The sequence below is a fragment of the Streptomyces griseochromogenes genome (assembly GCF_001542625.1).
GTDB classification, from domain to species: Bacteria; Actinomycetota; Actinomycetes; order Streptomycetales; family Streptomycetaceae; genus Streptomyces; species Streptomyces griseochromogenes.
The window spans coordinates 7712672-7770342 of the sequence record NZ_CP016279.1; the positions used below are offsets into that span (position 1 = coordinate 7712672).

General features: G+C 69.9%; 40 protein-coding genes, 3 rRNA genes and 1 riboswitch (2 of these 44 running past the window's edge). Of the genes, 16 read left to right on the forward strand and 27 right to left on the reverse strand.

What is annotated here, in order from left to right; all coding sequences use genetic code 11:
* A protein-coding gene (locus AVL59_RS33275) for a TOBE domain-containing protein (RefSeq protein ID WP_067312133.1) crosses the window boundary here: on the forward strand, positions 1-88 show its end. It extends 332 nt beyond the left edge of the window; the window shows 88 of its 420 coding nt (coding positions 333-420); its start codon lies off the left edge, out of view; the stop codon is at positions 86-88.
* A 52-nt stretch (positions 89-140) separates the two neighbouring features.
* On the opposite strand, the gene gcvP is transcribed toward AVL59_RS33275, so the two are convergent.
* Complete coding sequence (gene gcvP, locus AVL59_RS33280; protein ID WP_067312135.1) at positions 141-3026, reverse strand: aminomethyl-transferring glycine dehydrogenase; 2886 nt, start codon at positions 3024-3026, stop codon at positions 141-143.
* A gap of 174 nt (positions 3027-3200) precedes the next feature.
* A riboswitch (glycine riboswitch) is annotated at positions 3201-3295 on the reverse strand.
* A gap of 119 nt (positions 3296-3414) precedes the next feature.
* On the opposite strand from gcvP, the gene AVL59_RS33285 reads away from it, so the two are divergent.
* On the forward strand, positions 3415-3783 hold the full coding sequence (locus AVL59_RS33285) for a PRC-barrel domain-containing protein (RefSeq protein WP_067312138.1): 369 nt from the start codon (positions 3415-3417) through the stop codon (positions 3781-3783).
* Between the two features lie 119 nt (positions 3784-3902).
* Here AVL59_RS33285 and AVL59_RS33290 read toward each other — a convergent pair whose 3' ends face one another.
* The 13 genes from AVL59_RS33290 to AVL59_RS33350 all read right to left on the reverse strand — a co-directional run bounded on the left by AVL59_RS33290 (position 3903) and on the right by AVL59_RS33350 (position 19361).
* Complete coding sequence (locus AVL59_RS33290; protein ID WP_067312141.1) at positions 3903-5255, reverse strand: DNA polymerase IV; 1353 nt, start codon at positions 5253-5255, stop codon at positions 3903-3905.
* Positions 5256-5379: 124 nt separating this feature from the next.
* The gene (locus tag AVL59_RS33295) at positions 5380-6063 is read right to left on the reverse strand and encodes a MerR family transcriptional regulator (protein WP_208870483.1); all 684 of its coding nucleotides are present in this window, start codon (positions 6061-6063) and stop codon (positions 5380-5382) included.
* A 251-nt stretch (positions 6064-6314) separates the two neighbouring features.
* Positions 6315-6788 (reverse strand): bifunctional nuclease family protein, encoded by a 474-nt coding sequence (locus AVL59_RS33300; RefSeq protein ID WP_026253112.1) that lies wholly within the window; start codon positions 6786-6788, stop codon positions 6315-6317.
* 86 nt (positions 6789-6874) lie between these two features.
* On the reverse strand, positions 6875-7612 hold the full coding sequence (gene ftsR / locus AVL59_RS33305; protein ID WP_067312147.1) for a transcriptional regulator FtsR: 738 nt from the start codon (positions 7610-7612) through the stop codon (positions 6875-6877).
* 38 nt (positions 7613-7650) lie between these two features.
* Positions 7651-8481 (reverse strand): FHA domain-containing protein, encoded by an 831-nt coding sequence (locus AVL59_RS49745; RefSeq protein WP_208870484.1) that lies wholly within the window; start codon positions 8479-8481, stop codon positions 7651-7653.
* 190 nt (positions 8482-8671) lie between these two features.
* A complete protein-coding gene (locus AVL59_RS33315) occupies positions 8672-9511 on the reverse strand; it encodes a DUF881 domain-containing protein (RefSeq protein ID WP_067312152.1) in 840 nt (279 codons plus the stop codon).
* A gap of 5 nt (positions 9512-9516) precedes the next feature.
* Positions 9517-9849 carry a small basic family protein gene (locus tag AVL59_RS33320; RefSeq protein WP_003988855.1) on the reverse strand — a complete coding sequence of 111 codons (333 nt, stop codon included), beginning with the start codon at positions 9847-9849 and terminating at the stop codon, positions 9517-9519.
* The gene (locus AVL59_RS33325) at positions 9846-10754 is read right to left on the reverse strand and encodes a DUF881 domain-containing protein (protein WP_208870485.1); all 909 of its coding nucleotides are present in this window, start codon (positions 10752-10754) and stop codon (positions 9846-9848) included. The genes AVL59_RS33320 and AVL59_RS33325 overlap by 4 nt, the downstream gene beginning before the upstream one ends.
* 129 nt (positions 10755-10883) lie before the next feature.
* The gene (locus tag AVL59_RS33330; RefSeq protein ID WP_067312156.1) at positions 10884-13379 is read right to left on the reverse strand and encodes a mannose-1-phosphate guanyltransferase; all 2496 of its coding nucleotides are present in this window, start codon (positions 13377-13379) and stop codon (positions 10884-10886) included.
* Positions 13380-13493: 114 nt separating this feature from the next.
* On the reverse strand, positions 13494-14102 hold the full coding sequence (locus AVL59_RS33335; RefSeq protein ID WP_067312158.1) for a CDP-alcohol phosphatidyltransferase family protein: 609 nt from the start codon (positions 14100-14102) through the stop codon (positions 13494-13496).
* Positions 14103-14211: 109 nt separating this feature from the next.
* Positions 14212-14328 (reverse strand): 5S ribosomal RNA (gene rrf / locus AVL59_RS33340).
* A gap of 85 nt (positions 14329-14413) precedes the next feature.
* Positions 14414-17533, reverse strand: a 23S ribosomal RNA gene (locus tag AVL59_RS33345).
* Between the two features lie 302 nt (positions 17534-17835).
* Positions 17836-19361: ribosomal RNA gene (locus AVL59_RS33350) — 16S ribosomal RNA — on the reverse strand.
* The 16S, 23S and 5S rRNA genes sit together here, the layout of an rRNA operon.
* Positions 19362-19910: 549 nt before the next feature.
* Here AVL59_RS33350 and AVL59_RS33355 point away from each other — a divergent pair.
* Both AVL59_RS33355 and ptsP read left to right on the forward strand, forming a co-directional pair.
* On the forward strand, positions 19911-20360 hold the full coding sequence (locus AVL59_RS33355; RefSeq protein ID WP_067312160.1) for a PTS sugar transporter subunit IIA: 450 nt from the start codon (positions 19911-19913) through the stop codon (positions 20358-20360).
* Positions 20361-20438: 78 nt separating this feature from the next.
* Positions 20439-22109 (forward strand): phosphoenolpyruvate--protein phosphotransferase, encoded by a 1671-nt coding sequence (ptsP, locus tag AVL59_RS33360; protein WP_067312162.1) that lies wholly within the window; start codon positions 20439-20441, stop codon positions 22107-22109.
* A gap of 70 nt (positions 22110-22179) precedes the next feature.
* On the opposite strand, the gene AVL59_RS33365 is transcribed toward ptsP, so the two are convergent.
* The gene (locus AVL59_RS33365; protein WP_067312164.1) at positions 22180-23073 is read right to left on the reverse strand and encodes a hypothetical protein; all 894 of its coding nucleotides are present in this window, start codon (positions 23071-23073) and stop codon (positions 22180-22182) included.
* 22 nt (positions 23074-23095) lie between these two features.
* Positions 23096-24370 (reverse strand): MFS transporter, encoded by a 1275-nt coding sequence (locus AVL59_RS33370; RefSeq protein ID WP_272481926.1) that lies wholly within the window; start codon positions 24368-24370, stop codon positions 23096-23098.
* Positions 24371-24426: 56 nt separating this feature from the next.
* On the opposite strand from AVL59_RS33370, the gene AVL59_RS33375 reads away from it, so the two are divergent.
* Positions 24427-25746 carry an aminotransferase class I/II-fold pyridoxal phosphate-dependent enzyme gene (locus tag AVL59_RS33375; RefSeq protein ID WP_067312169.1) on the forward strand — a complete coding sequence of 440 codons (1320 nt, stop codon included), beginning with the start codon at positions 24427-24429 and terminating at the stop codon, positions 25744-25746.
* 12 nt (positions 25747-25758) lie between these two features.
* Here the strand turns inward: AVL59_RS33375 and AVL59_RS33380 are convergent, their stop codons facing one another.
* On the reverse strand, positions 25759-27726 hold the full coding sequence (locus AVL59_RS33380) for an acetoacetate--CoA ligase (RefSeq protein ID WP_067312172.1): 1968 nt from the start codon (positions 27724-27726) through the stop codon (positions 25759-25761).
* 214 nt (positions 27727-27940) lie between these two features.
* Between AVL59_RS33380 and AVL59_RS33385 the strand changes: the two genes are divergently transcribed.
* On the forward strand, positions 27941-30304 hold the full coding sequence (locus AVL59_RS33385) for a glycoside hydrolase family 31 protein (RefSeq protein ID WP_079147138.1): 2364 nt from the start codon (positions 27941-27943) through the stop codon (positions 30302-30304).
* A gap of 9 nt (positions 30305-30313) precedes the next feature.
* Here AVL59_RS33385 and AVL59_RS33390 read toward each other — a convergent pair whose 3' ends face one another.
* Positions 30314-30850: an NUDIX domain-containing protein gene (locus AVL59_RS33390; protein ID WP_067312174.1), complete on the reverse strand. Its 537-nt coding sequence runs from the start codon at positions 30848-30850 to the stop codon at positions 30314-30316.
* Between the two features lie 230 nt (positions 30851-31080).
* On the opposite strand from AVL59_RS33390, the gene AVL59_RS33395 reads away from it, so the two are divergent.
* The 5 genes from AVL59_RS33395 (at position 31081) to glpK (ending at position 37164) form a co-directional block, all read left to right on the forward strand.
* Positions 31081-31527: a Zn-ribbon domain-containing OB-fold protein gene (locus AVL59_RS33395; RefSeq protein ID WP_067312176.1), complete on the forward strand. Its 447-nt coding sequence runs from the start codon at positions 31081-31083 to the stop codon at positions 31525-31527.
* Positions 31524-32714, forward strand: coding sequence for a lipid-transfer protein (locus AVL59_RS33400; protein WP_067312179.1), 1191 nt, complete (start codon positions 31524-31526; stop codon positions 32712-32714). Before AVL59_RS33395 ends, AVL59_RS33400 begins: the two co-directional genes overlap by 4 nt.
* A gap of 133 nt (positions 32715-32847) precedes the next feature.
* Positions 32848-34497 carry a GGDEF domain-containing protein gene (locus tag AVL59_RS33405; RefSeq protein WP_067312182.1) on the forward strand — a complete coding sequence of 550 codons (1650 nt, stop codon included), beginning with the start codon at positions 32848-32850 and terminating at the stop codon, positions 34495-34497.
* Positions 34498-34859: 362 nt separating this feature from the next.
* Entirely contained in the window at positions 34860-35609 is a 750-nt protein-coding gene (locus tag AVL59_RS33410) for an MIP/aquaporin family protein (protein WP_067312184.1), read from the forward strand.
* 34 nt (positions 35610-35643) lie between these two features.
* Positions 35644-37164 (forward strand): glycerol kinase GlpK, encoded by a 1521-nt coding sequence (gene glpK / locus AVL59_RS33415; protein ID WP_067312186.1) that lies wholly within the window; start codon positions 35644-35646, stop codon positions 37162-37164.
* Between the two features lie 90 nt (positions 37165-37254).
* Here the strand turns inward: glpK and AVL59_RS33420 are convergent, their stop codons facing one another.
* The 5 genes from AVL59_RS33420 to AVL59_RS33440 are packed head-to-tail and all read right to left on the reverse strand — an operon-like array spanning position 37255 to position 45183.
* Positions 37255-37860, reverse strand: a complete 606-nt coding sequence (locus tag AVL59_RS33420) for a GTP-binding protein (protein WP_067312189.1) — start codon at positions 37858-37860, stop codon at positions 37255-37257.
* The gene (locus tag AVL59_RS33425) at positions 37841-41479 is read right to left on the reverse strand and encodes a hydantoinase B/oxoprolinase family protein (RefSeq protein WP_067312192.1); all 3639 of its coding nucleotides are present in this window, start codon (positions 41477-41479) and stop codon (positions 37841-37843) included. Before AVL59_RS33425 ends, AVL59_RS33420 begins: the two co-directional genes overlap by 20 nt.
* A 24-nt stretch (positions 41480-41503) precedes the next feature.
* Positions 41504-41899, reverse strand: coding sequence for a DUF742 domain-containing protein (locus AVL59_RS33430; protein ID WP_067312194.1), 396 nt, complete (start codon positions 41897-41899; stop codon positions 41504-41506).
* A 9-nt stretch (positions 41900-41908) separates the two neighbouring features.
* Positions 41909-42343 carry a roadblock/LC7 domain-containing protein gene (locus tag AVL59_RS33435; protein WP_067312196.1) on the reverse strand — a complete coding sequence of 145 codons (435 nt, stop codon included), beginning with the start codon at positions 42341-42343 and terminating at the stop codon, positions 41909-41911.
* Positions 42340-45183 (reverse strand): nitrate- and nitrite sensing domain-containing protein, encoded by a 2844-nt coding sequence (locus AVL59_RS33440; protein ID WP_067318063.1) that lies wholly within the window; start codon positions 45181-45183, stop codon positions 42340-42342. The genes AVL59_RS33435 and AVL59_RS33440 overlap by 4 nt, the downstream gene beginning before the upstream one ends.
* Before the next feature lie 420 nt (positions 45184-45603).
* On the opposite strand from AVL59_RS33440, the gene AVL59_RS33445 reads away from it, so the two are divergent.
* Positions 45604-46137, forward strand: a complete 534-nt coding sequence (locus AVL59_RS33445) for a hypothetical protein (RefSeq protein WP_067312198.1) — start codon at positions 45604-45606, stop codon at positions 46135-46137.
* Between the two features lie 82 nt (positions 46138-46219).
* On the opposite strand, the gene AVL59_RS33450 is transcribed toward AVL59_RS33445, so the two are convergent.
* The 4 genes from AVL59_RS33450 to AVL59_RS33465 all read right to left on the reverse strand — a co-directional run bounded on the left by AVL59_RS33450 (position 46220) and on the right by AVL59_RS33465 (position 54371).
* Positions 46220-50923 carry a hypothetical protein gene (locus AVL59_RS33450; protein ID WP_067312200.1) on the reverse strand — a complete coding sequence of 1568 codons (4704 nt, stop codon included), beginning with the start codon at positions 50921-50923 and terminating at the stop codon, positions 46220-46222.
* Positions 50924-50963: 40 nt separating this feature from the next.
* Positions 50964-51854, reverse strand: a complete 891-nt coding sequence (locus AVL59_RS33455) for a hypothetical protein (protein ID WP_067312202.1) — start codon at positions 51852-51854, stop codon at positions 50964-50966.
* 133 nt (positions 51855-51987) lie between these two features.
* Positions 51988-53514, reverse strand: a complete 1527-nt coding sequence (locus AVL59_RS33460) for a hypothetical protein (protein WP_067312205.1) — start codon at positions 53512-53514, stop codon at positions 51988-51990.
* A 155-nt stretch (positions 53515-53669) separates the two neighbouring features.
* A complete protein-coding gene (locus tag AVL59_RS33465; RefSeq protein WP_067312208.1) occupies positions 53670-54371 on the reverse strand; it encodes a GntR family transcriptional regulator in 702 nt (233 codons plus the stop codon).
* A gap of 148 nt (positions 54372-54519) precedes the next feature.
* Here AVL59_RS33465 and AVL59_RS33470 point away from each other — a divergent pair, with 148 nt between their 5' ends.
* The 4 genes in view from AVL59_RS33470 to AVL59_RS33485 are tightly spaced (at most 48 nt apart) and all read left to right on the forward strand, a layout consistent with a single transcriptional unit that may run on beyond the window.
* The gene (locus AVL59_RS33470) at positions 54520-55839 is read left to right on the forward strand and encodes an MFS transporter (protein WP_067312210.1); all 1320 of its coding nucleotides are present in this window, start codon (positions 54520-54522) and stop codon (positions 55837-55839) included.
* A complete protein-coding gene (locus tag AVL59_RS33475) occupies positions 55839-56675 on the forward strand; it encodes a putative hydro-lyase (RefSeq protein ID WP_208870486.1) in 837 nt (278 codons plus the stop codon). Before AVL59_RS33470 ends, AVL59_RS33475 begins: the two co-directional genes overlap by 1 nt.
* A 48-nt stretch (positions 56676-56723) precedes the next feature.
* The gene (locus AVL59_RS33480; protein ID WP_067312213.1) at positions 56724-57482 is read left to right on the forward strand and encodes a LamB/YcsF family protein; all 759 of its coding nucleotides are present in this window, start codon (positions 56724-56726) and stop codon (positions 57480-57482) included.
* Positions 57479-57671, forward strand: the 5' portion of a protein-coding gene (locus AVL59_RS33485) for a 5-oxoprolinase subunit B family protein (protein WP_067312216.1). It continues 425 nt past the right edge of the window; only the first 193 of its 618 coding nucleotides appear in the window; it begins with the start codon at positions 57479-57481; its stop codon lies beyond the right edge, outside the window. The genes AVL59_RS33480 and AVL59_RS33485 overlap by 4 nt, the downstream gene beginning before the upstream one ends.

A 57671-nucleotide genomic window follows, 5' to 3' on the forward strand; every position in this document is an offset into this window, starting at 1 on the left:
GGACGCGGCCGAAGACCTCGGCCTCTTCGTGGGCGGAGACGTGATCGCCCTGATCAAGTCGACCGAGGTGTCGCTGGCGACGGCGTGAAAAAGGCGGAGCCCCGCCCGAACCACGGGCGGGGCTCTCACCAGGAGGGCACTCAGTCCTCGTACGCGTCCAGCGGCGGGCAGGAGCAGACCAGATTACGGTCGCCGAAGGCCTGGTCGATACGGCGTACCGGCGGCCAGTACTTGTCGGCGGCCGAGGCCCCGGCCGGGAAGACGGCCTCCTCACGGCTGTAGGCGTGCGCCCACTCGCCTCCGAGCGCGGCCGCCGTGTGCGGGGCGCCCCGCAGCGGGTTGTCCTCGGCGGGCCACTCGCCGGTGCCGACCTTCTCGATCTCCGCACGGATGGCGATCATCGCGTCGCAGAAACGGTCCAGCTCGGCCAGGTCCTCGGACTCGGTCGGCTCGATCATCAGCGTGCCGGCCACCGGGAAGGACATGGTCGGAGCGTGGAAGCCGTAGTCGATGAGCCGCTTGGCGACATCGTCCACGCTCACGCCGGTCGCCTTGGTCAGCGGGCGCAGGTCGATGATGCACTCGTGCGCGACCAGGTTGCCGGGACCGGTGTAGAGCACCGGGTAGTGCGGCTCCAGGCGCTTGGCGACGTAGTTCGCGGAGAGCACGGCCACCTGCGTGGCGCGCTTGAGGCCCTCGCCGCCCATCAGGCGGACGTACGCCCACGAGATGGGCAGGATGCCCGCGCTGCCCCACGGCGCCGCCGAGATCGGGCCAACGCCCGTCTCCGGACCGGCCGCCGGCTGCAGCGGGTGGTTGGGCAGGTACGGCGCCAGGTGCGCGCGGACCGCGACCGGGCCGACGCCGGGACCGCCGCCGCCGTGCGGGATGCAGAAGGTCTTGTGCAGGTTCAGGTGCGAGACGTCACCGCCGAAGTGGCCGGGCTTGGCGAGGCCCACCAGGGCGTTGAGGTTGGCGCCGTCGACGTACACCTGGCCGCCCGCCTCGTGGACCTGGGCACAGATGTCGGCGACGTGCTCCTCGAAGACGCCGTGCGTCGACGGGTAGGTGATCATCAGCACCGCCAGCTCGTCGCGGTACTGCTCGATCTTGGCCCGCAGGTCCTCGACGTCGATCTCGCCGTCCTCGGCGGTCTTCACGACGACGACCTTCATGCCGGCCATCACGGCGCTGGCGGCGTTGGTTCCGTGCGCGGAGGACGGGATCAGGCACACGGTCCGCTGCTCGTCGCCGTTGCCCCGGTGGTAGCCGCGCACGGCCAGCAGACCGGCCAGCTCGCCCTGCGAACCGGCGTTCGGCTGGAGCGAGACCTTGTCGTAGCCGGTGACCTCGGCGAGACGTTCCTCCAGCTCGTGGATGAGCGTGAGGTAGCCCTCGGCCTGCTCGGCGGGCGCGAACGGGTGGAGCTGGCCGAACTCGGGCCAGGTGACCGGCTCCATCTCCGTGGTCGCGTTGAGCTTCATGGTGCAGGAGCCCAGCGGGATCATGCCCCGGTCGAGCGCGTAGTCGCGGTCGGCCAGCTTGCGCAGGTAGCGCAGCATCGCGGTCTCGGAGCGGTGGTCGTGGAAGACCGGGTGGGTCAGGTAGTCGTCGGTGCGCAGCAGCGCCGCGGGCAGCGCCTCCCCGGCGGCCGCGTCCAGCGCCTCGATGTCGCCGGCGACTCCGAAGGCGGAGAAGACGGCGTCCAGCTGGGCCCGGTTCGTGGTCTCGTCGCAGGCGAGGGAGACGTGGTCGGCGTCGACCCCACGCAGGTTGACTCCGCCCGCCCGGGCTGCGGCGACGACCTCGGCGGCCCTGCCGGGCACGCGGGCGGTGAGGGTGTCGAAGTAGGCGCCGTGGACGATCTCGACACCGCCGGCCTGCAGACCCTCGGCGAGGATCGTGGCGTAGCGGTGGGTGCGGCGGGCGATGGTGCGCAGGCCCTCGGGGCCGTGGTAGACGGCGTACATGCCGGCCATCACGGCGAGCAGCACCTGAGCGGTGCAGATGTTGCTGGTGGCCTTCTCGCGGCGGATGTGCTGCTCACGGGTCTGCAGCGCGAGGCGGTAGGCCTTGTGCCCGTCGGCGTCGACGGACACGCCGACGAGACGGCCGGGCAGGCTGCGCGCGAACTTCTCGTGCACCGCCATGTAGCCCGCGTGCGGCCCGCCGAAGCCCATCGGGACGCCGAAGCGCTGGGTGGTGCCGATGGCGATGTCCGCGCCCAGCTCGCCCGGCGAGGTCAGCAGGGTGAGCGCGAGCAGGTCGGCGGCGACGGTGACGAGGGCGCCCAGCTCGTGCGCCTGCTCGACGACCGGCTTGATGTCGCGTACGGCACCGGAGGCGCCCGGGTACTGGATCAGCACGCCGTTGATCTCGCGCGCGGCGATGTCGGCCGGGATGCCCTCGCTGAGGTCGGCGACGACGACCTCGACGCCGGTCGGCTCCGCACGCGTCTCGATGACGGCGATGGTCTGCGGCAGCACGTCCGCGTCGACCAGGAACAGGCCCTTCTTGTTCTTGCCCATGCGCCGGGACAGCGCCATCGCCTCGGCGGCCGCGGTGCCCTCGTCCAGCAGGGAGGCGCCGGAGGTGGGCAGGCCGGTCAGCTCGGCGACCATGGTCTGGAAGTTCAGCAGGGCCTCCAGGCGGCCCTGCGAGATCTCCGGCTGGTAGGGCGTGTAGGCCGTGTACCAGGCCGGGTTCTCCATGACGTTGCGCAGGACGACCGGCGGGGTGAAGGTGCCGTAGTAGCCGAGGCCGATCATCGAGCCGAGGACCTGGTTGCGGTCCGCGAGCGAGCGCAGCTCGGCGATCACCTCGGCCTCGGTGCGGGCGCCCGGCAGGTCCAGGGCGTCGGCGTTCTTGATCACATCCGGGACCGCGGCGGCGGTCAGCTCGTCGAGGGAGCCGTAGCCGACGTGCGCGAGCATCTTGGCCCGCGCCTCCTGATCGGGCCCGATGTGGCGCTGCTCGAAGGGAATGCCCGCTTCGAGCTCGGAGAGCGGAATGCGATGGGCGGTCATTGCGGAGGCCTCCTGGTCTGACACGACCTTCGAGGGGCACCACGGCGCGGGTACCCCGACGGCCTCCCCCTCTGTCATCTCAACCTGAGAGCTTCACCGGGCACCCGAAGGCCCCGGCTTTCACCGTCGGTGAGAGCGGAAGCCGTCGACATCCGCCCTGCTTTCCAGAGTGACCTCGTCCGTGCGGTACGTGAGCCTGAGAGATTCCGGGGAGGATTTGCTCCTTCGGCGCCTCCGAAGTGGTCGGAGGACTCTCCCGCACGGGGTCAGCAGCCGCTGTCAGCCTACCAGCGAGGTCAACGCCCGAGCCCTCGAGTGGCCGCCTCCTTGATTGTGCTCTTTTGTAGTGCTTACGGATGAGTTGCGACCAAGTGGAGGGAGAGGGGCCGTGCAGACCGACATCGATCCGCGCAACCTGATCGGCCGCAAGGCGTTCGACCGCAATGGCACCAAGATCGGCACGGTCGACGAGGTGTATCTCGACGACGCGACCGGTGTGCCGGAGTGGGCGGCCATACGGACCGGCCTGTTCTCCCGGGACGCCTTCGTCCCCCTGGAGCCGAGCGAACTGATCGAGGGTGCCCTACGGGTCCCCTTCGACCGCGCGCTCATCAAGGACGCCCCCGACTTCGGCGTGGGCCGCCATCTCTCTCCCGAGCAGGAACTCCAGCTCTACCACCACTACGGCCTGGACGTGGCCCCGCCCCCTCCCCCGGACCACGACTTCGGCAAGCTGGCGGGAACGGAGGAGAGCTGAGGAACTCACACCCTGCCCGGTCGACCCCCTGGGGGTGCGGGGACCGCGCGAGAAACCACTCCGGACCCGCGCCCCGCACAGCCGACGGGCAGCGGGTGCCCGTACTCGGCATGCCGTGCCTACACCTCGGTGTCCACCCCGTCCAGCACCAGCGGCAGCGGCTCCGCCGGCTCCAGCGCGGGATCATCGACAAGAAACGTCCGTACGCGTCCCGGAGGGGACTGCGGCGTCTCGAAGCGCACGGTGACTCGCCCGAGGCCGCTGCCCTGCACCCAGCCGTGCCCGTACTCGGCATGCCGTACGTCGTACCCGGCACGCCACTGCCGCTCCGCGGGCTCCGGGCGCTCCACGGCCTCGGGCGCGGTCTCCTCCGGCGCCTCCGCCAAGGCGCCCTGCTCGCCCGCGGCCTGCGCGAACAGGTCTTCCTGGGTGTAGTCGGCGAGCCCGGAGACTCCCACGCCGAGCAGCCGCACCCCGCCCGTGGTGTCCACGGACTCCAGCAGCCGCGCGGCCGCCTCCCGGATCACCGCGGGGTCGTCCGTGGGGCCTCTGAGCGTCTCCGACCGGGTCAGCGTCGAGAAGTCGTATCTTCGCACCTTCAGCACGATGGTCCGCCCGGACAGCCCGGCCTCGCGCAGCCGCCGCACGCACCGGTCCGCGAGCCGCTGGACCTCCAGACCTACCCGGATCCGGTCGTGGATGTCCACGTCGTAGGTGTCCTCGACCGACACCGACTTGGCCTCCCGCTCGGCCACCACGGGCCGGTCGTCACGCGCCAGCGCCATCGCGTACAGCCCGTGCCCGTGCGCCTTGCCCAGCAGCCGTACGAGCTCGTCCTCGCCCGCCTCGGCCAGCTCGTCGACCGTGGTGATCCCGGCGCGCCGCAGATGGTCCCCGGTGGCCGGGCCGATGCCGGGCAGGGTCCGCACCGGCATGGGCCCCAGCAGTCCCCGCTCGGTCCCCGGCTCGATGAGCACGAGTCCGTCGGGCTTGGCCTCCTCCGAGGCGATCTTCGCGAGCATCTTGGAGGCGGCCAGCCCCACCGAGCCCGTGAGTCCCGTGACCGCCCGGATGTCCGCGCGCAGCTTGATTCCCGTCAGCCGCGCCGACTCCTCGTCCCAGGCCGCTCCCCCGGCCTCCAGGTCCACGAACGCCTCGTCCAGGCTCAGCGGCTCCACCAGCGGTGACAGCTCCCGCAGCAGCGCCATCACCTGCTCGCTGACCGACCGGTACAGAGCGAAGCGCGGCACGAGGTACGCGGCGTTCGGCGCCAGCCTGCGCGCCTGTGCCATCGGCATCGCCGAGTGGACCCCGAAGACGCGTGCCTCGTACGACGCGGTGGCCACCACTCCGCGCGGTCCGAGTCCGCCCACGATCACGGCCTTCCCGCGCAGGCTCGGCTTGGATGCCTGCTCCACCGAGGCGTAGAAGGCATCCATGTCGAGATGCAGGATCGTGGGCGCGTTTCTCACATCTCCGATGCTGCACCACGCCACTGACAATGGACCGGCGCGAAAGGGCCCGGTACGGCCCGGAACGCGGCTCCGGTGCTCGGAGGGCCTCCGAGCACCCGGATGCCATGTACCGGACCCGCGCTCAGACCGCCCGGTTGCGGCGGCGTGCCAGTTCGTCCGCGGGGTTGTGCCCGACCAGGGTCTCCCCGGTGTCGATGCGCTCGCCGTGCAGCTGGGAGAGCGCGCTTTCCACATCCCGCCAGACCACCCCGACGGCGATCCCGAAGATGCCCTGACCGCCCTGGAGAAGGGCGTGGACCTCGTCCGGCGAGGTGCACTCGTAGACCGTGGCACCGTCGCTCATGAGGGTCATGCGCTCCAGATCGCGGAAACCGCGTTCTCTGAGGTGCTGGACCGCCGAGCGGATGTTCTGCAGCGAGACCCCTGTGTCCAGGAACCGCTTCACGATCTTCAGGACGACGATGTCCCGGAAGCTGTAGAGACGCTGGGTGCCCGACCCGTAGGCGGGCCGCACGCTCGGCTCGACGAGGCCGGTGCGGGCCCAGTAGTCGAGTTGCCGGTAGGTGATGCCGGCGGCCGCGCAGGCCGTGGGCCCGCGGTAGCCGATCTCCTCGGACGTCATGGACGCCGCCCCTCCGCCGTTCGGCACCGCCGTCGGTCGCTGCTGGGCGTGATCCACCGCGTTGCCGGGATGGGAGTACCCCCTGCCGGAACGCAGCTGAGAGCTTGGGGGAGGGTACGGACCGCTCGCCCCGAGACCGTGTCCGGGGGCACCCCCAACCGTACCGTCGCCGCTCGTTCTCACGCCGACCTCCGTCCTTGACCTGCCTTCTCGACGGTAGGCAGTCACCAGGGGTGCGTCAACGATCGCCACACTCGGCACGCCGAGTGATAATCACCCTAGGAGTGGTTTCCCGTGCCCCACCGCGGGGAAAGGCTAGCCGAATGCTTTCGCGGGAAGCCGTAGGACGCTCTCAATAGCCGCTGGCAATTGCCATGACACCGGGCGCCGACGGGCCGGCCACAGACCCTTCGGGTCACCCGGCCGGGCCCGCCTCACTGACTGCTGGTGCCGAAGTCCTCGGGCGAGATCTGGTCGAGGAACTCGCGGAACTTCTCCACCTCGTCCTCCTGCTCGTCCGGAATCGCGATGCCGGCGTCGTCCAGCACCGTGTCACTGCCGTAGATCGGCGTTCCGGTGCGCAGGGCGAGCGCTATGGCGTCGGAGGGACGGGCACTCACCTCGACCCCGCTGGCGAAGACCAGCTCCGCGTAGAAGACGCCCTCACGCAGATCCGTGATGCGCACTTCGGTCAGCTCCTGGCCGACGGCCTCCAGCACGTCCTTGAACAGGTCGTGGGTCAGCGGCCGCGCGGGGGCCATGCCCTGCTGGGCGAAGGCGATCGCCGTCGCCTCCCCCGGCCCGATCCAGATGGGGAGGTAACGGTCGCCTCCCACTTCGCGCAGGAGCACGATCGGTTGGTTGGAGGGCATTTCGACCCGGACACCTACGACATCGAGCTCGTTCACACAGCAACCCTAGGCCGTGCCCGGGACGTTTGGGTAGTCGGGCCGGGAACAGGTGCCCGATCCGGCCGTAAGGGACACCCCGCCGGTCAGGGCAGCCGCACCCCGAGAGCGGTCTGTACCAGTGCAGCATGCAGCTTTGTCGTGAGCGCCGCCAGCTCCTTCGTACGGGCCTCGGCGTGGGCCCTGGTCTGCGGGTTGCGGTGACGCTTCAAAGGAGCCACCACCTGGTCCACGAGACCCGCCTCACGGTCTGCCGCGGCCTTCATCACCCGCAGGTGGCGCGGCTCGATCCCGAACCGTCCCAGCTCGGCGACGAGCGAGGCCACGGTGACGGCCTCGGCCTCGTACGCCCCGTCCTCCAGAGGAGCGATGAGCCCGTAGGACTCCCACTCCCGGAGTTCACCCTCGTCGATGCCGGCGGCCGCCAGCAGCGCCGCCCGGCCGACCCGGGCGACCGTGGGCCGCTCGACCTGCTCCGGTACGTCCTCCCCGGTGCGCTGGCGCCCCACCACGGGCAGCTGGACGGCCTCGCCCCGCTCCATGGCCTCCAGGTGCTCGCGGATCACCTTGAGCGGCAGATAGTGGTCCCGCTGCATCCTCAGGACGTGAGCCAGGCGCTCGACGTCCCCGGCGCTGAACTTGCGGTACCCCGAGGGGGTCCGCTGCGGCTCGATGAGCCCCTCCGACTCCAGGAAGCGGATCTTGGAGATGGTGACTTCGGGGAACTCGTCGCGCAGCGCGTTCAGCACCGTGCCGATGCTCATCAGCCCACTGTCCGCGGCGGCGGCACCGCTTCGGGCACCGCCGCTCGGTGTTTGAAGCATGGACCTTCCCTGAGGTCCCCCCGGACGGGATCCGGGGGTCAGATACCCTGCCGGCTCGCGTAGAAGACCAACCGGTACTTGCCGATCTGCACCTCGTCACCGTTCGAGAGGGCGACCTGGTCGATCCGCTCGCGGTTGACGTACGTGCCGTTCAGACTGCCCACGTCGGCCACCGAGAACGAGCCGTCCTGCGCGCGCCGGAACTCCACGTGCCGCCGCGAGACCGTGACGTCGTCCAGGAAGATGTCGCTCTGCGGATGACGGCCGGCAGTGGTCAGGTCGCTGTCCAGCAGGAAACGGCTGCCCGAGTTCGGACCCCGGCGCACCACGAGCAGCGCCGAGCCCATCGGCAGCGCGTCGACCGCTGCCTGCGCCTCGGGCGAGAGCATCGGGACCGGCGTCTGACCGGTCACCTCGGCGTCGTAGGCCTCGAGGCCCGAGATGGAGATCGTGGACGTAGTCTCCGAGGCGCGCTCCGGTGCCACACCGGCGCGCAGCGGCGCACCGCAGTTGGAGCAGAACCGGGCGTTCTCCGCATTGCGGTTACCGCACCTCGTACATACCAGGGCCGACATGGACGGATCCTCCTGCCGCGGCTGTCCCGACGGGGCATTGGACGCGTACGGGTCGGAGGTAAACCCTCCACCCGCACTTGAGGTTGACGGTTGCCCGAAACCTATGCCGCCGGACTGCGCAGGGTCAACAGACGCCGCGCCCTGACCTCCGGAAATGTCACCGCCCGGACCAGCGACCTGGTCACGGAACAGTGGGCGCTGACCCTCTGCGTCAGGCTGTGCGCGATGACGAGCGGTCGCGTTGCCGCTGCCCTCTCGCGCGCTCTTGCCGAACAACTTCGCAAACAACTTCACGGGCGATTCCCCTTGACCGAAACAGACCCGCCCGTGGGGCAGGACGAACCCTGATTGCCTACACCGGCCGACCCGGACATCCTCACAACGTCCGTATCCACCAGACAGTTTCCACCACGCACCACCCCTTCAGTGCGCCGACCCCCCGCAACCTCATGCCCCTGCCGGACGTCCCCCATGCACCGCCGGTTCACTGGGAGGACGACCGAGCGTAGTCAGGCTGCTTCGCCTGTCGCAAGGCGTCCACGACGATCTTGCTCGACCGCTCCACGGTCACCGTGGCCTGCTCCTTCTCCAGCGTCTGCACCACGCCTCCCGGGATGTTCAGCGCCGGTTCGAGATCCTGCGGTTTGCCGATGACCTGGAAACGATAGGGAGCATTGATCTTGTTCCCGTCGACGCTCACACCCTTGTCCGAGTCGGTGAAGTAGGTGCTCGCGACCACCCGTACCCCGTTGACTTCGACCGCCTCCGCGCCGGCCGCGCGCAGCTCCTGGATCGCGTCGAGCAGCATGTCCGCTTTGACCGTCCCCTTCGTGTCCTCGATCGTCATCGTGATGCCGGGACCCTGCGCCGCCACGGTGCCCGCCAGAATGCCGAGTTGCCTCTCCTTCTCGGCCGTCTGCTTGCGTGCCTCCGCAGCCTGGTCGGAGCTGCTCTGCAGCTCCGAGCGCTGCTTTTCGAGTCCCTGCTTCTCGTCCTCTAGACGCTGAGTACGCGAATCCAGTTCATCGAGGATGCGAACAAGATCTTCCTGACGTGCGCCGCGCAGCGCGCTGTCGCTGTCGCTGTTCGACGCCACCTGCACGGCCAGACCGAACCCGAGCCCGAACAACAGCAGGGCGACGATGAGTTGGGCCCGCGTGACACGCAGCGGCCACAGGCCCTTGACCAGCCGCTGGCGCCCGGTGAGCGGCGGCTCACCGCTCTCGGCCGGCGCCTGTCCGGGCTGCTCGGCGGCCGCGGCCGGCACCTCGTCGGGCAGTTCCTTGCGCAGCCTGTTCTCCGGCTGCTCCTCCTGGTTGCTCATCGTTCTCACGCCCGGAAGACGTGCCGCCGGATCGCCGCGGCGTTGGAGAAGATCCGGATACCCAGGACCACGACGACACCCGTGGACAGCTGCGCGCCCACACCCAACTTGTCCCCCAGGAACACGATCAGTGCGGCCACGACGACGTTCGACAGGAACGACACCACGAAGACCTTGTCGTCGAAGATCCCGTCGAGCATGGCCCGCAGACCACCGAACACGGCGTCCAGCGCCGCCACGACGGCGATCGGCAGATAAGGCTCGACGACCGCCGGAACCTCAGGCCGGACCAACAGGCCGGCCACGACTCCCACGACGAGGCCCAGTACGGCGATCACGATGTGCCCTTCTCAGTCTTCTCGGCTTTCGGCTGTGCTGTACGTACGATCACACTGGGTGCGGCGGGCAACCGGACGTCAGCCTGCGCGGAGATGGTCGCGCGGATCCCGTAGTCCTGCTCCAGGGCGTGCAGGTACAGCCCGTCGGCACTGTTCTGGAACCCGGTGTTCAGCTGTTTCCCGTCCCCCACCGCCAGCACCGTGTACGGCGGCACCAGCGGTCTGTTGTCGACCAGTATCGCGTCACCCGCGGCTCTGATCGCCGACAGGGCGGTCAGCCGCTGTCCGTTGATGGAGACGGCCTCGGCCCCGGAGGACCACAGTCCGTTGACCACCCGCTGCATGTCGCGGTCGCGCACGCGCCCGGTGTCGGAGAAACCCGAGGTCTCACGGGGATTGCTGCCGTCACCGCCGGTGCTGGCCTCCTTGGCGTCGTTCACGACGAGTTTGACCCCGGGGCCGTGCACCGCGGTGGCGCCCGACAGGACACTCACCAGGTCCGCCTCGGCACTGCCGCCGCTCCGCTTCAGAGCCGCCCGCTGGCGCGCGCTGACGTCGTCACGCAGTGTGTCGACATTGCTCTCCAGCTTGTCCGCGCCCGAGGTCTCCCGGTCGATCCGGTCGATCAGCTCCTGACGCTCCTTGGCCACCACGGGCGCCGCCACACGCGCCTGCGCCGCCCCTACGGTCACAACCAGCGCCGCGAGCACCAGCCCGGCCGCCAGACCCAGCTTCGCCCTGAGAGTCTTCGGCAGCCCGCCCTCCCCCTCGGACTTCCTCCGGGCAGCGGCCTCGGCGTACCCGTCGTCGAGGCTGTGGTCCATGACGTTGGTGATCAACGACATGGAGGCGTCCGGACGCTGCGGCCGCGGGGGGCTGCTCCGAACGGGGGGTTGCTGCGGCATGCCGCACATCGTCGCATGTCGCGAGCAGTACCTCCGAATGGCCCCACCGGCGTGCCGGACAGGCCCCCTTGGGGACACTTGTCCGGCACGCACGCGTGCAGTGGTTTTCGCCCTCCGGGCTGCCCGGTTCTAGCGCCCGGCGCTGTCCACCACGGCCGACCATTCGTCCAGCAGGGCCTGCGCTCCGGCATCGTCGGGCCCCTCGGCCCACAGGTGGGTGACCGCCTCGGCGGGGTCGGGCAGCACCATCACCCAGCGGCCGTCGGTCTCCACGACCCGCACACCGTCGGTCGTGTCGACAAAGCGATCTCCGGCCGCCTCGACGACACGCCGCATCACCAGACCCTTGACAGCCCACGGGGTCGCCAGGTCCCGTTTGAGGACGTGCGCCCGTGGAATCCGTGCGTCGATCTGGCTCAGGGTGAGCTGCGTGCGCGCCACCAGTCCGATCAGCCGTACGAAGGCCGCCGTGCCGTCGTAGACGCTGCTGAACTCGGGGACGATGAAGCCGCCCTTGCCGTCGCCACCGAAGATGGTGCCCTCTTCACGCCCCACGCGCGTGAGGTCGTCGGGAGAGGTGGTGGTCCACTCGACCTGAGTGCCGTGATAGGCGGCCACCTGCTCGGCGATCCTGGTCGTGGTCACCGGCAGCGCCACCCGGCCGCTGCGCCGCTCGGCCGCCACCAGGTCCAGCATCACCAGCAGCGCCCGGTCGTCCTCGATGATCCGGCCCTTCTCGTCCACGAGCGACAGCCGCTCGCCGACGGGGTCGAACCGGACACCGAAGGCGGCCCCGGAGGACGCCACTATCTCGCCGAGGCGGATCAGCCCGTTCCGGCGCATCTCCTCCGTCTCCGTGGGCCTGGACTCGTCCAGGCCGGGATTGATGGTCAGCGAGTCCACACCGAGCTTGCCGAGCAGGCTCGGCAGGACGAGACCGGCACTTCCGTTGGAGGCGTCCACGACGACCTTCAGGCCCGACTCCGCGATCCCGGTGGTGTCGACGTTCCTGAGCAGGGAGCCGGTGTACGAGTCGAAGACGCTCGCCGGGAAGTACAGGTCGCCGATCTCGCCGGGGAACGCCCTGCGGTACTCCTGTCGCGCGAACACCCGGTCGAGCTTGCGCTGACCGCCCTGCGACAGGTCCGCGCCCTGTCCGTCGAAGAACATGATGTCGACGGAGTCGGGCACGCCCGGCGAGGTCCGGATCATGATGCCGCCGGCGCTGCCTCGCGCGGTCTGCTGGCGCGCCACGGGCAGCGGCACGTTCTCCAGGTCTCGTACGTCGATGGCGCTGGCCTGCAGGGCGGAGATCACGGCCCGCTTGAGCGCACGGGCGCCCCGCGAGTGGTCGCGGGCCGTGGTGACCGTGGAGCCCTTCTTCAGCGTGGTCGCATAGGCACCCGCCAGCCGCACGGCCAGTTCGGGAGTGATCTCCACGTTCAGGATTCCGGACACACCACGGGCGCCGAACAGCTGGGCCTGTCCTCTGGACTCCCAGATGACCGAGGTGTTGACGAAGGCACCGGCCTCGATGGTCTTGAACGGATAGACCCTGACATTGCCCTGAACGATCGATTCTTCACCGATCAGGCACTCGTCCCCGATAACCGCCCCGTCCTCGATCCGGGCGGCTCGCATGATGTCGGTGTTCTTGCCGACGACACAGCCACGCAGATTGCTGTGCTGACCCACGTACACATTGTCGTGTACGACGGCCCGGTGCAGGAAGGCACCGCTCTTGACAACGACGTTGGACCCCACCACGGTGTGTTCGCGAATTTCCGCGCCGGCCTCCACCTTGGCGTAGTCGCCGATGTAGAGCGGCCCGCGGAGCACGGCGTCGGGATGCACCTCGGCACCCTCGGCGACCCAGACGCCCGGGGATATCTCGAAGCCGTCGATGTCGACGTTGACCTTGCCCTCCAGGACGTCGGCCTGCGCCTTCACATAGCTCTCGTGGGTGCCGACGTCCTCCCAGTAGCCCTCGGCGACATAGCCGTAGATGGGCTTGCCTTCCTTCATCAACTGCGGGAAGACGTCACCGGACCAGTCGACGGGCACATCGGGCTCGACGTAGTCGAAGACCTCTGGCTCCATGACATAAATGCCCGTGTTGACCGTGTCGGAGAAGACCTGACCCCACGTCGGCTTCTCGAGGAAACGCTCGACCTTGCCTTCCTCGTCGACGATGGTGATCCCGAATTCCAGCGGATTGGGCACCCGGGTCAGACAGACCGTGACCAGCGAGCCCTTCTCCTTGTGGAAATTGATCAGGTCGGTGAGGTCGAAGTCGGTCAGGGCATCACCGGAGATGACGAGGAAAGCATCGTCCTTCAACGCCTCTTCGGCGTTCTTGACGCTTCCGGCGGTACCGAGTGGCTTCTCCTCATTGGCATATGTGAGCTCCATTCCGAGCTCTTCGCCGTCGCCGAAGTAGTTCTTGACGAGCGATGCCAGGAACTGCACGGTGACAACGGTCTCGTTGAGCCCATGCCTTTTGAGCAGCCGTAGCACATGCTCCATGATCGGGCGGTTCACCACAGGCAGGAGCGGCTTGGGCATGCTGGAGGTCATAGGGCGAAGGCGAGTGCCTTCGCCACCGGCCATCACGACGGCCTTCATGTCGGAAGCGTCCTCCTAAAAGAGACGACGGTCTAGCCGACTTCACCCGTCCTGATTGTCCCGCAGATTCGGGCAGCGGGCCATCGGGCCACTATGTCCGGACAATCAACGAGCTCAATCGGCCGTGGCGTCCGCACGCACCAGGCGGCGGACTTGTACCACGTAGAGCACTCCTGCCCACCAATAGAGGGTTGTACCCCACCCTGCGAACGCCCATCCGAAAATGGCAGCGAGTGACGCGATCCATCCGTTTCCGTCGCTGAGAAGCAGGAGCGGGAAGGCGTACATCAGGTTGAAGGTCGCGGCCTTCCCCAGGAAGTTCACCTGTGGCGGCGGATAACCATGACGCCTGAGGATCCCCACCATCACCAGCAGCATCAGCTCTCTCGCCAGCAGAAGGCCGGTCAGCCAGATCGGCAGGATCTCGCGCCAGGTGAGGCCCACGAGCGTGGAGAGAACGTACAGCCGGTCGGCAGCGGGATCGAGGAGCCGGCCGAGGTTGCTGATCTGATTCCAGCGCCTGGCGAGCTTGCCGTCCAGATAGTCACTGATCCCGCTGAAGGCCAGCAAGAGGAGAGCCCAGCGATCGCTGTTGGGACCCCCGAACTCAGGCCTGAGGATCAGCCAGAGGAAGAGGGGTACGCCGACGAGCCGTGCCATGCTGAGGATGTTGGGGATGGTGAGGACCCGGTCTGTCTGGACGCGGGTCTCCTGGACCTCCACCCGGGGGCCTCCTGTGCGAAACGAGCCAACGATGCCCCCTGACCTTACCTCAACGCAAAAAAGCTCCGGCTCCTGGGCGGTGTGCCCAAGAGCCGGAGCTGTAAAAGGAGTTCGGCGGCGTCCTACTCTCCCACAGGGTCCCCCCTGCAGTACCATCGGCGCTGTGAGGCTTAGCTTCCGGGTTCGGAATGTAACCGGGCGTTTCCCTCACGCTATGACCACCGAAACACTATGAAACTGTGAACGCCGCACCGCCTGTCACAGCGGGGCTGTTCGTGGTTTCAGAACCAACACAGTGAACGCGAGCATCAATGGACAAGCCCTCGGCCTATTAGTACCAGTCAACTCCACCCGTTACCGGGCTTCCATATCTGGCCTATCAACCCAGTCGTCTACTGGGAGCCTTACCCTCTCAAGGAGGTGGGAATACTCATCTCGAAGCAGGCTTCCCGCTTAGATGCTTTCAGCGGTTATCCCTCCCGAACGTAGCCAACCAGCCATGCCCTTGGCAGAACAACTGGCACACCAGAGGTTCGTCCGTCCCGGTCCTCTCGTACTAGGGACAGCCCTTCTCAATATTCCTACGCGCACAGCGGATAGGGACCGAACTGTCTCACGACGTTCTAAACCCAGCTCGCGTACCGCTTTAATGGGCGAACAGCCCAACCCTTGGGACCGACTCCAGCCCCAGGATGCGACGAGCCGACATCGAGGTGCCAAACCATCCCGTCGATATGGACTCTTGGGGAAGATCAGCCTGTTATCCCCGGGGTACCTTTTATCCGTTGAGCGACGGCGCTTCCACAAGCCACCGCCGGATCACTAGTCCCGACTTTCGTCCCTGCTCGACCCGTCGGTCTCACAGTCAAGCTCCCTTGTGCACTTACACTCAACACCTGATTGCCAACCAGGCTGAGGGAACCTTTGGGCGCCTCCGTTACCCTTTAGGAGGCAACCGCCCCAGTTAAACTACCCATCAGACACTGTCCCTGATCCGGATCACGGACCCAGGTTAGACATCCAGCACGACCAGACTGGTATTTCAACGACGACTCCACAAACACTGGCGTGCCTGCTTCAAAGTCTCCCAGCTATCCTACACAAGCCGAACCGAACACCAATATCAAACTGTAGTAAAGGTCCCGGGGTCTTTCCGTCCTGCTGCGCGAAACGAGCATCTTTACTCGTAGTGCAATTTCACCGGGCCTATGGTTGAGACAGTCGAGAAGTCGTTACGCCATTCGTGCAGGTCGGAACTTACCCGACAAGGAATTTCGCTACCTTAGGATGGTTATAGTTACCACCGCCGTTTACTGGCGCTTAAGTTCTCAGCTTCGCCCCACCGAAATGGAGCTAACCGGTCCCCTTAACGTTCCAGCACCGGGCAGGCGTCAGTCCGTATACATCGCCTTACGGCTTCGCACGGACCTGTGTTTTTAGTAAACAGTCGCTTCTCGCTGGTCTCTGCGGCCACCCCCAGCTCGAGGAGCAAGTCCCCTCACCAGGAATGGCCCCCCTTCTCCCGAAGTTACGGGGGCATTTTGCCGAGTTCCTTAACCATAGTTCACCCGAACGCCTCGGTATTCTCTACCTGACCACCTGAGTCGGTTTAGGGTACGGGCCGCCATGAAACTCGCTAGAGGCTTTTCTCGACAGCATAGGATCATCCACTTCACCACAATCGGCTCGGCATCAGGTCTCACCCTGCATGAGTGGCGGATTTACCTACCACTCGGGCTACACCCTTACCCCGGGACAACCACCGCCCGGGCTGGACTACCTTCCTGCGTCACCCCATCACTCACCTACTACAAGTCTGGTTCGTCGGCTCCACCACTTTCCTTTCCCCGAAGGGTCCGGAACGGCTTCACGGACTTAGCATCGCCTGATTCAATGTTTGACGCTTCACAGCGGGTACCGGAATATCAACCGGTTATCCATCGACTACGCCTGTCGGCCTCGCCTTAGGTCCCGACTTACCCTGGGCAGATCAGCTTGACCCAGGAACCCTTAGTCAATCGGCGCAAACGTTTCTCACGTTTGTATCGCTACTCATGCCTGCATTCTCACTCGTCAACCGTCCACGACTACCTTCCAGTGCCGCTTCACCCGGCAGACGACGCTCCCCTACCCATCACAGCACCCGTTGGGGCTATACGCTGCAATGACACGACTTCGGCGGTACGCTTGAGCCCCGCTACATTGTCGGCGCGGAATCACTAGACCAGTGAGCTATTACGCACTCTTTCAAGGGTGGCTGCTTCTAAGCCAACCTCCTGGTTGTCTGTGCGACTCCACATCCTTTCCCACTTAGCGTACGCTTAGGGGCCTTAGTCGATGCTCTGGGCTGTTTCCCTCTCGACCATGGAGCTTATCCCCCACAGTCTCACTGCCGCGCTCTCACTTACCGGCATTCGGAGTTTGGCTAAGGTCAGTAACCCGGTAGGGCCCATCGCCTATCCAGTGCTCTACCTCCGGCAAGAAACACACGACGCTGCACCTAAATGCATTTCGGGGAGAACCAGCTATCACGGAGTTTGATTGGCCTTTCACCCCTAACCACAGGTCATCCCCCAGGTTTTCAACCCTGGTGGGTTCGGTCCTCCACGAAGTCTTACCTCCGCTTCAACCTGCCCATGGCTAGATCACTCCGCTTCGGGTCTTGAGCGTGCTACTAAAACGCCCTATTCGGACTCGCTTTCGCTACGGCTTCCCCACCCGGGTTAACCTCGCAACACACCGCAAACTCGCAGGCTCATTCTTCAAAAGGCACGCAGTCACGAGATGCAGCAAGCTGCATCCGACGCTCCCACGGCTTGTAGGCACACGGTTTCAGGTACTATTTCACTCCCCTCCCGGGGTACTTTTCACCATTCCCTCACGGTACTATCCGCTATCGGTCACCAGGGAATATTTAGGCTTAGCGGGTGGTCCCGCCAGATTCACACGGGATTTCTCGGGCCCCGTGCTACTTGGGTGTCTCTCAAACGAGCCGCTGACGTTTCGACTACGGGGGTCTTACCCTCTACGCCGGACCTTTCGCATGTCCTTCGCCTACATCAACGGTTTCTGACTCGTCCTGTTGCCGGCAGACAACAGAAGAGAGATCCCACAACCCCGCATGCGCAACCCCTGCCGGGTCTCACACGCATACGGTTTGGCCTCATCCAGTTTCGCTCGCCACTACTCCCGGAATCACGGTTGTTTTCTCTTCCTGAGGGTACTGAGATGTTTCACTTCCCCTCGTTCCCTCCACACTGCCTATGTGTTCAGCAGCGGGTGACAGCCCATGACGACTGCCGGGTTTCCCCATTCGGAAACCCCCGGATCAAAGCCTGGTTGACGACTCCCCGGGGACTATCGTGGCCTCCCACGTCCTTCATCGGTTCCTGGTGCCAAGGCATCCACCGTGCGCCCTTAAAAACTTGGCCACAGATGCTCGCGTTCACTGTGCAGTTCTCAAACAACGACCAGCCACCCATCACCCCGAACCAATCAGGTCCGAGTTCACTGGGGCCGGCGACTGAGGAAAAATCCATTCCCTCAGACACCCAACAGCGTGCCCGACACCCTCGCCTCTTCCCTCATCCGTTCCACGCCGAAGCAGTACTAGGAGGAGAAGCAATCCGAGAAGCGCCGAATAATCAACGTTCCACCCATGAGCAACCAGCACCGGACATTCGCCGATGTACTGGCCTCTGACCGAGCGAACCCGGTAAGAAGTGCTCCTTAGAAAGGAGGTGATCCAGCCGCACCTTCCGGTACGGCTACCTTGTTACGACTTCGTCCCAATCGCTAGTCCCACCTTCGACAGCTCCCTCCCACAAGGGGTTGGGCCACCGGCTTCGGGTGTTACCAACTTTCGTGACGTGACGGGCGGTGTGTACAAGGCCCGGGAACGTATTCACCGCAGCAATGCTGATCTGCGATTACTAGCAACTCCGACTTCATGGGGTCGAGTTGCAGACCCCAATCCGAACTGAGACCGGCTTTTTGAGATTCGCTCCACCTCACGGTATCGCAGCTCATTGTACCGGCCATTGTAGCACGTGTGCAGCCCAAGACATAAGGGGCATGATGACTTGACGTCGTCCCCACCTTCCTCCGAGTTGACCCCGGCGGTCTCCTGTGAGTCCCCATCACCCCGAAGGGCATGCTGGCAACACAGAACAAGGGTTGCGCTCGTTGCGGGACTTAACCCAACATCTCACGACACGAGCTGACGACAGCCATGCACCACCTGTACACCGACCACAAGGGGGGCACTATCTCTAATGCTTTCCGGTGTATGTCAAGCCTTGGTAAGGTTCTTCGCGTTGCGTCGAATTAAGCCACATGCTCCGCTGCTTGTGCGGGCCCCCGTCAATTCCTTTGAGTTTTAGCCTTGCGGCCGTACTCCCCAGGCGGGGAACTTAATGCGTTAGCTGCGGCACCGACGACGTGGAATGTCGCCAACACCTAGTTCCCACCGTTTACGGCGTGGACTACCAGGGTATCTAATCCTGTTCGCTCCCCACGCTTTCGCTCCTCAGCGTCAGTAATGGCCCAGAGATCCGCCTTCGCCACCGGTGTTCCTCCTGATATCTGCGCATTTCACCGCTACACCAGGAATTCCGATCTCCCCTACCACACTCTAGCTAGCCCGTATCGAATGCAGACCCGGGGTTAAGCCCCGGGCTTTCACACCCGACGTGACAAGCCGCCTACGAGCTCTTTACGCCCAATAATTCCGGACAACGCTTGCGCCCTACGTATTACCGCGGCTGCTGGCACGTAGTTAGCCGGCGCTTCTTCTGCAGGTACCGTCACTTTCGCTTCTTCCCTGCTGAAAGAGGTTTACAACCCGAAGGCCGTCATCCCTCACGCGGCGTCGCTGCATCAGGCTTTCGCCCATTGTGCAATATTCCCCACTGCTGCCTCCCGTAGGAGTCTGGGCCGTGTCTCAGTCCCAGTGTGGCCGGTCGCCCTCTCAGGCCGGCTACCCGTCGTCGCCTTGGTGAGCCATTACCTCACCAACAAGCTGATAGGCCGCGGGCTCATCCTTCACCGCCGGAGCTTTCAACTCTCACAGATGCCTGCGAAAGTGATATCCGGTATTAGACCCCGTTTCCAGGGCTTGTCCCAGAGTGAAGGGCAGATTGCCCACGTGTTACTCACCCGTTCGCCACTAATCCACCCCGAAGGGCTTCATCGTTCGACTTGCATGTGTTAAGCACGCCGCCAGCGTTCGTCCTGAGCCAGGATCAAACTCTCCGTGAATGTTTTCCCGTAATCGGGATGAACACCACGAGAGCGGTGCGAGAGGAGGAATGATCCCCTCGCACACAGCGTCCTCGCTGTGTTATTTCAAAGGAACCTCGTCCCAGCAGATGCTGGAGACGGGGTATCAACTAATCTGGCGTTGATTTTTGGCACGCTGTTGAGTTCTCAAGGAACGGTCGCTTCCTTTGTACTCACCCTCTCGGGCTTTCCTCCGGGCTTCCCTTCGGCGTTCCAAACTCTATCAGGCTTTTTCCGTCTCTCTGACCACCTTCCCGCAGACATGCGGAAGATGATCCCGAGATAGGATCTGACGAATTTGGGTTCTGCTTAATGAGGTACGCGCTTTCGCGTCGCTCCGTCTCAAGCAGGAGTACGACTGTACACGGGGCCCTGAAGCGGTTGCAAATCGACCGGGCTGGTGGTCTAGACCACTACCTGGTAGCTTCTAAACGGAACCGCCACTTCATATGACATACGCTGCTGTTCAGTGCCGTCCGCGACAGGCAGTGACGGCCTGTATGCAGCTCCACTCCTGGGAGGCTTCCCATGACCACCGTGACGTCCCCTCTCGTCGGACGTGCCATCGGACTGGCCGCCGTGCCGGATCCGGTCTTCTCCGGGGCCATGGTCGGCCCAGGTACCGCGATCGACCCCGTGCGTGAGCCCTCCGAGGCCGTTTCGCCCGTCGACGGCGTCATCGTCTCCCTGCACCCGCACGCTTTCGTCGTGGTCGACGAGAGCGGGCACGGCGTGCTCACCCACCTCGGCATCGACACCGTCCAGCTCAACGGCGAGGGCTTCGAGCTGCTCGTCAACAAGGGCGACACCGTGACGCGCGGTCAGAGCATCGTGCGCTGGAACCCCGCTTCGGTCGAGGCCGCCGGCAAGTCGCCCGTGTGTCCCGTCGTGGCGCTGGAGGCCACGACGGAGTCCCTCTCCGACCTCCGTGACAGCGGTGACGTGAAGGCCGGCGACAGCCTCTTCTCCTGGAACTGATCGCAGTGCCGTCGTAAGGCGGCGTACAGGACAACCACCGCGGCGGCGGGACCCGCCGCACTATCGGAGACGGGTGAGATGGAGACAACGCTGCGAGGCGTCGGCGTGAGCCACGGTGTGGCGATCGGCGAGGTTCGGCACATGGGGACGGCGGTGCTCGAGCCGCCGGCCAAGCAGATCCCGGCGGAGGATGCGGAGCGCGAGCAGGGGCGGGCGCGGCAGGCCGTGGACGCCGTGGCGGCCGACCTGATGGCACGCGGCAATCTGGCGGGGGGCGAGGCCCAGGCCGTGCTCGAAGCACAGGCCATGATGGCCCAGGACCCCGAGCTCATGGCGGACGTGGAGCGGCGCATCGTCGTGGGCAGCACTGCAGAACGTGCGGTGTACGACGCGTTCGCGGCCTACCGCGAGTTGCTGGCCAGTGCCGGGGAATACCTCGCCGGGCGCGTGGCCGACCTCGATGACGTGCGTAATCGCATCGTCGCCCGGCTGCTCGGGGTGCCCATGCCGGGTGTCCCGGACAGTGACGAGCCCTATGTACTGGTGGCGCGGGACCTGGCTCCGGCCGACACGGCGCTGCTGGATCCGGCTCTGGTGCTGGGTTTCGTGACCGAGGAGGGCGGGCCGACCAGCCACAGCGCGATCCTTGCGCGGGCGCTGGGGGTTCCGGCCGTCGTGGCCCTGCCGGGTGCCGGTGAGCTGGCGGAGGGCACGGTGATCGCCGTCGACGGCAGCACCGGTGACATCTTCGTGAACCCGAACGAGGCGAAGCAGGCGGAGCTGCGGGCGGCCGCCGCCGAGCGCAAGGCCGCGCTGGCGGCCTCGACCGGGCCGGGTGCGACGGCCGACGGGCACAAGGTGCCGTTGCTCGCCAATGTCGGTGGGCCGTCGGACGTGCCGGCCGCGGTGGAGGCCGGGGCCGAGGGTGTCGGTCTGTTCCGTACCGAGTTCCTGTTCCTGGACGACAGCAAGAACGCGCCGTCCGAGGCGAAGCAGGTCGAGGCCTACCGACAGGTACTGGAGGCGTTCCCCGAGGGCCGTGTGGTCGTGCGGGTCCTGGACGCGGGTGCGGACAAACCGCTGGACTTCCTGACCCCCGCGGACGAGCCGAACCCGGCCCTCGGCGTGCGTGGTCTGCGGACTCTGCTCGATCACCCCGAGATCCTGCGTACGCAGCTGGCCGCGCTGGCGACGGCCGCGGAGGGGCTGCCGGTCTACCTCGAGGTCATGGCGCCGATGGTGGCGGACCGCGCGGACGCCAAGGCCTTCGCGGACGCCTGCCGTGCTGCGGGGCTGCGGGCCAAGTTCGGTGCGATGGTGGAGATCCCGTCGGCCGCGCTGCGGGCCCGTTCCATCCTGCAGGAGGTCGAGTTCCTGTCGCTGGGGACCAACGACCTCGCGCAGTACACCTTCGCCGCGGATCGGCAGGTCGGTGCGGTGTCGCGGCTTCAGGACCCGTGGCAGCCCGCGCTACTCGATCTGGTCGCGCTGTCCGCCGAGGCGGCCATGGCCGAGGGCAAGAGCTGCGGTGTGTGCGGTGAGGCCGCGTCCGATCCGCTGTTGGCCTGTGTGCTGACGGGTCTGGGGGTCACCTCCCTGTCCATGGGTGCGGCGTCGATTCCCTATGTCCGGGCGACGCTGGCGAAGTACACGCTGGCGCAGTGCGAGCGGGCCGCCGCTGCCGCGCGCGCGTCGGACAGCGCCGAGGAGGCGCGCAGCGCGGCTCAGGCGGTGCTGTCCGGCGAGTAGCCGCCTCCGGCGAGTGTTGTTTCCGGTGTTCAGGGGCGTCCCGCCGTCGGGTGGGGCGCCCCTGCCGCGTTCAGTGCCGGTGTCCCGGTGCCATGCCGTCCTCTCCGAGATCGGGCGGCACGCAGTAGTCGACCCCTGACTCGGGTGAGATGAGGTCGCCGGTTTCGACGTCCGTGCAGTAGGCGTCGAAAACTTCTGAGGCCGTCAATGGTTCCAGACCTCCTCCGCGCAGGCGCCAGCCATGGACGCGGTCGGCCCTGTCAGGGACGCTGATGCGCATGACGAGTCCTCCCGGACTGTTGGTGGCGAGGCCCAGGGCCAGGACGCTGGTGAATTCGAGGGCTTCGGCCTCGTCGAGCTCGATGGCGCCTTCGGTGCCGTCGTCGGCGTGCAGGACGGAGACAAGTGTTTCCGGTGGTCCGGAGACGCTGCAGACGAGGTGCCGGTCGCCGGGTGGGGCGGTGTCGAGGATGCGGCTGACGAGATCGGAGGCGCGGGTGAAGGCGGCGCGGCCGATGTCCTCGCCGCAGGTGGGGCACGGTCCCATGCGGGTCAGGAGGGTGGTGGCGTACTCCCAGGTGGCCTGTCGTACGGCCTCGTCGACGAGGGTGGGCAGGAGTGTGGCGAGGGGGCGGCCGTCGTAGGGGATGGTGGGGCCGATGGCCGCCAGTTCCGCGGTGAACCGGGTGCGGCTGGCCGGGGCTTCCGGATCGAGGCCGGTGTCCGCGCAGAATGCGGCGTAGTCCTCGGGGTCGAAGAGGGCCAGGGTGGTGTGGCTGCCTTGGGCCGCGCGGCTCTTGAGGAGGGCTTCCACCTGTTGGAGATAGGTGCTGTGGTCGTCGAAGGCGAAGCTGCGGTAGCGCCGCATGGCGCGGAAGTCGTGCTCGTCGGTGAGCAGGCCGATGGTGCCGGCGATCTCGCGGCGCAGGACGCGTCGCATGGTCTGATGGTCGGTGTGCGCCATGATTCCCCCAATGCACGGTCGATCAATGCTCACTCACAGTAACCGGCGGCACTGACAACGGGCTCCGCTGAAGGGGGTCGCGGACCAGGCGATGCTGGATTGCGCAGGTCAGGGCGATGGTGACGCCGAAGAGCGTCCAGCCGAGGGGTCCGGTGGCGATGGCCGCGGCGACGGCGAGCGGGCCGATGCTGCGCTGGGTGGACTGGGCGAGACCGTGGACCCCGAGGTAGGCGCCGAGGGCGGTGCCGGGGGCGAGGGCCACGGACAGTTCCCAGGAGACGGTGGCGTGGAGCATCTCGGCCAGGGTGAAGGCGACGGCCGAGGCGGTGAGCAGGCAGACGGCCTGGAGGGTGCCGCCGGTGGCGGAGAAGGCCATGGTGATGCCGCCGAGGGCGAAGGCCGCCGACAGCGGGAGGAGAAGGTTCCGGGCGGCCGCGGTGGAGGTGCCGTAGCGGGCGAGCGGTACCTGAAGTGCCACCACCATGAGGCTGTTGAGGACGAGCAGCAGGGGTGCGAGGCCGTGGGGTACGCCCTGGCTGTGTGCGATCCACAGAGGCAGGCCGATCTTGAAGACGGCGTCGTCGAGGCTGAGGACGGTCTCGGTCGCGACGTAGGCGAGATAGGTGCGGTCGCGCCAGGGATTGGCCGGCCTGCCGTCGCGGGGTGCGCCGTCGGAGGTGGCGACGGTACGGGTGAGTGACGGGGGCTCCGCGCAGGTCAGGGTGAGGAGCGCGATGGTGACGAAGGAGAGGCCGTCACCGGCGAGGAGCCAGCGGTAGACCGTGGTGGTGCCGAGGGTGAGTGCGGCCGCCGCGGCGAGGCCGCCCAGGGCCCAGCCGGCGTTGGACGCGGTGCGGTTGACCGCCTGGTAGCGGACTCGGTCGGCTCCGGCGACGCGGGTGGCATAGAGCCTGGTCAGGACGCTGGAGGCACGGTCGCCGAGGCTTCCGACCGCGGAGATCGCGAGCAGCGGGAGGTAGTGGTCGGTGGTGAGCAGGGCGAAGGAGGCGAGGGCGCGCAGGAGTTGGAGCGCGATCAGGACGCGGGTGAGGGGAAATCGGTCGGCGGCGCGGCCGCCGAGAGGGGCGCCCGCGATGCCGATCGCGCCGGAGACCGCGGCGAGCGTGCCGACCTGGGCGATGGACAGGCCTGACACGTAGGTGAAGTAGAGGACGGAGACGGATGCCCACAGGCCGCTGCCGATGCGGTCGAGGAAGGTGATGAGGAGCATCCGGCGTCCGTCGTGGCCTCCGGGTATGCGCGGCGTCCGGTCGGCGGCGTGTGGTTTCGCGTCCACTGATCCCCCTTGCGTGGAGCTTGTGTTGAGTTATGTATCGGTACATAATTTCCAACGTGGCAACACAATATGAGATCAGTGGTACGACGGCCAAGGGAATTGCCGCCTCCGTGGAGCGCGGCGTGGCCGGGGGGGCACTGCCGCCAGGAGCCGCGCTGCCGCCCGTACGGCGGCTCGCGGACGAGCTGGGGGTGAGTCCGGGTACGGTCGCCACGGCCTACAAGGAGCTGCGCCGACGGGGCATCGTCGTCACGCGGGGGCGGGGCGGCACAGTGGTGGCGTCGGCCCCGGCGGTCGCTTCGCGACGGCCGCCCAAGGTGCCGGCAGGGGTGCGGGACCTGGCCGGCGGACATCCCGATCCGGCGCTGCTGCCCGGCCTGGTGCCGCCTTCGCGGCTCTCCCCCGGTGCCCGCGCCCATCGTTCCGCTCCCCGGCTCGCGCGGCTCGAGGAGGCCGTACGCGACTGGCTCGGGGCGGACGGCGTTCCCGTGGAGTACGTGACGTTCGCGCACGGGGCGCTGGATCTGATCGGCCGGGTGCTGTCGGTGGAGTTGCGGCCCGGGGACAGTGTGGCCATGGAGGATCCGGGCTATCACCATCTGCTGGATCTGGTCCCGGCGCTGGGGCTGCGGATGGTCCCGGTGGCGGTGGACGACGAAGGGATGCGTCCGGAGGCCCTGCGCGCGGCGCTGCGGGCCGGAGTACGGGCGGTGGTGTTCAGCCCGAGGGCGCAGAATCCGTACGGCGGCTGTTTCTCCCAGGCACGCCGGGACGCGCTGGTCGCGATGCTGCGGGACGCGTCCGATGTGCTCGTGGTGGAGAACGATCACGCCTCCGAAGTGGCGGACGCCGCGCTGCACACGGTGGCCGGCGCGGGTCTGAGCCGCTGGGTGCATGTGCGCACCGTGAGCAAGTTCCTGGGCACCGATCTGCGGTGGGCGGCAGCGGCCTGTGACCCGGTGACGCTGGCCCGGCACGACGGGCGCCTGCTGCTGACCTCGGGCTGGGTCAGTCACCTGTTGCAGGAGACCGTGCACGGGCTGATGACGGACGAGGACACGCGCGCGTTGGTGGCACGCGCGCGTGAGACGTACGCACTGCGCCGCACCACCCTGGCCGGAGAGCTGGCCGTGCGGGGCATCGCGTCGCACGCCGCGAGCGGGATGAACCTGTGGGTGCCCGTGCGGGACGAGTCGGCGGCGGTGAACGGGCTGCGCTCGTACGGGTGGTGGGTCGCGGCCGGGGCGCGCTTCCGTCTGGCCTCCGCGCCCGGGGTCCGGATCACGGCCGCGGACCTGGAACCGGCCGAGGCCGGGCGGCTGGCCTCGGACTTCGCCACCGTGCTCGGCGAGTCCGAGGCCACCTATGGAGGGTGAGGTGCCGTTGGGTCAGGCGCGCTTGCGGGCCAGTTCCTCGTAGAAGCCCAGCAGGGCGAGGTTGTCGATGGACCCGGGGTTGACGGCCTTCTCCAGGGGCGTGCCCTGGAGAAGGCGCTTGATGGGGACCTCGATGCGCTTGCCGGTGAGGGTGTGCGGGATGCCCGGGACCTCGATGATCTCGTCGGGCACATGACGTGGGGAGAGTTGCTCGCGGATGGTCCGCTTGACGCGGTCCAGGAGCGCTTCGTCGAGGACGGCGCCCGGCGCCAGATGCACGAACAGCGGCATCCAGTAGCCCCCGTCCGACTGCTCGACGCCGATGACGAGGGACTCCTTGATCTCGGGCAGCCGCTCGACGACCTCGTAGATGTCGGCCGAGCCCATGCGCACGCCCTGCCGGTTGAGGGTGGAGTCGGAGCGGCCGTGGATGATCACGGACCCGCGCGAGGTGACGGTGATCCAGTCGCCGTGGCGCCAGACGCCCGGATAGGTGTCGAAGTAGCTGTCGTGGTAGCGGCTGCCGTCGGGGTCGTTCCAGAAGCGGATCGGCATCGAGGGCATGGGGTCGGTGACGACCAGCTCGCCCACCTCGTCGAGGAGGGGCCTGCCGCTCGGGTCCCAGGACTGCAGATCGGTGCCGAGGCCCGGGGCCTGGAGTTCCCCGGTGTACACCGGCAGGGTCGGTACGGCTCCGGCGAAGCAGGAGCAGACGTCCGTGCCGCCGCTGACGGAGGCGATCCACAGGTCGTCGCGGACCTCGTCGTGCAGCCAGCGGAACCCGTCGGGAGGCAAAGGCGAGCCGGTGGTGGCGACGCACCGCACCCGGGAGAGGTCGAAGTCGCGGGAGGGGTGTACGCCCGCCTTGCGGCAGGCCATGACATAGGCGGCCGAGGTGCCGTAGAGGGTCGCTCCGGTGCGTTCGGCGATCCGCCACTGGGCGCCGGTGTCGGGGTAGCCGGGGCTGCCGTCGTACAGGACGATCGTCGTGCCCGTGAGCAGGCCGGAGACGAGGAAGTTCCACATCATCCAGCCGGTCGAGGTGTACCAGAAGAAACGATCCTCGGGGCCGAGGTCGCAGTGCAGGCCGAGCTGCTTGAGATGTTCGACGAGGATGCCGCCCTGGGACTGCACGATGGCCTTGGGCAAGCCGGTGGTCCCGGAGGAGTACAGCACCCACAGCGGGTGGTCGAAGGGGACCTGCTCGAACACGGGCTCGGTGTCGGCCGACGTCAGCGCCGACCACGGGAGGGCGTTCTCGGGCGCTTCCGTGCCGAGGAGCGGAATGTGTACGACGGCACGCAGGGTGGGCAGCTCGCGGCGCAGTTCGGCGACGATCTCGCGGCGGTCGTGCTCCTTGCCGCCGTAGCGGTAGCCGTCGACGGTGAACAGCACGACGGGCTCGACCTGCTGGAAGCGGTCGAGGACGCTGCGGGCGCCGAAGTCGGGCGCGCAGGAGGTCCACACGGCGCCCACGGCGGCGGTGGCGAGGAGGGCGACCACGGCCTCGGGGATGTTCGGGAGGTAGCCGCTGACGCGGTCGCCGGGACGTACGCCGAGGGCGCGGAGTTCGGCGGCGAGGGAGCCCACCTGGCGGCGCAGTTCGGACCAGCTGACCGGGCGCGGTTCATGGGTCTCGTCGACGTACAGGAGCGCGGGTTCGCCCGGGCGGTCGGCCGCGGCGCGCAGGGCGTGCTCGGCGTAGTTGAGGGTGGCTCCCGGGAACCACTGGGCGCCCGGCATCGAGCGGTCACCGAGCACGCGCGCGTAGGGGGTCGAGAACCGTACGTCGAACCACTCCGTGACGGCTTTCCAGAAGGTGTCCAACTGCTCGACGGACCACCGGTGCAACGCCGGGTAGCCTCCCTCGGCCGGGGCACCGTGGCGCTCGGCGGCCCATGCCTGGAACGCGGTGATGCGGGCCTGGGCGATCCGCTCGGGATCGGGCTGCCAGAGCGGCTGTGGGTTCGCGGTCGACATGGGGCGGCTCCCGGACTGTGCGCGTCGTGTGCGTCGGTCCGCGCACGGGCTGGGGTGTGCGCGTGACGCGGCTGACAGGGACGATGCCATGTGATCGACTTCTACACCAGGGTGCGCCCCACATAGTCCGTGTCGTGAAGATGTGGGCTCAGCACGGGTGAACGGAAGTTGAACGGCACGCGCGCGTGAGGCGGTCGGTGGCAGGGTGAGCAGCATGGACGGTCGTGACCTGGTGCGTTCGGTGAGTGTGGTCGGTTCGGGGAGGGCGGCTCAGGGGTTGCGTACCGTGCGGGCCGCCTGGCGCAGGAGGCGTATCGACGCGGCCGGGCTGCCGCCGCGGGGGGCCGAGCGGGCGCGGGTCCCGGGGCAGATGCAGGGCGTGGAGCCGGGCCCGGGGGGCGGTCTGATCCGTTTCAGCCGGTCCGAGCTGCGGATCACCGTCGCGGTGAACGGAGCGGTCTTCTGGGGCTGGGACGGGGCGGGTCCGGAACCGTCGTACGCGCTTTCCGGGGGCTGTCCCGAGCCGGATCCGCGGGCGGTGCTGGAGCCGGACAAGGAGGGTGGCTGGCGGGTCGTCGCCGAGCGGGTCACGGTCGTCGTCTCGCGGCACGGGGCGGTGCAGGTCTGCACGCCCGGCGGGGTGGTGCTGCGGCGGGATCTGCCGCCACGCTGGTGGGAGCCGGTCGGCGGGGGCACGGCGCGGTGGATGCAGCGGTCGCAGGTGGCGGCGGACGCCCGGTTCTTCGGCCTGGGCGGGCGGGCCTCGGGGCCTCGGCTGCGGAACGGCACGTACCGGCTGTGGAACACCGATCCGGGCCGGGCGTTCGGGCCTGGCGACGATCCGCTGTACCTGACCATGCCGGTGCAGTTGGTGGTGGCTGACGCCGCGGCCCATCTGGTGTTCCACGACACCACATGGGACGGCAGGGTGACCCTGCGGGAGGGCGAGGAGGGCGCCGGGTCCGGGCACGACCGTACCGGGCACTGCGAGGTGCGCATGGAGGGCGGCCCCCTACGCTGCTGGGTGATGGTGGGCACCCCCGCGCGCGTGCTGCACGCCTGGGCGTCGCTGACCGGGGCACCCGCGCTGCCGCCGGCCTGGGCGCTCGGCCACCATCACGCGCGGTGGGGATTCGGCAGCGAGCAGGAGGTGCGCCGGATCGTCGCGGGCTACCAGGAGCGTGGTCTGCCGCTGGACGCCGTCCACCTGGACATCGATCACTACGAGGGCCACCAGGTGTTCACGGTGGACCGGGAGCGCTTCCCGAAGCTGCCGGTGCTCGCAGAGGAGCTGCGCCGGGACGGGATCCATCTGGTGTCGATCGTCGACCCGGCGGTGAAGGCCGTCCCGGGCAACACCGTGTACGACACCGGGTCGGCCGTGGACGCTTTCGTACGGGACGCCTCGGGGCGCTCGGTGCGCGGCGAGGTATGGGCCGGGGAGTCGGTGTTCCCGGACTTCACGCACGCGCGCGTGCGCAAGTGGTGGGGCGGGCTCTACGAGGAACGGCTGGAGCAGGGATTCTCGGGGTTCTGGCACGACATGAACGAACCGACGTCGTTCAACGCCTTCGGTGAGGCGACGCTGCCGCGTTCGGCACGGCATGCCCTGGAGGGGCGCGGCGGCGACCACCGGGAGGCTCACAACGCGTACGCGCTCTGCATGGCCAGGGCGGCCTACGAGGGGCTGCGCGAGCTGACCCCGCAGACGCGGCCGTTCCTGTTCTCGCGGTCCGGCTGGGCGGGTATGCAGCGCTACGGCGGCACGTGGTCGGGGGACGTGGCGACGGGCTGGCCGGGCCTGCGCGCTTCCCTGTCGCTGGTGCTGGGCCTGGGGCTGTGCGGGGTGCCGTACTCGGGCCCGGACGTGGGCGGCTTCGACGGGAGTCCGTCGCCGGAGCTGTATCTGCGGTGGTTCCAGCTCGGCGCGTACCTGCCGCTGTTCCGTACGCACGCGAGTCTGCGGGCGGGACGCCGGGAGCCCTGGGAGTTCGGCCCCGAGGTGCTGGAGCACGCGCGCGTGGCGCTGGTCGGACGCCGTCGGCTGCTGCCGTACTTCCTGACGCTGGCGCACCTGGCGCGGCGCACCGGCGCGCCCTATGTGCGGCCGCTGTGGTGGGGGGCGCCGGAGGACCGCGCGCTGCGCGACTGCGAGGACGCGTTCCTGCTCGGCGACGGTCTTCTGGTGGCGCCCGTCCTGGATCCCGGGGCCGACCGGCGTGCGGTCCAGCTGCCGCGCGGCCGTTGGTACGACACGGTGACGGAGCGGGCCTACGAGGGTCCGGGGCAGGTTCTCGTGGACGCTCCGCTGTCACGGATTCCGGTGCTCGCGCGCGCGGGTGCGGTCATCCCCGTACGTGGTGAGGACGGCGGGCTCGAACTGGAGGCATGGGCGCCCGCCCGTGGACGGAGCGGGGGCGGGCTGGTCGTGCGCGATGCCGGCGAGGGGTGGGACGAGCCGGTGATCGAGCGCTATGCCGCGCGCCTGCGGGGCGGACGGGTGGTGGTCACCCGGGCGGAGCGGGAGGACGGCGCGGGTGAGCCGCCCTACCCGGTGCGCATACGGGGACTCGGCTGAGCGGCCGGCTCAGATGTAGCGGCCCTCGAACCATGCCCGAACGGCCAGGGTGTGCAGCGGGAAGGCGAGTTCCTCGGGCCTGCGCAGCAGGTGCCAGCCCTCGGTCTCGTCGGTGGCCTCGGAGTGCGGGAGTCCTTCGGCCGTGCGTTCCGGAAGGAGTCCGAACAGCAGCAGATGTCCGTCGGGGGAACTCATGGCGTCCACGAGCCGCACGTCGCGGGCGGACGCGTCGATGCCCGTCTCCTCCTTGAGCTCGCGGACGACGGCCTGCTTCCAGTCCTCCCGGTCGTCGATGTAGCCGCCGGGCAGTGCCGTGCCTCCGCGCGCGGGGGCGACGGTCCGGGTGATGACCACCAGGGCCGTGCCCTTGGTGTCGTACACGGGCTGGAGCGCGATCGCGACCGGCAGCGGGTTGCGGTAGGCGACGGTCCCGCAGGCGGGACACGTGCGCGGCCAGCCGGAGATGCCCTCTCCGAAGGGCGCTCCGCAGCTCGAACAGTGAGAGCCCGGCACGGAGTTGACATTCGAGTGTTGAATTTCGGACACGCGCGGACTGTATCCGATCAGAGGAAGGACATGTTCCGGCAACGGCGTGCAGTCCGGCGGCAAGGGCGAGGAGGGGCGGCCGGGGCCACCCCCGTCGGCCCCGGCCGCCCCTCGCGATACCACGACGCCGGAACGGGTCGCCCGGTTCGCCGGTGCACCCTGCCCATTTCCGGTTGCCCGTGGCACACTTCTGACGCATCGTCAGATCGCGTCGCCCGCCGGGAGGAACTTTGTCGCGTACACGCACACCCGCGGTCTCCGGCTGGTTCACCGGCGAGGGGGACCGCTTCCGGCTGCTGGGCACCCGCTGCTCGTCCTGCGCCTCCGTCTTCTTCCCACGCGAGGACGGCCATTGCCGTAACCCGCATTGCGCCGGGGGCGCCCTGGAGGAGGTCCCGCTGTCACGCAAGGGCCGGATCTGGTCGTACACCGACAGCCGATACCGCCCTCCGTCACCCTATGTGAGCGATCCGGAACTTCCGTGGGAGCCGTACGCGTTGATCGCCGTGGAGCTGGAGTCCGAGCGGATCGTGGTGCTGGGACAGGCGGTTCCCGGGGTCACCGTCACCGATCTGACGGTGGGCATGGAGGTGGAGGTCGTCCCCGGAGTGCTCGACGAGGACGCGGAGACGACCTGGACGACCTGGCACTGGCGGCCGACGGGGGTGACGGCATGACGGCGGAGGTGGCGGTGCTCGGTGCGGGCATGCACCCGTGGGGCAAGTGGGGGCGCGGCTTCGCCGAGTACGGGACGGCGGCGGCCCGCGCGGCCCTCGCGGACGCCGGACTCAACTGGCGGGACGTCGGCTCCATCGTGGGTGCGGACACGGTACGCGGCGGATATCCGGGGCATGTGGCGGGGGCGACCTTCGCCAAGGCGCTGGGCTGGCAGGGAGCCCGGGTCGCGAGCGTCTACGCGGCATGCGCGTCCGGAGCACAGGCGATAGCGACCGCACGGGCGCAGATCCTCGCCGGGCTGGCGGACGTCGTTCTCGTGGTGGGGGCGGACGCCGCGCCCAAGGGGTTCTTCCGCCCCGCGGGCGGGGATCGCCCCGACGACCCGGACTGGCTGCGGTTCCGTCTGCTGGGCGCGACGAACCCGGCGTACTTCGGGCTGTACGCGCGCCGCCGGATGGCGCTGCACGGCGACACTCCGGAGGACTTCGCCCTGGTCAAGGTGAAGAACGCCGCCCTGGGGGCGCTCAACCCGTACGCGCGCTACCGCAAGCGGGTCACCGCCGAGGAGGTAGCCGCCTCCGCGGTGGTCGCCGATCCGCTGCGGCTGCTGGACATCTGCGCGACCTCCGACGGCGGCGCCGCCCTGGTGCTGTGCAGCCTGGACTTCGCACGCCGGCACGGCGCGGCGCGGCCGGTGCGGATCCGAGCCGTGTCGACGGTGACCCCGCGCTTCCCGAGCACGGTGCTGGACCTGCCGGACATCGCCACCGACTCGGCCGCCGCGGTGGAGCCCCCGGGCGAGACCTTCCGGGCGTCCATCGCCAGGACCGCCTACGAGGAGGCGGGCATCGGCCCCGAGGACCTGTCCCTGGCGGAGGTCTACGACCTGTCCACCGCGCTGGAACTGCAGTGGTACGAGGATCTGGGGCTGTGCGGCAAGGGCGAGGGCGCGAAACTCCTGCGGGAGGGGGAGACGGCCCCGGGCGGCCGCATACCCGTCAACACCAGTGGCGGGCTCGCCTCCTTCGGCGAGGCGGTGCCGGCCCAGGCCATCGCCCAGGTCTGCGAGCTGACCTGGCAGTTGAGGAACGCCGCGGGCGACCGCCAGATCCCCGGGGCGCGTGTGGGGATCACGGCGAACCAGGGGTTGTTCGGACACGGGTCGTCGGTGATCGTGGTGCGCTGAGCCGAGCTCGTCACAGGGGTGTGCGACGGATGGGACTCAGGTGAATGTCCACGCTGTGTGATCACCCCGGAATGCTGCGTGAACGTCTTATGAACTGGGCCTGGGCGTACCCGGGCAGCGACATCATGCTCCCGTGCACTCCTGGACGGATACTCTCCGCTTCGCCTTCCAGCCGGTGGTCAACCTGAGGACTGGCGCGGTCGCCGCACTGGAGATACTCGCCCGCCCGGAGGCCGGCGACGTCCTGGCCGAAGCCCGCCGAGATCCCGAACTCGACGGCAGACTCGCCACGCTGGCCCTCCGCGCGGCCACTCGCAAGGAGACTCTGCTGCCGCTGCACCTGAACGTGTTCGCGGCCACGCTCGCCGACCTCGGCGGCCTGACCCCGCTGCACGACGCCGTACGCGCGGCGGGGCGCATGCCCTGGGAGGTGACCCTCGATGTCGTGCCGCCCTACACCCACGTACCCCAACGGGCCCTGCTGGAAGCGGTGACCTCGTTGCGCGACCAGGGGTTCCGGATCAGCGCCGACGGCATCGGGGACGGGGACGTCCCGCTCAGGCTGCTCACCGACCTCTCCCCCGACCTCGTGAAGCTCGACGCCTCGCTGCTGGCCCGGCCCGCCGCGGTGCGGGCGATGCGGACGCTGTGCGAGCAGCTGGGTGCCCTGGTGGCGGTGGAGGGCGTGGAGACCGAACTGCAGTGTGCGGCGGCGACATCGGCCGGCGCGCAGCTCGCCCAAGGCGAACTCTTCGCCCCGCCGGCCCGGATACCGGCAGCAGAGGTCTTCGTTCCGCCCCGGCCTCCCGGGGCGCCGGCCGTGCCCCGCTCCGGGCCGTCGGTACGGGAGTTCGTGCGGCCCGCAGCCGTCCTGCCGGTCACGGCCTCGGCAGGACAGGTACGGGCGCTGCTGACCGGCTCGCCGGACGTCTCCGGGGTGCTGCTCGTGGACCAGTCCGGGGTGCCTGTCCGCTCGGTGCACCGGTCGCGGTTTCTGCTGTCGATGTCGGGTCGGTACGGGCACGCCCTGTACGCGGACCGGCCCGCCTTCAAGCTGGGCGACGTGCCGCGCACCGTCGGCGCCGACGCCACCGCCTGGGAGGTGCTGGACGTGGTGGCGATCGGCGGCCGTGACCGCACCTCGGACGATGTGGCGGTCGTCGACCACAGCGGCCGGTGCGTGGGCGTCGTACGGCTCGCGGATCTCGTGCGGGCGCTGGCCGAGACCCGGGTGGAGGAGGCGGCCGGGCTCAATCCGCTGACCCGGCTGCCCGGTTCCGACGCGATCACGAGTGAGGTGGACCGGCGGATCGCCGACGGGCGGGCGTTCGCGCTCAGCTGGCTGGACATCGACCACTTCAAGCAGGTCAACGACGGCTCCGGCTTCGCGGCCGGCGACGAGCTGATCCGCTCGGTGGGCCGGGCGCTGCAGCAGACGGTGGCCGCCCACGCGCGCGTGGGTCACATCGGCGGGGACGACTTTCTGGTGCTGGCCGAGGAGGAGGCGCTCGATCCGCTGGTCGCGGCCATGCTGGATGCGCCTTGGTCGGCGGGCGGGCGCACGGTCACGCTGTCCCTCGCGACCATCGTGTGCCTGCCCGGCAGCGTGTCCGATCATCGCCAGGCCGCCGCGCGTCTCGCTCCGCTGAAGAAGACGGCGAAGGCGCTGAACGGGTCGAGCTGGGTGCTCGGGCGCGCGGGACTGCCGGGGCTGGAGATCCGGCGCGGCTCAGGGGCGGCCCCGCTCCAGGCGGAGTGTGCGGCCGCCGAGCAGCTCGGGTGAACGTCCCTGTCGTATACGGCCGTTGAGTACCCACCTGCGGGAAGGTAGCCGTCGGCTCCCGCTCCCGGGGCAACCGCTGTCATCGTTGCCGTCGGCGACCTTGACGGTCCCTCTGCGCCGGTGAACACTTCCCGGTGTCAGCCGACATCGCCGTACATTCTCGGCGTTATCAGGCACTGCTCCGTGGGTCCTTCTGTTCCACGGTCCGTCCGCTCTGGGCGATCCGGCTGCGACGGCACGCTCGTCACAGACGCCGGGCGGGGCGCGGGACCCTCCCTGCCTTCGGCTGAAGTCGCCAAGGGAACCGTTCCTGCACGGAGGGCCGGGGTCGCTCGCCCCGAGCCGGCGCCTAGGGAGCCGCCATGAGCAATGGAGACATTTTCGTCGGCGAGGTCATCGGCACGGCGATCCTGATCCTGTTCGGTGCCGGAGTCTGCGCCGCCGTCACCCTCAGACACTCCAAGGCGCGTGCCTCGGGGTGGGTCGTCATCGCGTTCGGCTGGGGATTCGGCGTGCTCGCGGGCGCCTACACCGCCGCTCCCCTCTCCGGCGGCCAGCTCAATCCCGCGGTCACCATCGGCATCGCCGTGGACACCGGCAAATGGGGCAAGGTCTGGGTCTATCTCCTCGGCGAGATGGTCGGCGCGATGCTGGGCGCCGTCCTCGCCTACCTGGTGTACCTCGCGCAGTTCCAGGCCAACGCGCGCAAGGAGGACTCGACCGGGGACGCCGACGACGAGCCGCTGCCGACCCTCGGCATCTTCTCGACCATCCCGGAGATCCGGAACCCGGTCGCCAATCTCATCACCGAGATCATCGCGACGATGGCCCTCGTGCTGCCGATCCTCGCCTTCGGACTGACGAAGGGGCTCGGTGAGTCCGGCACGACGGTGCTGATCGTCTCGCTGCTCGTCGTCGGTATCGGACTCTCCCTCGGCGGGCCCACCGGCTACGCCATCAACCCGGCGCGTGACCTCGGCCCGCGCATCGTGCACACCTTCCTGCCGATCCCGAACAAGGGCACGTCCGACTGGGGTTACGCCTGGATCCCGGTGGTCGGCCCGCTGATCGGCGGAGTGCTCGCGGGCCTCGTCTACAACGCGGCCTTCTGACCCAGCGACCCGACCCAGCGACCCAGGGACAGCCATGACGGATTCCGCCGAGAAGTACGTCGCCGCCATCGACCAGGGCACCACGTCCAGCCGCTGCATCATCTTCGACCACGGCGGCGCGATCGTCGCCGTGGACCAGCGCGAGCACCGCCAGATCTTCCCCAAGCCGGGCTGGGTGGAGCACGACGCCACCGAGATCTGGTCCAAGGTGCAGGCCGTGGTGGCGGGGGCGCTCGCCAAGGCCGGGCTGCGCGCCGACCAGCTGAGCGCGCTCGGCATCACGAACCAGCGGGAGACCACGGTCCTGTGGGACCGCGCCACGGGCAAGCCCGTGCACAACGCGATCGTCTGGCAGGACACCCGTACCGCGGCACTGTGCAACGAACTGGGCGGCACCGACGGCCAGGACCGCTTCCGTGACCAGACCGGACTGCCGCTGGCCAGTTATTTCTCCGGGCCCAAGGCGGCCTGGCTGCTGGACCAGGTGCCCGGTCTCAGGGGCCGCGCCGAACGCGGCGAGATCGCCTTCGGCACCATCGACTCCTGGCTGATCTGGAACCTCACCGGCGGCACGGACGGCGGCCGGCACGTCACCGACGTGACCAACGCCGGCCGCACCATGCTGATGAACCTGGAAACCCTCCAGTGGGATCCCTCCATCCTCTCCGCGATGAACGTGCCCCAGGCGATCCTGCCCGAGATCAGGTCGTCCGCCGAGGTGTACGGCACGGCCGTCGGCCAGCTCGCCGGTGTGCCCGTGGCCTCGGCGCTGGGCGACCAGCAGGCCGCCGTGTTCGGGCAGGCCTGCTACGACGTCGGCACCGCGAAGAACACCTACGGCACCGGCAGCTTCCTGCTGCTCAACACCGGCGACCGGCCGGTGCCGTCCAAGAACGGGCTGCTGACGACGATGGGCTACAAGATCGGCGGTGAGGCGCCAGTGTACTGCCTGGAGGGGTCCATAGCGATAACGGGCGCGCTGGTCCAGTGGTTCCGCGACCAGCTCGGCATCATCCGTACCGCCGACGAGATCGAGACACTGGCGGCGAGTGTCGAGGACAACGGCGGTGCCTACATCGTGCCCGCCTTCTCCGGCCTGTTCGCGCCGTACTGGCGCTCCGACGCGCGCGGGGTCGTCACCGGGCTGACCCGGTACGTCACGAAGGCCCACCTCGCGCGCGCGGTGCTGGAGGCGACGAGCTGGCAGACACGGGAGGTCGTGGACGCCATGTACCAGGACTCGGGGGTGCGGATCACCACGCTGAAGGTCGACGGCGGCATGACCAAGAACAACCTGCTCATGCAGCATCAGGCGGACGTCCTCGGCGTGCCGGTGATCCGGCCCCGGGTGTCCGAGACCACCTGTCTGGGCGCCGCCTACGCGGCCGGTCTGGCGACGGGCGTGTGGAACGACCTCGACGAGCTGAAGTCGCACTGGCAGGAGGACGCCCAGTGGACTCCGGCGATGGAGGCCGCGGTACGTGACCGCGAGTACCGCAACTGGCGCAGGGCCGTGGAGAAGAGCTTCGGCTGGCTCGAGGACGACGAGGCCTAGGCGCCGGGGCGCGCTTCACGCGCGCGTGCGGCATCCCACAGGGACCGCGGCCCGTACCCCGGTCGGCGGGGGTACGGGCCGCGCCGTGGGTCAGGTGGTGACGGCCCGGCGGCGGTCGACGGCGTAGTCCATCGCGTGCTGGACGACCCCGATCAGCACCTCCTTGGCCGACTCCCGGTCGCGGGCGTCACACAGCAGTACGGGCACGTCCTCGTCCAGGTCGAGTGCCTGGCGGATGGCCTGCGCAGGGTAACGGTCGGCGCCTTCGAAGCAGTTGACGCCGACGAGGAAGGGTATGCCGCGTCTCTCGAAGTAGTCGACGGCGGCGAAGCAGTCCTCCAGACGGCGTGTGTCGGCGAGGACCACGGCGCCGAGCGCGCCCTCGGACAGCTCGTCCCACATGAACCAGAACCGTTCCTGCCCGGGCGTTCCGAACAGGTACAGCACAAGGTCCTCGCGCAGGGTGATGCGGCCGAAGTCCATGGCCACGGTGGTCGTGTGCTTGCCCTCCACGCCGGTGGTGTCGTCGACGGGGCGCCCGGCCTCGGTGAGCAACTCCTCGGTGCGCAGCGGCCTGATCTCGCTGACTGCGGCGACGAGGGTCGTCTTGCCCACGCCGAAGCCGCCGGCCACCAGGATCTTGAGCGTGACGGGCTCGACCGGGGGCTTGCCGCGCTCAGAACGCCCGAAGATCATCGATCTCTTCTCCTGCTTGATGGTGGTCGGACGACGGTCGGCCGTAGCCGCCGCCACCGGGGGTTTCGATGACGAGTACGTCGCCGGGACCGACGTCCGCCGAGCCGCTTCCGCCGAGTTCAGTGACGGTGCCGTCGGCCCGCTCCACCCGGTTGGCGCCGAGCGCGCCGGGCTCGCCGCCCGCCATGCCGTACGGCGGCACGCGGCGGTGCTGGGAGAGCGTGGAGACGGTCATGGGTTCGAGGAAGCGGATGCGTCGCACGGCGCCGTGCCCGCCGCGCCAGCGTCCGGCGCCGCCGCTGCCCTGCCGGACCGCGAACTCCTCGAGTCTGACAGGCAGTCGCCACTCCAGCACTTCGGGGTCCGTGAGCCGCGAGTTGGTCATGTGCGTCTGTACGACGTCGGCGCCGGGGAAGCCGTCGCCCGCTCCGGATCCGGAGGCGACGGTCTCGTAGTACTGGTGGCGTTCGTTGCCGAAGGTGACGTTGTTCATGGTCCCGGAGCCCTCGGCCTGGACGCCGAGCGCGGCGTACAGGGACCCGGTGACGGCCTGGGAGGTCTCCACGTTGCCCGCGACGACGGCGGCGGGTGGTTCGGGGGCGAGCATCGAGCCGGCGGGTACGACGATGTCCAGGGGGCGCAGGCAGCCGTCGTTGAGGGGGATGTCGTCGGCGACCAGGGTGCGGAAGACGTACAGGACCGCCGCGTTGACGACCGAGAAGGGGGCGTTGAAGTTCGTGGCGAGCTGTGCGGAGGTGCCCGTGAAGTCGATGGTCGCGCGTCGTTCGGCACGATCGACGCGCACGCGGACGCGGATGACGGCGCCCGAGTCCGTCTCGTAGGCGTACTCCCCGTCGTCCAGGGCGTCGATGACGCGGCGGACGGATTCCTCGGCGTTGTCCTGGACGTGCCGCATGTAGGCCTGTACGACGTCGAGACCGAACTCATCGATCATGCGGCGCACCTCGTCGACGCCCTTCCGGTTGGCGGCGATCTGGGCGCGCAGGTCGGCGAGGTTCGTGGGGACGTTGCGGGAGGGGTGGGGCGCCTCGGCGAGAAGCCGTCGGGTCTCCTCCTCCCGGAAGCGGCCGTTCTCGGCGAGCAGCCAGTTGTCGAAGAGGACGCCCTCCTCCTCGATGGTCCGGCTGTGGGCGGGCATGGAGCCGGGGGCGATGCCGCCGATCTCGGCGTGATGGCCACGGGAGGCGACGTAGAAGAGAATCCGCGGCTCACTCTCCGTGTCTGCCGCGGAGTCGGTGTCGAAGACCGGGGTGATCACGGTGACATCGGGCAGGTGGGTGCCGCCGTGGTAAGGGTCGTTGACGGCGTAGGTGTCGCCGGGGTGCATCGAGGTGCCGCGGCGGCGGATGACCTCTTTGACGCTGGTGCCCATGGAACCGAGGTGGACGGGGATGTGCGGGGCGTTGGCCACCAGGTTTCCGTCCGGGTCGAACAGGGCGCAGGAGAAGTCCAGGCGTTCCTTGATGTTGACGGACTGGGCCGTGGACTCCAGCCGGGCGCCCATCTGTTCGGCGATCGACATGAAGAGGTTGTTGAAGACCTCGAGCAGAACCGGGTCGGCTTTTGTGTCGAGGTCGGAACTCTGCGTGATCACCGCGCGTTCCATGACCAGATGCCCGTCGTCGGTCGCGGCGGCCCGCCAGCCGTCGTCCACGACGGTCGTGGCGCCGGCCTCGGTGACGACCGCGGGGCCGGTGACGGTGTCGCCGGGCGGAAGGGCCTCCCGGCGGTGGAGGGGCACGTCGCGCCAGGTGCCACCGGTGTGGAGGCGGACGGTTTCGGGAGCGGCGGGACGGCCCTCGTACGGGGCGAGGGCGGAGAGATCGGGGGGTGCGGTAAGGCCGGTGGCTTCGACGGAGAGGGCTTCGACGACGATCGGGCGGTCGAGGGTGAAGGAGTACGTGGCGCGATGACGTTCTTCGAAGGCGTGCTTCATGGTGCCGGGGTCGGTCAGCTCGACGGTCAGGGTGGTGTCGGTGCCGTCGTAGCGCAGCTGGGCGCGGCGGGTGACCTCGATACGGTCCTCCGGGACGTCCTCGGCGAGGAGTTCGGCGCGCGCGGCGTCCTCCAGGTCGTCGGCCGTCCTGCGGATGCCGGGCATCGAGGCGGCTTCCAGCGGTGCCTCGACGGATTGTTCGCGCATGGCCGTGGTGTCGGCGAGTCCGATGCCGAGCGCGGACAGGAGGCCTGCCATGGGGGGTACGAGGACGGTGCGGATGCCGAGGGAGTCGGCGACCCTGCACGCGTGCTGGCCGCCCGCTCCGCCGAAGGTGGTCAGGGCGTAGCGGGTGACGTCGTGGCCCTTCTGGACGGAGATCCGCTTCACCGCGTTGGCGATGTTGGCGACGGCGATCTGCAGGTAGCCCTCAGCGACCTGCTCCGGGGTGCGGTCGTCGCCGGTGCGCTCGCTGATCTCGCGGGCGAGGGCGGCGAAGCGGTCGCGGACGAGCGCGACGTCCAGCGGCTGATCGCCGTCCGTGCCGAACACCGCGGGGAAGTGGGCGGGGTGGATCCGGCCGAGCATGACATTGGCGTCGGTGACGGTGAGCGGGCCGCCGGCCCGGTAGCAGGCGGGTCCGGGGTCGGCGCCGGCCGAGTCGGGGCCGACGCGGTAGCGGGAGCCGTCGAAGTGGAGCACCGAGCCGCCGCCCGCGGCCACGGTGTGGATGTCCAGCATGGGGGCGCGCAGCCGGACGCCCGCGATCCGGGTGGTGAAGACGCGTTCGTACTCGCCGGCGAAGTGCGACACGTCGGTGGAGGTGCCGCCCATGTCGAAGCCGATGACGCGGGCGAAGCCGGCCCGCTCGGACATGCGGGCCATGCCGACGATCCCGCCGGCCGGCCCGGAGAGGATGGCGTCCTTCCCGCGGAACTGTCCGGCCTCGGTGAGCCCGCCATTGGACTGCATGAACATCAGCCGTACATCCCGCAGTTCGTCGGCGACCTGGCGCACGTAGCGTCGCAGCACGGGCGAGAGGTAGGCGTCGACGACGGCGGTGTCCCCGCGCGGGACGAGCTTCATCAGCGGGCTGACCTCGCTGGAGAGCGAAATCTGCGGGAAGCCGATGCGGGCGGCGAGCTCGCCGATCGCGCGTTCGTGGGCGGGGTGGAGATGGCTGTGCGGACAGACGACGGCGACCGCGCGGATCCCGTCGTCGTAGGCCTGCCGGAGCGGGCCCGCGAGGGCGTCCAGGTCGGGGGCCCGCAGGACGGTGCCGTCGGCGGAGATGCGTTCGTCGGCCTCGATCACCCGCTCGTACAGCAGCTCGGGCAGCTCGATGCGACGGGCGAAGATGCCGGGGCGGTTCTGGTAGGCGATGCGCAGGGCGTCGCGGAAGCCGCGGGTGATCACCAGCAGGGTGCGTTCACCCTTGCGTTCCAGCAGGGCGTTGGTGGCGACCGTCGTGCCCATCCGGACGGCGTCGACGGGCTCCCCGGAACCGGCGAGCAGTTCACGTACGCCGGCGACGGCCGCGTCGGCGTACCGGGCGGGGTTGTCGGACAGCAGCTTGTGCGTGAGCAGGCGGCCGTCCGGGCGACGCGCGACGATGTCCGTGAAGGTGCCGCCACGGTCGACCCAGAACTGCCAGCCTGTCACGTCACTACTCCGCTTCCGCGCCGGTCACAGCGCCCGGAGGCCGTTGATCACGTCGCGCAGAATACTCTCGTCCGGCAGCTCGGCCGGGGGCACCGGCCGTGTCACATGAACGAGTTCCGCGTGCACGAGATCTCCGATGAGAACGCGCACCACTCCGATGGGCAGCTTGAGTTCCGCGGCGAGTTCGGCCACCGACTGCGGTGCCTCACGGCACAGTCCGACGATGTCCACGTGCTCCGGGGCGAGCGTGGGATCGCCCTCCGGATCGCCGGTGTGGGGTTCGGTGACAACCACCGCGATCAGATCGAGGCGGTGCTGAGCCGGACTCGTGGTGCGGCCGCGCGTCATGGCGTAGGGACGGACGACCGGCCCGGCCTCGTCGTCGAACCAGTGGCTTCTTCCCTGACCGTCTCCGCTCATGTCATTTCACTACCCGCCTGCGGGCAGATCGGTGCGCGGAGCGGTGCCCAGATGCACGCCGACCCGCTTGACCAGGAGTGTCATTTCGTAGGCCACCTGGCCGACGTCGGAGTCGGCGTCGGAGAGGACGGCGAGGCAGCTGCCGTCCCCGGCGGCGGTCACGAACAGGAAGGCGTCGTCGAGCTCGACCACGGTCTGCCGGACGCTGCCCGCGTCGAAGTGACGGCCCACCCCCTTGGCGAGGCTGTGGAAGCCGGACGCGACGGCGGCCAGGTGCTCGCTGTCCTCCCTGGTCAGGTCCTTGGACACCCCGGTGGGCAGACCGTCGCCGGAGAGCACGACGGCCTTGCGGATGCTGGCGACCCGGTCGACGAGATCGTCCAGGAGCCAGTTCAGCTCCACCTTGTTCGTCTCGGTGGAGCCGGTGGCCTTCGGTGCGGTCATCGACCGTCCCCCTTAGTCGTTCCTTGTGCTGAGCCGTTCTGGGCGCCTTCGCCCGCGGCGTTCTCCTTGCGGCCGCGCTGCCAGCCGTGCTGGAGCGAGGCCATCCGGCTGCGGACCTCGTCGGCGTCGCGGTCGGAGGGTTGCGCCGCGGACTCGGGGCGCCGGTCGGGTTCCTGCTTGAGCTGCGGGGCCAGGTTGGCCTGCCGTATGCGTCGGGGCAGCGGTCCGGTGCCGGGCCCGGGTTCCGGGACCGCGCCGCCGGGGGGCGGGTCCGCATCGCCCGGGCCGCCGCTGGAAGCGGCCGCCGAGGGCCGGGGCCGTCTGGGCAGCGCCGGGACCTCGGGGGTCTCGTCCGTGCTGCCCGCCGAAGTCGCCGCGCGCTCGTCGGGGTCGTGTGGCCCGGGGGACCGCCGGGCCGCCTCGCCGCGGCGGCGGGCCGGCAGCGGGGCCGGTCCGCCCGTGTCGGAACGGCGGCGCCCGGTCGCGGGCTGCTCGTCGGGGTCACCGCGCCGGGGGCGCTGCTCGGTGACGGGCTTGCCGTGCGAGCTGACCAGCTTGGGCGTCTGCCGCCGGGGCAGCGGTACGGGTCCGCCGGAGCGCTGGGCGGCCGGCCTGTCGTCGGCGTGGCTCTCGTCGGCCCGCGGGGAGGCCGGCTGATGGGGCTCATCCCGCCGGGAGGCGGCCGGGTCGTCGGCGCTGCCGCGGGAGCGGGGGCGGAACAGCCCGCCGCGCTCGGTCTCCTCGTCCGTCAGCGCCCCCGGGAAGTCGTCGATGGCGTCCAGGTCCACGGGGCCCTCCAGCTCGACCGGTCCGTCCAGCAGGGAGGTCGGCACGCCGGGCAGTTGCGCCGGCGCCTGGGAGCGGCCGGAGGAGAGGCTCGCCGCCTGCCCGGCTTCCCCCGAGGGGCGGGCGCGGTCGAGGCGGAAGCCGATGCCGTTGGTGTCCGGGACATCGTCGGTGAGCAGTGTGTCGGGAATGAAGACGATGGCGGTGGTGCCGCCGTAGGGGGACGGCTGAAGGGAGACCCGGACGTTCTGACGCTGGGCGAGGCGGCTGACCACGAACAGGCCGAGCCGGTCCGTGTCGGAGAGTTCGAACTCGGGCGTCTCGGCGAGCCGGAGGTTGGCGTCCAGCAGTGCCTCGGCCGCCATGCCCAGACCCCGGTCGTGGATCTCCAGGGTGAAACCGTTGGCGACCCGCTCGCCGAGCACCTGCACGGCGGTGTGCGGCGGCGAGAAGACCGTGGCGTTCTCGAGGAGTTCGGCCGCCAGATGGGTGAGGTCGGCGACGGCCGGGCCGGTGACGGCGACACGCGGCAGGCGCCGGACCTCGATGCGCTCGTAGTCCTCGACCTCCGCGACGGCGGCGCGGACGACGTCCATCAACTGCACGGGTCTGCGCCACTGCCGCGACGGTGCGGCGCCGGAGAGGATCACCAGGCCCTCGGCGTGCCGGCGCATACGGGTGGTGAGGTGGTCCAGGCGGAAGAGGTCGGCGAGTTCGTCGGTGTCCTCGGTCCTGCGTTCCATGGTGTCCAAAAGGGTGAGCTGCTTGTGCAGCAGCACCTGACTGCGGCGGGCGAGGTTGACGAAGACCTCGGAGACGCCGGCGCGCAGTTCGGCCTGCTTGACGGCGGCCTCGACGGCGGCGCGCTGCAGGGTGTTGAGGGCCTGGCCGACCTCGCCGATCTCGTTCTTGTCGTACTCCAGCCGGGGCACCTCGGTCTCGACGTCGACCTGTTCACCGGCGGACAGGCGCCTCATCACGCTGGGCAGCCGCACACCGGACGCCTCGTGCGCCTCCAGGCGCAGCTGGCGCAGATCGCGGATGAGGCTGCGGCCGACGCGCACGGACAGGACGATGGAGAGCAGCAGGGTGACGAGGCCGAGGACGCCCGCGACGGCCGCCTGCACGATGACGCTCATGGCCACGGGCCGTACCCGGTCCTGGAAGCGATCGCCGGCCTGGTCGTCCATGGTGCCGAGTTGGTCGAGGACGCCGGCCGCGGCGGAGTCCCAGGTCCGGGCGGTGACGCCGTGCGGGGTTCCGGCGTCCGTGCGGACGGCGTTCTCCTCGGCCACGCGCAGCGGGGCGGTGGTGGCGTTCTTCCAGAAGCGTTCGTACCGATCGCGCTCCGCGGCGGGCAGCAGCGGCAGGCTGGTGTCGTACAACAGGGTGCGCTGGGCGATGAGGTCGGAGATGTCGCGGGTCTCGTCGTGGGAAAGCGTGCCGACCACGAGCGAGGAACCGAGCAGGGCGTCCTCGCGGGAGAGCAGCTCGCGGGCGCGGCCGATGTTGATCATGGCCTGACCCTGCTTTTCGATCTCGACGTCGTCGATGCCGTCGAGCACGGAGAGCAGGGAGAAGCAAGAGTCCACGAGCCGGTCGTAGAGGCCGAGTGCCTGGGCGCGGCTGACCGTGCGCTCCTCGACGCTGCGGCGCAGCGAGTCGAGGCCGTCGAAGGCGTCCAGGGCGGCGGTGAGGCGTTCGGTGTCGGACTCGTCCATGTCGTCGAGAACGTCATGGTCCTGGGCGTTCTTGCGGATCTTGGCGACCGCACGGTCGGTGGCGGCGCGGGTGCGGTGCAGCGCCGAGAGGGCGTCGGCCGCCCGCGGGTCGGCGAGGTAGACGAGGGTCTGGCGGCGTTCCTCCTGCAGGACGCGGACCGTGTCGTCGGCCGGGTAGCCGATGTTCTGTACGACGTCGGTCACATGGAAGAGCCGGGTGACCTCACGTCCCGTGAGTACCGTGGCGAAACCCCAGACGGCGGTCAGGGACACCAGCGGCACGAGAAGCAGCGCCACGATCTTCCGGCGGATCGACTTCCCGCGAAAGCGCATGGCCTCCCCCAGCTCGACCCCCACCGGCCGGGGGTACACATGTCCGTCAACAAACGGCGCGAGCCTACTACCGCCCCACGACTAACTCGAAGACACGTCCGGAGGATGAACTTCCGCTCCGGCGCCGAGAGATGGCGAGTTGTCCGGGTATTATGGGAGATTGCGCCCGGGTTGTGCGCTCCCACATCGGGACCGGCCGAAGCAGTACGGACAGCCAGTTGGCTGGAAATTTTCGCAAGTGGGGAATCTTCGCGGGGCGTTGTTCGTCCTTCTCTACGGGAGATGGGGGCGGAATCGGCCACAGGAGCCGCATCCCGCACCCCGGCGGCGTAAAACAGCGCAAGCCGGGCAGCCACTGGGGAGTCGGGGCCTTCGGGCACCGGGGCGAGCGGTCTGCCGGCGGTGGGGAGTGACACGGTGATGGGGACGGCGGAGCGGCGCGAGGCGCCCGAGGAGAGCGAGGCGGAGCGCTCGGCGGAGCGACGGCGCCGTCAGGCGCCGGATCGCGACATTCCGGAGCGGGGGCGTGCCGGGGAGCCCGTGGTCGGGCAGCAGGAGTCTTGTCACCGGCCGTTGTGGATCGAAGAGCCCGCGCGGCGGCGCCGGATGCCGGATCCGGTGCGTACGGCGGCGGTACGGGCGGTGCTGATCATCGCGGTGACGCTGATCCAGGCCATGGTGGCGTTCCTGTGCACGCTGGCAGGCTCCTGGCTGGCGTTCCCGATGGTGATCAGCAGCGTCGCCAGTACGGTGGTGGCGACGTGGGCCGCGGTCGATGTGTGGGTGACCCGCCAGGTGTGGAGCCAGCGGCACGGCGTGGTCTCCGAGCCGAGCAGCACCGCCCGCTCGCTGCGCCGCGAGCGCCGCGCCCGTCGGCGTCAGGAGCGGATCGCCGCGCGGGAGCAGGAGCGGATACGCCGACGGGGCGGCACCGGGCAGCTGTCGCATCCCTGACCTTCGGACGGGCCGGTTGCGGTGACCTCGGCGGCCGGTGCCGGCCGCCGGGCCGGCACTCCGCTCAGCTGCCCCCGACCCCTCACGCCGGCCGCTTGTACATCCGGGTCGCCGTGATCTCGCTGTGCACCGCTTCTCCGGTCTGTGCCTGCTGCGGCAGTCCCGGACGCAGGTGTTCCTCCACGCTGATGTACTTCAGGCCCGCCCTGAGGTCGGCGTCATTGCGCAGCCGGATGACCAGCGGGAACTCGGCCAGCGCGGTGGTGTCGAACAGACCGGTGGTGTAGAGCAGCTGCACGCCCAGCGCGTCGGAGACGGCCCGCTGGAGTTCCAGCAGGTACGTCGCGTTGGCGCGGCCGATCGGGTTGTCGAGGAACAGCGTGCCCGCGTGGCGCTGCTTGTCCCGCCCCCGGTCGTTCGACCGGAGCGCGGCCATCGTGCAGTACAGCGCGATGGCGGCGGTGAGCAGCTGACCACCGGAGAACACGTCGCCCATCTGCCCGACGGGCACCCGCTCGGCGCGCAGTACGGCGTCGGGCTTGAGGATCTCGACGGCCACGCCCTTGGGCTGGAGCGCTGCCGCGACTCCGCGCAGCAGCAGGGACATGCCGTCACGACGCAGGTCCGAGTTCTTCTTCACGGCCGCGCGCGTGGCGTCGTCGATGACCTCGCCGAGCCGTTCGGTGAGGGTCGCCTGGTCGGGCTCTTCGAAGCGGATGCGCAGGAACTCCTGCCCCGACCACTCGCCGAGGCCTTCCGGGAGGCGGGAGAGCCGCTGGGCGGAGCGCAGGGTGGCGAGGGCCGACTCGACCAGTCCCCTGAGCCGGTCCACGATCGAGTCCCGGTTGCGCTCCAGCTGGGCCAGCTCGTCGGTGAGGACGCGCAGTCGGGGCGCGAAGGCGTCCGCCCACTTCTGGGCGTGCTCGGGCAGGGCGGAGGCGGGCAGCTCACGGATCTGCTGCCGGGCGGGGGTGCGGACCTGCTCGTAGCGCGTGGAGTTGGCGTGCCGGACGAGCACGTCGCTCGCCTCGCGCACGGCCGACTCGGCGGCGGCGAGGTCGGCGGCGCAGCCGCGCAGCGAGCGGCGCGCCTCGGCGGCCGAGTGCCGGGCCTCCTCCAGGCTGCCCGGGTACGGCTCCGGCTCCTCCTGCTCCTCTTCGACGGCGTGCTCGCGCAGCAGGTCGCGGAGCATCGCGGCGATCTCGTCGAAACCGCTCGCCGCGTCCTCGGCGGCCCGGTGCGCCTCCAGCAGTTCGGCGTGCGCCTCCCGGGCCTCGGCCAGCGCCTCGGTGCGGGAGGCGAGTTCGGCCGTGGCGGTGCGCAGCAGGGCCTGGGCGTGCTCGGCGTCGCGCGGCACGAGTTCCTCGGGCAGCTCGGTGTGTGCCTCGCCGTCCTCGGGGGCGTGTCGCTCTGCCTCGCCGCGCAGCCGTCCGAGCTGCTCGCTCGCCGTGGACATCCGGGTCTCCAGGAGCTGCACCAGCTCCTCCGCGCGCGCGGCGGCGGCCTGCCGGGAGGGGCCGTCCGAGCCGTCCGGCGACTGCAGCAGCTGTTCGGCGCGGGTGCGGACCTTGTTGCTGAGCCGGTCGAGTTCAGCGCGGGCCGCGCTCTCGTCGCTCTCCGCACGAGCCTGCTCGGCGCGCAGGTCGGCGCCGACGCCGACCTTCTCGTACACCTGGGAGGCGGCCCGGTAGGCCTCGCGCAGGGCGGGCAGGGAGGTCTTCGGGGCGTCCGCGCCGTCCTCCTGTACGTCGTCGGGGGCGCCGGCGATCTCGGAGCGTTCGGCGCGCAGCGCACGCGCGGTGCGGCGGGCGTCGTCGGCGGCGCGCTGGGCGGCGCGGCGGTCCTCGTCGGCGGCACGGGCGCGCTCCAGGCAGACCTGGGCACGGGCCTCCGACTCGGCGGCCTCGTCGGCGAGTTCGCGCAGTTTCACCTGCCAGCCGGCGCGCTCGCGCAGCCGGAAGGCGAGCCCGGCGAGGGCGTCGGCGGCGCGCCGGGCCTTCTGCGCGGATTCCTGCCGTTCGTCTCGGACCTGCACGGCCTCGGCGGCGGACTCCTCGGCCTCGGCCCGCGCCGTGCGCGCCTCGGCCAGTTCGGCCTCGGCCTCCTCGGCGAACGCGCGGGCCTCCTGGGCGGCCTCGGCGAGTTCGGTGAGCCGGCCGGCCGGGCAGCCGGTGCGCCAGGAGGCGAGGCGTGCGGCAAGCTCGCGGTCCTTGCCGAGCCGGGCGGCCAGGGCGCGGATCTCCTCGTCGCGTTCGGTGGCCCGCGCGCGCAGCGTCTGCCGCTCCTCGTCGGCGGCGTGTTCGTCGTGCATGGCCGGGTTCGGCGGGACGAGGAAGACGTCACTGGGGGTCGCGTCCGGGGCCGGGGTGGGGGCGAGCAGCGCGGCGGCCGTGCCGACGGCCACGGCCGAGCGGGGCAGCAGGGCGGCCTCGGAGAGCGCCTCACGGGCTCGTGCGTGTGTGTCCGGGTCGGTGATGATCACGCCGTCGACCAGTTCGGGGCGGGCGGCGAGCACGCGCGCGTGGTCGGCGGGGTCGACGGCCTGTGCGAGGTAGCGCCAGCCGGGCAGCGCGGGGATGCCGTGCTCGCCGAGGAACTCGACGGTGGCCAGGACGTCCGGGCCGGGCGGCAGCAGTCCGCCGTCACCGAGGGCTCCGAGGATGCGGGCGTCGTCCGCGGCGGCGGTGCGCAGGTCGAAGAGGTGCCGTTCGGCGGTCGACACGGCGTCGTCGAGCAGCTCGCGCAACTCGTCGGCGAAGCGGTCGAGTTCCTCGGGCGTGACGGGTCCTTCGTCCGAGGCGCCGGACGCGCCGGCGTCCGCGGTCCCGGTGTGCGCGCCCGGGGCACCGTGGCCGCCGGCCGCCAGGCCGGTCCGGTCGTCCGATGTGTCGTCGTCTCCCGACCGGGGTGCGGGCACACCGGGCCGCCCGGCCCCGACGGCGCCCGGCAGGTTCAGGAGTTCCGCCAGCCGTTCCTCTGTCGCGAGGGACTCGGCGAGGCGCCGCTCGGCCTCGTGGGCGCGCTCGGCCGCGGTCGCCGCGTCCGCGGCGCGGGCCGCGGTCAGCTCCGCGCGGGACTCGGCGGAGGCCGCCTCGCGGGCGTGCTCGGTCACCTTGCGGGCGGCCTCCCGAGCCGCGTCCCAGGCGGCCACGGCCGTCTTCTCGGCGTCGCTGGCGGCGAGCGCGGCGCGGGCCGGGTCGGCGTCCGGGGCGCTGTCGTCGAGCCAGCCCGCACGGACCGCCTCGGCGGTCTCCTGCTCGACCTCGGCGAGGCGCTGGCGCAGATGCCCGGCCTCGCTGCGGGCGCGCTGCGCCTCGGTGGCTGCGGCGGTGGAGTCCCGGTAGGCGCTGTCGCTGACCTCCTGGAGGGCGGCGGAACGCTCCTCCTCCTCGTTGGCGAGGGCCTCGGCACTCCCGGTGGCCGAGTGCAGGGCCCGTACGAGGTCCACGGCGGCCTTGGCGCGGGCGGCGAGCGCGGGCGCGGCGTCCCGCTCGGCCTCCTGGATGGCGGCGGACACGCGCGCGACCCGGTCGGCGGCGGCGCGGTGGCGCAGCACGGACTCGGCGGCCTGCCAGGCGGCGTGCAGGGTGCGCGCGTCGGCGAGCTCGCGCTTCTGCGCGGCGGCGGACTTCTCGGCCGCGGCGAGCGCCAGGGAGGCGTGCCGGTAGGCGAGTTCGGCAGCGATCAGGGCGCTGCGCTCCCGCGCGCCCTCGGAGTGCGTGACCGCGTAGGCGGCGGCCGTGACGCGCTGGGCGAGATCGGCGGCCCGCACCCGCTCCCGCACGGCCCGCGCGGACAGCCGCCGGACCTGCGTGCGGGTGCGTCGCTCGGCGCCGGCGTGGATGTCACGCGCACCCGCACGCGCCTCGGCGGCCTGGACGATCCGGCCGAGCAGATCGACCGAGCCCGCGGTGAAGTCCCGTTCGGCGATCAGCTCGGTGCGCCGGCCCAGCTTGTTCCCGAAGCCGCTGACGAGGTCGGCGAGACCGTCGGTGTCGCGGGTGTCGGTGACGGCGCGCAGCAGCAGATCGGTGAAGTCGGAGTCCTTCTTGACCGCGAAGAGACCGGCCGCCTCGCCCTCGTCGGCGTTCATCTCCCGCTGGTAGCGGAAGAGTTCGGGGTCGAGGCCGAGGTCGCCGAGGTGCTCGATCCAGCGGTCGTGGATCTCCTCCCAGTGCACCTCCAGATGCGGGTAGGCCTTGCCCGCCTCCATGAGGGCGTCGCGGAAGCCCTTCATGGTGCGGCGGCGTCCCTGGGCGCCCGAGGCACCCTCGACGGGCGGCCGTACGGCGGTGGACTCGGCGACGGGCAGGTTGTCCAGGCTGAGGCCGGGGCCGGGCCGGAAGGAGTACCAGGCCTCGGCGAACTTGCGCGGGTCGTTGGAGACCTGGCGCCCGCGCCACTCGCTGACCTTGCCGACGACGACGCATTCGCCGGTCTGCACGTGCTGCCACTCCAGCGCCACGTGGCCGCAGTCGTCGGCGAGCAGGAACTTGCGCAGCACGCCGGAGCTGGCGCCGCCGAGGGTGTTGCGGTGGCCCGGCAGCATCACCGAGAAGATCAGCTTCAGCAGTACGGACTTGCCGCCGCCGTTCTCCAGGAACAGCACGCCCGCGGGCGCGGGGCGGCGCGGCGGGCCGGTCGGCTCCTCCTCGAAGAACTCCGCCTGGGTGGGCGCCGGGTCGGGCACGGGCTCGCCCACACCCCGCAGGTCAAGCACGGTGTCGGCGTAGCGCGCACCGGCGGGCCCGATGGAGTAGAGGCGGACCCGGGACAGCTCGTACATGGCGGACTCTCGTCAGTCTTCTGGCAGATCGGGGAGGTGTTCAGGAGTGCGACGGCGCGTGGAACGGCAGCCCGGCGTCGGCCACCAGGTCCAGGTCGTCGGTCCCCTCGGCGGGCAGCAGGCTGGCCGTGCCGTCGGTGACCGGGACGACGCCCAGCTCCAGCAGTTCGGCCAGCGCGGCGCTGCCGGCCATGTCGCGCACCTGGAGCTGGTAGCGCGCCGTGGTGCGGTAGGTGCCTCCGTGCTCGTCTCCGGTGCGCTGCAGGAACCCCGAGTCGGTGAGGAAGGCCACGGCCTTGGCCACGATGCCCGTGGTGGAGGCGGCCGGCCGGCGCGCGTCCTTGGTGGCGCCGGTCGCGCTGCGTCTGGCCCAGATCCGCCAGGCCGCCTCCAGCCCGGGTGCGTCGGTCGCCGGGTCGGTGTTCTCGCCCTGCTCCTCGGCGCGCTCCTCCAGGCGGCGGCAGGCCTGCCGGACGAAGGCGTCGACCCCGTTGACGGTCACCCGGCCGATGTAGGAGTCGTCGGCCAGGTCCTCGGGACGCGGGAACGCCAGCGCGGCGACGGCGAGATGGGCAAGACCGTGCAGGAACCGGTCTCCGGAGTCGGCGGCGGTGCGACGCGCGTAGTCGCCCATCCGGACGGCGAACACCGAGTCCTCGGCGGCCGTCACGGCCATCCCCGCGCGCGGGGAGACCTCCAGCACGACGAGCCCGAGACCTGCGGCGACGGCGTCCGCGAGCCGGGCGAACGGCGGGTCGTCGCGGTAGCGGCGCAGCAGCTCCGTGTACTCCTGGTCGCGCGCGGGCTGCAGCTTGGGCTGCAGCCCGAAGGCGACGAGCCGCGCCGCGTCGGCGGCGTCGGCCGGGGTGACGGCGGCGGTCGCCGGCGCGGCGGGGGTCTCCGCCTCACTCCACTCGACGTGCTCGCTCACGGACACAACTCCTTGCTCTTGAAACTGAGGGAGGGCGCAGCTCCCCAAGGGGCGCGGGGCCACATAAATCTGCGGCTTCGCCGCGGGGCGCGGACGGCCACGACGGAGCCGCAGGCACCCTCCGGCGGAACCATCACGCGGCCTCCGTCCGGTCCGCCGCCATTCCCGCCGCATCCAGCAACGCGGTTCCCACGATCAGATCGGCCCCGCCGAACTCGGGATCCTCCAGCTCGGTCCCGTCGTCCACGGCGAACAACAGCTTCTCCTCGCCCTGGCGGTACGCGGTACCGACCGCCGGGCTGGCCGCGTGCACGGCCAGCAACGCGACCAGGTACGGAAGATCGGGATCCTGCCTGCGCGCCTCCGTCAGCAGCCCGGACAGCCTCCGCGGCGCATCGGAGGGCAGATCCAGCAGCTCCATGGCGGCAGCCAGCTGTTCTTCGCTGAACCGGCTGTCGTCGGGCGTCGCGATCAGGTCGGGTTCGGGCATCTCCGCGCCAAGGTGCTCCCGCTCCACCGGAGGCGTCAGCAGTATGTCGACGAGGTCGCCCACCCGTACGGACACCGGCGTACGCAGCCCCGTGCCGTGCGCGAAGAAGGCGTCCGTGACCCGGATCGCCTGTTCCAGGGGCAGCGGCAGCAGCGGCGCGACCAGGTGGCCGTAGAGGTCTGTCCCGGACGTGGTCATGGGGGTGGCGAAGGCCTGCCGGTCCTGTTCGGCGCGGAACAGGGGGCCGGCCTCCAGGAGGCGCGACTGAAGCTGGGTGTGCCGCCGGATGCAGTCCTTGACGATGTCGACCAGCTCGGCGGCGCGGCGCTTGTGCTCGGGCTCCTCGGTCTCGTCGCGGGCCTTGCGGATGTTGGTGAGGATCGCGTTCTCGTGGCGGTAGCGGTCGGCCACGTGGTCCAGGGCCTCGGTGATCATGTCGGGTACGGCGTTGAGCCAGTCCACCGCGCGGACGTTGCGCCGGGTGGCGTCCAGGGCGCGGCGCAGGGTCTCCGAGTACTGCACGGTGCGGTAGCGGGCCTGCTCCGCGGCGAGCTGGGCATCGGCCAGGCGGCCGCGGCTGATCAGCACCTCCAGCTTGACCTCGGCGGCGATCTGGGCGCTGGTGACGTCGGTGTCCAGGGCGCCGACCAGGACGTTGACCGCTTCGTCGGTGGTGCGGAGGTAGACGGTGCCGCCGGGGCCCGGGACTTCCTCGATCAGCTTGAAGTCGTAGTCACGGCGGACATATGTGCCGTCCTGCGCGAAGGTGCCGTACACGGCGCGGAAACCGCGGTCCACGCTGCCGACGTTGATCAGGTTCTCCAGGACCCAGCGGGCCACGCGCTCGTGCTCGGCGATGGGCCGGTGCGGGGCCTGGGCGGCGATGCGCGGGACGAGCCGGGCCACGATCTGCTCGTGGTCGGCGCCGGTGTCGAAGTCCATGTTCAGCGTGACCAGGTCGATGGCGGCCAGGGCCACCTCGGCCATGCCGTACACCGAGTACTCGCCGGCCAGATTGGCCTTGCGCGCATCCAGGTCGTGCAGCGGCGCCGTGCAGGCGAGCGCGCGCAGCCGCCGCGCCAGCCCCTCGTCGGCGGCCGGGCCCGGTGCCGGGCGCGGCCCCGCGCTGAGCTGGGGCGGAACACGGTCCGTCGATGCAGGCGAAGTCACGGTGCACAGACTAGGTCCTCCGTCTGACAACAGCCCAAACGACGCAGAGCGGCTCCGCCGGGAGGGCAGGACACCGCAGTCGTTTCCGGGTGCGAGCCGCCCGTGGCCGGTCGGGCCCCGCGGCGAAGCCGCCTGGGGATGCGGCCCCGCGCCCGCTACGGGGCGGTTTCCTCCCCCACCCGTCGCAGGTACACCTCCACAACCCGCTGCAGGGAGTCGGAGAGGTAGGTCTCCAGCAGCCGCTCCGCCGCCGCGCAGTCCCCGGCCTGCAGCGCCTGGAGGATCTGGCGGTTGCGGGCGAGGTAGGGCTCGTGCAGCCGACGCGGGTCGTCCACCACATGGAAGGCGAGCCGCAGCTCGGCGAAGACGCTGCGCATCAGCTCGTCGGTGCGTTCGCTGCCGGCCAGCGCGACCAGTTCCCGGTGGAAGTGGATGTTGGCCGTACCCAGTGCTTTCCAGTCGTTCTCGTGGGTGGCCAGCTGTCCCTCGGTGACAGCGGCGGTCAGCCCTTCGAGGGCGTAAGGCGGCTCGCCCAGACCGCGGACGACGGCGCACTCGACCAGCGTCCGGGTGCGGTAGATGTCCTCGACGTCCTCCACGGTCAGGACCCGGACGAAGACGCCGCGGTTGAGTTCGTGGACGAGCAGCCGCTCGTGGGTGAGCAGCCGGAACGCCTCGCGCAGGGTGTTGCGGGAGACGCCGAGCGCGCCGCCGATGGCGTCCTCCGACAGACGGGTGCCCGGTGGGAAATAGCCGTCGGCGATACGGGTCCTGAGGATGTCGGAGACCCGTTCGGCGGTGCTGGTGCGCCCCAGGAGGGCGCGGTCGTCGGCCAGTCCCGTCAGCTGCTCTGCCATGCCCGGAATTCAATCGCAGACCCAGGAGCGATACAACGCAGGTATTGAAGGATCGTTGAACGATCCTCTACGGTGCTCCGCACGGAAGAGCTTCCGCACGGCACTGCTCAGTCCCCCGCACCCTTCGTCCCCCTTCTGCGAGGTGCCCATGAGCACGACCCCTCCACCACGCTCCGTGACCTCCGGCATACGACCGGCCCGGGCCGAACGCGACGCCGAGGACGGCGCGTTCGGCTGGCTGCGCGCCCTCGGCCCGCGCGGCCGGCATGCCTTCGCCGGTGCTTTCGGCGGATATGCCCTGGATTCCTACGACTACTTCACCCTGCCGCTGAGCATGGTGGCGCTCTCGGCGTACTTCGGCCTGGACAGCGGCCAGACCGGTCTTTTCACCACCGTCACGCTGGTGGTCTCCGCGGTCGGCGGTGCCGTGGCGGGCGTGGTGGCGGACCGGGTGGGCCGGGTGCGGGCGCTGATGATCACGGTGATCACCTACGCCGTGTTCACCGTGGCCTGCGGTTTCGCGCCGAACTACGAGACGCTGCTGGTCTTCCGCGCCCTGCAGGGCCTCGGTTTCGGCGGCGAATGGGCGGTCGGGGCGATCCTGGTCGCCGAGTACGCGAGTGCGCGGCACCGGGGCCGCACCATCGGGGCGATCCAGAGTTCCTGGGCGGTCGGCTGGGCCCTGGCCGCGATCGTCTACACACTGGTCTTCTCCTTCGCGGGCGACGACCTGGCCTGGCGCGTCATGTTCTGGACCGGAGCCCTGCCCGCGCTCCTCGTGGTGTGGCTGCGCCGCCGGGTGCACGACGCGCCGGAGGCGGCGGCGGCCCGTGAACAGAGCCCGCAGCGCGGCTCGTTCACGGCGATCTTCCGCCCCGGTACGGACGGCGATCCGGGCCTGCTGCGTACGACGGTCTTCGCGGGCCTGCTGTCCACGGGCGTGCAGGGCGGCTACTACACGCTGGCGACCTGGGTGCCGACGTACCTGAAGACCGAGCGCGGCCTGTCCGTCGTCGGCACCGGCGGCTATCTGACCTTCCTGATCTCCGGCGCCTTCCTCGGCTACCTGACCGGCGGCTATCTGACCGACCGGCTGGGCCGGCGCCGCACCATCTGGCTGTTCGCGCTGCTGTCGGCGATCTGCGTCCTGGCGTACGCGAACATCCCGCACGGCGCCGACACCCTGCTGCTGGTGCTCGGTTTCCCGCTCGGCTTCTGCATGTCGGCGATCTTCAGCGGCTTCGGCTCCTATCTCAGCGAGCTGTACCCGACGGCGGTGCGCGGCACCGGGCAGGGCTTCACGTACAACACGGGCCGCGCGGTGGGCGCGGTCTTCCCGACCCTGGTGGGCTTCCTGGCCGACAGCTGGGGCGTGGGCGGTGCGCTGGTCTTCGGCGCGATCGGCTACGGGCTCGCGGCGCTGGCGCTGCTCGGGCTGCCCGAGACGCGCGGGAAGGAACTCACGTGATGCGGGTGGACCGTTCCGGGGACCGGCCGGTGACCCTCGTCGACACGCACGCGCACGCGTGGAGCCCGGAAACCGCGCGGGCCCGCTTCAGGGAGGGCCTCGCGGGCCCTACGGCGGGCGTCGCGGCGGGCCACACACAGGCCAACCTGATAGCAGTCCCGGCCGACTGGGCGTACGACATGCTGCTGTTCTGCCAGCGCAACCCGAAGCCGTGCCCGGTGCTCGACGTCACGGACGCCGGTTCGCCCACGACCGTGCTCGCGGACGGCGCCGACCTGCGCACCGATCTGCCGCGCTACCGGGTGTGGCACCACGGCGAGCTGGTCGAGGAGCCCACGGACGTGCGGGCGCACTGGCGGGACGACCTGGTGTCGTTCCTGCTCGGCTGCAGCTTCACCTTCGAATGGGCGCTGGCCGGGGCGGGCGTCCCGATCCGGCATCTCGAGCAGGGCCGCAACGTGCCGATGTACACGACCGACCGCCTGTGCCGTCCGGCGGGCCGGCTGCGCGGACCGATGGTGGTGTCGATGCGCCCGGTGCCGCCCGGGCAGGTGCGCACCGCGATCCGGGAGAGCGGCCTGCTGCCGGCCGTGCACGGCGGCCCGGTGCACTGCGGCGATCCCGGGGAGCTCGGCATCGAGGACCTCGGCCGGCCCGATTTCGGCGACCCGGTGGAGGCCGCGCCCGGGGACGTCCCGGTGTTCTGGGCGTGCGGGGTGACCCCGCAGGCGGCGGTGATGGCCTCCCGGCCGCCGTTCGCCCTCACCCACGCACCGGGCCGGATGTTCCTGACCGACGTCCGCGACGAGCAGTACCGGGTGGCCGGCGTCGACTGACGCCGGCACGCACCGCACACGACACGAGGACCGGAGACACGGAGGACCATGACCGCGATCGATCTGAACGCCGACCTCGGCGAGGGCTTCGGCCGCTGGCGGCTGACCGACGACGAACAGCTGCTGTCCGTCGTCACCAGTGCCAACGTGGCCTGTGGGTTCCACGCCGGGGACGCGGCCACCATGCGTCGGGTGTGCGAGCTGGCAGTCGAGCGAGGGGTGACGATCGGCGCGCAGGTCTCCTACCGGGACCTCGCCGGGTTCGGGCGGCGCGCGATGGACGTGCCGCCCGCCGAACTGACGGCCGAAGTGGCCTATCAGATCGGCGCCCTGGAGGTGTTCGCCCGGGCGGCCGGCGCGCGCGTGGCGTACGTCAAGCCGCACGGCGCGCTCTACAACCGGGTCGTGCACGACGAGGAGCAGGCGCGCGCGGTGGTCGAGGGCGTGCTGCTGGCGGACGCCTCGCTGCCGGTGCTGGGCCTGCCCGGCTCGCTCCTGCTGGAACTGGCCGGGAAAGCGGGCCTGCCGGCCGTGGCCGAGGCGTTCGCGGACCGCGCCTACACCGACGAGGGCACGCTGGTGCCGCGCGGCCGGGACGGCGCCGTGGTGACCGACCCGGACGCGGTCGTGGAGCGCTCGGTGAGCCTCGCGCGCTTCGGCGCGGTCGTCGCGCACTCCGGCGCGCGCATCCGGATGCGCGCCCGCTCCCTGTGTCTGCACGGCGACACGCCCGGCGCCGTGGATCTGGCTCGCCGGGTGCGCGAGCAGCTGACGGCGGCGGGTGTGCGGGTGGAGGCCTTCGCATGAGGGCGCTGCCCGTCGGCGAGGACGCGCTGCTCGTGGAGGTCTCCTCCGGCGAGCGGGCACAGGCCCTGCACGCACGGCTGCTGCGCCTTCGCGCGGAGGGCTCGCTGGCCGTCCGGGAGATCGTTCCGGCGGCTCGTACGGTCCTGCTCGACGGCCTGGACGACCCGGTCCGTTGGGCATCCGAACTGA

Excerpts from the sequence above, each read along its gene's own strand:
- gcvP (WP_067312135.1), bottom strand. The coding sequence starts at position 3,026 with ATGACCGCCCATCGCATTCCGCTCTCCGAGCTCGAAGCGGGCATTCCC.
- ftsR (WP_067312147.1), bottom strand. The coding sequence starts at position 7,612 with ATGCTTCAAACACCGAGCGGCGGTGCCCGAAGCGGTGCCGCCGCCGCG.
- AVL59_RS33315 (WP_067312152.1), bottom strand. The coding sequence starts at position 9,511 with ATGAGCAACCAGGAGGAGCAGCCGGAGAACAGGCTGCGCAAGGAACTG.
- AVL59_RS33325 (WP_208870485.1), bottom strand. The coding sequence starts at position 10,754 with ATGCCGCAGCAACCCCCCGTTCGGAGCAGCCCCCCGCGGCCGCAGCGT.
- AVL59_RS33330 (WP_067312156.1), bottom strand. The coding sequence starts at position 13,379 with ATGAAGGCCGTCGTGATGGCCGGTGGCGAAGGCACTCGCCTTCGCCCT.
- AVL59_RS33355 (WP_067312160.1), top strand. The coding sequence starts at position 19,911 with ATGACCACCGTGACGTCCCCTCTCGTCGGACGTGCCATCGGACTGGCC.
- ptsP (WP_067312162.1), top strand. The coding sequence starts at position 20,439 with ATGGAGACAACGCTGCGAGGCGTCGGCGTGAGCCACGGTGTGGCGATC.
- AVL59_RS33365 (WP_067312164.1), bottom strand. The coding sequence starts at position 23,073 with ATGGCGCACACCGACCATCAGACCATGCGACGCGTCCTGCGCCGCGAG.
- AVL59_RS33380 (WP_067312172.1), bottom strand. The coding sequence starts at position 27,726 with ATGTCGACCGCGAACCCACAGCCGCTCTGGCAGCCCGATCCCGAGCGG.
- AVL59_RS33385 (WP_079147138.1), top strand. The coding sequence starts at position 27,941 with ATGGACGGTCGTGACCTGGTGCGTTCGGTGAGTGTGGTCGGTTCGGGG.
- AVL59_RS33400 (WP_067312179.1), top strand. The coding sequence starts at position 31,524 with ATGACGGCGGAGGTGGCGGTGCTCGGTGCGGGCATGCACCCGTGGGGC.
- AVL59_RS33410 (WP_067312184.1), top strand. The coding sequence starts at position 34,860 with ATGAGCAATGGAGACATTTTCGTCGGCGAGGTCATCGGCACGGCGATC.
- glpK (WP_067312186.1), top strand. The coding sequence starts at position 35,644 with ATGACGGATTCCGCCGAGAAGTACGTCGCCGCCATCGACCAGGGCACC.
- AVL59_RS33420 (WP_067312189.1), bottom strand. The coding sequence starts at position 37,860 with ATGATCTTCGGGCGTTCTGAGCGCGGCAAGCCCCCGGTCGAGCCCGTC.
- AVL59_RS33430 (WP_067312194.1), bottom strand. The coding sequence starts at position 41,899 with ATGAGCGGAGACGGTCAGGGAAGAAGCCACTGGTTCGACGACGAGGCC.
- AVL59_RS33435 (WP_067312196.1), bottom strand. The coding sequence starts at position 42,343 with ATGACCGCACCGAAGGCCACCGGCTCCACCGAGACGAACAAGGTGGAG.
- AVL59_RS33440 (WP_067318063.1), bottom strand. The coding sequence starts at position 45,183 with ATGCGCTTTCGCGGGAAGTCGATCCGCCGGAAGATCGTGGCGCTGCTT.
- AVL59_RS33445 (WP_067312198.1), top strand. The coding sequence starts at position 45,604 with ATGGGGACGGCGGAGCGGCGCGAGGCGCCCGAGGAGAGCGAGGCGGAG.
- AVL59_RS33450 (WP_067312200.1), bottom strand. The coding sequence starts at position 50,923 with ATGTACGAGCTGTCCCGGGTCCGCCTCTACTCCATCGGGCCCGCCGGT.
- AVL59_RS33465 (WP_067312208.1), bottom strand. The coding sequence starts at position 54,371 with ATGGCAGAGCAGCTGACGGGACTGGCCGACGACCGCGCCCTCCTGGGG.
- AVL59_RS33470 (WP_067312210.1), top strand. The coding sequence starts at position 54,520 with ATGAGCACGACCCCTCCACCACGCTCCGTGACCTCCGGCATACGACCG.
- AVL59_RS33475 (WP_208870486.1), top strand. The coding sequence starts at position 55,839 with ATGCGGGTGGACCGTTCCGGGGACCGGCCGGTGACCCTCGTCGACACG.
- AVL59_RS33480 (WP_067312213.1), top strand. The coding sequence starts at position 56,724 with ATGACCGCGATCGATCTGAACGCCGACCTCGGCGAGGGCTTCGGCCGC.